Here is a 55,914-nt window from a genome sequence, read left to right as displayed (position 1 = left end):
ATCTGTCCTTCTTTACCTTTGCCATGCTGATGCTAGTGACGGCGGACAATCTGGTTCAGATGTTCTTTGGCTGGGAAGGTGTGGGCGTCGCGTCCTATCTGCTGATCGGGTTCTATTACCGCAAGCCAAGCGCCAATGCGGCGGCGATGAAGGCGTTTATCGTCAACCGGGTTGGGGACTTTGGCTTTGCGCTTGGCATCTTTGCGCTATTCCTGCTGACCGACAGCATCAATTTCTCGGACATCTTCGCCTCTGCCCCGGCATTGGCCGAAGAGAAGCTGCACTTCCTGTGGGGTGAATGGACCGCGATCGAAGTGATCTGCGTTCTGCTGTTCATCGGTGCCATGGGCAAATCGGCACAGTTGTTCCTGCACACCTGGTTGCCGGATGCGATGGAAGGTCCGACGCCTGTATCAGCCCTGATCCACGCCGCGACCATGGTGACTGCGGGTGTATTCCTGATCTGCCGCATGTCTCCGCTGATGGAGTTCGCGCCGGGGGCGACCGGGTTCATCACCTTCCTTGGTGCGTCGACGGCGTTCTTTGCCGCGACCGTGGGTTTGGTGCAGACCGATATCAAACGCGTTATCGCCTATTCGACCTGCTCGCAGCTGGGTTACATGTTCGTTGCCGCGGGCGTTGGCATGTATTCGGCGGCAATGTTCCACCTGCTGACCCATGCGTTCTTCAAGGCGCTGTTGTTCCTTGGGGCCGGTTCCGTGATCCACGCGATGCATCACGAGCAAGAGATGACGGAATATGGCGGGCTGCGGAAGAAAATCCCCTATACGTTCTGGGCGATGATGATCGGTACGCTGGCTATTACCGGGGTTGGCATTCCGCTGACCACATTCGGTTTTGCCGGGTTCTTGTCCAAGGATGCCATCATCGAAAGCGCCTTTGCCGGAGGCACCGGCTATGCGTTCTGGATGCTGGTGATTGCGGCGGTATTTACGTCATTCTACAGCTGGCGTCTGATTTTCCTGACCTTCTATGGCGAGCCGCGCGGGGACAAACACACGCACGACCATGCGCATGAAAGCCCGTTGGTCATGCTGGTTCCGTTGGGCGTTCTGTCGCTGGGTGCGGTTTTCGCCGGGATGATCTGGTATGGCAACTTTTTTGGCCACACCGACAAGGTCGGCCAGTTCTATGGCATTCCGGTTGCAGAGGCTTCGGTGGATGGCCACGCGGCAGAGGGTGCGCATGGGGACGATACCCATGCCGAAGATGATCACGGCGACGATACGCATGCGGATGCTGGTCACGCGGAGGACAGCCATGGTGAGAAGGGCGCGCAGGGCGGCGATCACCATTATGCCTTTGTTGGAACGCCCGGAGAAGGCGCGCTCTACATCGCACCGGACAATCATGTGCTGGACGATGCGCATGCTGTTCCGAAATGGGTCAAGTTCTCACCCTTCGTTGCGATGCTGCTTGGTTTCATCGTGGCCTATTGGTTCTATATCGTGAATACGACGTTGCCCGCGCGCTTGGCAGCAAACCAGCGTCCGCTTTATCTGTTCCTGCTGAACAAATGGTACTTTGATGAGATCTATGACGCGATCTTCGTCAAACCTGCCTTGGCACTTGGGCGGTTCCTGTGGAAACGCGGCGACGGCAACACGATTGACGGTTTCCTGAACGGGGTAGCGATGGGCATCGTGCCATTCTTCACCCGCCTCGCAGGCAAGGCGCAGACTGGTTACATATTTACCTATGCCTTCTGGATGGTCCTGGGAATTGCTGCCCTGGTCACCTGGATGTCGATCGGCGGAGGCGCACACTAATGGACAATATCCTCTCGATCGTCACCTTCATCCCCGCAGCGGCGGCCGCCATACTGGCGCTGTTTCTGCAGGGCGACGATGCAGCCGCGCAACGCAATGCCAAATGGGTGGCCATGGTTGCGACGACGGTGACCTTCCTGGTCTCGATTGGCATCTATACTGGCTTTGATCCTGAAAACACTGGCTTCCAGATGGTGGAAGAGGGCCAGTGGCTGATGGGTCTGAAATACAAGATGGGTGTGGATGGCATCAGCGTCCTGTTCGTGTTGCTGACCACTTTCATTATGCCGCTGACAATTCTGGCCAGCTGGAATGTGACAGACCGCGTCAAGGAATACATGATTGCTTTCCTGCTGCTGGAAACGCTGATGCTTGGCGTGTTCATGGCGCTGGACCTGGTGCTGTTCTACCTGTTCTTCGAAGCGGGTCTGATCCCGATGTTCCTGATCATCGGCATCTGGGGTGGTAAAGAGCGCATCTATGCCAGCTTCAAGTTCTTCCTCTACACGTTCCTTGGCTCTGTGCTGATGCTGGTGGCTATGGTTGCGATGTATGCGGATGCAGGCACGACGGATATCGAAGCGCTGATGGCGCATCATTTTTCGTCCGACAGCTTTACCGTTCTGGGCATCCATATCGTAGGCGGTATGCAGACGCTGATGTTCCTGGCGTTCTTTGCCTCATTTGCGGTGAAGATGCCGATGTGGCCGGTCCACACCTGGCTGCCGGATGCACACGTGCAGGCGCCGACCGCAGGGTCGGTCGTGCTGGCGGCGATCCTGTTGAAGATGGGTGGCTATGGCTTCCTGCGGTTCAGCCTGCCGATGTTCCCGGTGGGGTCGGCGGTGATGACCGATCTGGTGCTGTGGATGTCGGCCATCGCTGTGGTCTATACCTCGCTGGTTGCACTGGTGCAGGAGGACATGAAAAAGCTGATCGCTTATTCCTCGGTCGCGCATATGGGCTTTGTCACCATGGGCATCTTTGCGGCAAACCAGCAGGGGGTCGACGGAGCCATCTTCCAGATGCTCAGCCACGGGTTCATCTCGGCGGCGCTCTTCCTGTGTGTCGGCGTGATCTATGACCGGATGCACACCCGCGATATCGAGGCCTATGGCGGTCTGGTAATCCGGATGCCGGCCTACGCGCTGGTCTTCATGCTGTTCACAATGGCCAATGTTGGCCTGCCGGGCACCAGTGGGTTCATCGGAGAGTTCCTGACCCTGATGGGCGCATTCCAGGTCAATACCTGGGTGACTGCTGTGGCCGCGACTGGTGTTATCTTCTCGGCGGGATATGCTTTGTGGCTGTATCGTCGGGTCGTATTTGGGGATCTTATCAAAGAAAGCCTCAAGGCGATGACTGATATGAGCTCGCGCGAGCGGTTGATATTTGCCCCCCTGATCGTCATGACGATCCTGCTGGGTGTGTATCCATCGCTGGTAACAGATGTGATTGGCAACTCGACTGCCGCGCTGATTTCGAACTATGATACGGCTCTGGCCGCGGCTGAGACCGCGACCCAGACAGCCGCCTCGCATTAAGGAGGCTTTGGAGACATGATCCAGGCTGATCTGACAATTATCCTGCCAGAGATCGTTCTGGCACTATATGCGATGGCGGCATTGCTTGCGGCTGTTTACACCACCAAGGACGGGCTTGCGCCGACATTGGTCTGGGTGACAGCAGGGCTGATGGCGCTGCTGGCGTTCTGGATCGCCACCAATGGCGACGGGACGAACATCGCGTTTAACGGCATGTTCGTTGATGACGGATTCGCGCGCTTTGCCAAAGTGGCGATCCTGCTATCTGCCGCAGCCGTTTTGATGATGAGCCAGGACTATATGACCCGCCGCGGGTTGTTGCGTTTCGAATACCCTTTGCTGGTGGCGCTTGCCGCTGTCGGCATGATGATGATGGTCAGCGCGGGTGACCTGATGTCTCTGTATATGGGGCTCGAGCTGCAGTCGCTGGCACTTTACGTTGTGGCTGCGCTGCGTCGTGACAGCGCCAAATCCACCGAGGCTGGCCTGAAATATTTCGTTCTGGGCGCGCTTAGCTCGGGCTTGCTGCTGTATGGGGCTTCGCTTGTCTACGGCTTTACGGGTACCACGCTGTTCTCGGGCATCATTCAGACCGTTCACCACGGCGATGTGACCCTCGGGTTGCTGTTCGGGTTGATCTTCCTGATCTCGGGGCTCGCGTTCAAGGTTTCGGCTGTTCCGTTCCACATGTGGACGCCGGATGTCTATGAAGGATCGCCCACACCAGTCACTGCCTTCTTCGCCACGGCGCCCAAAGTGGCCGCCATGGCCCTGTTTGCCCGCGTGTTGCACGACGCATTTGGAGGTGTCGTAAAGGACTGGCAGCAGGTGATCGTACTCTTGTCTGTTCTGTCTATGCTGTTGGGGGCCGTGGCTGCCATCGGACAACGCGACATTAAACGGCTGATGGCGTTTTCGTCGATTGCCCATATGGGGTATGCGCTGATCGGACTGGCGGCTGGGACCGAGCTGGGTATCAAGGCGATGCTGATGTATCTGGCGATTTACGTGACCATGAATGTCGGAACTTTCGCCTTTATCCTGATGATGGAACGGGACGGTAAACCTGTTACCGACATTGACGCCTTGCGCCAGTATTCCAAACGCGATCCGGGTAAGGCTCTGGCCGTGCTGATCCTGATGTTCAGCCTTGCCGGTGTTCCACCGATGCTTGGGTTCTTTGCGAAATTCGGCGTCTGGCAAGCGGGTATTGAGGCTGGCCTGACCGGTCTGGTTATCATGTCTGCCATCGCCTCGGTGATCGGTGCATTCTATTACCTGCGGATCGTATACTATATGTATTTCGGTGCCGAGAATGACGACCCGATCGACGCAAATTCGTCTCCGGTTCTGTGGGTTGCTCTGATGGGGTCAGCTGCATTGATGTTGGTTGGCGTATTCTATCAGTTTGGGATTGAGGGCGCAGCGGCAGCTGCAGCGGCGACGCTTGTTAACTGATTTCGACCATTGCCCGCGGCCTAATGTTCTTGTGACATGAGCGATTGGCCGGATGGATATGGCCTGCATGTATTGCAAGAGGTCGATAGCACTCTGAACGAAGCCGCCCGGATCGCGCCGATGGCTCAGGGTCCGGTCTGGATCCTGGCGCACCGCCAGACACAGGCGCGCGGTCGGCGCGGACGGGTCTGGACCAACCCCGAGGGAAATCTTGCCGCAACGCTGCTGATGCGGCCCGCAGGACGCCCGGAACAGGCCGCTCTGCGCAGTTTTGTCGCCGCCTTGGCCCTGTTTGATGCATGTGTGGCGGTCACCGGACGCATATCGGGTTTGTCGCTAAAATGGCCCAATGATGTGTTGCTGAACGGTGGCAAGCTTGCGGGGATACTGCTGGAAAGTACCGGGCAGGGGCGGGACGTCTCGCATTTGGCAATTGGCATCGGCGTCAATCTCGCGCAGGCACCGACTGCAGATAAAGTCGAACCAGGTGCGCTAAGGCCGGTTTCGCTGTTGTCCGAGACAGGGGCAGATGTCACCACCGAAGATTTTTTGACCGAGCTTGCATCGGCCTATGCGCGTTTTGAGGCCCAGTTTGTAACCTACGGGTTCGAACCCATCCGCGCTGCTTGGTTGTCCCGCGCAGCTAAGCTGGGTGAGGTCATTACCGCGCGTACTGTCACCACTGAGACCGTCGGGACCTTCGAAACGGTGGACGCACGGGGTAACCTTGTCCTAAACACCGCGAAAGGCCGCGTCAGCATACCTGCGGCAGACGTATTTTTCTGAAAGGGGCACCAATGCTTCTAGCCATCGACTGCGGCAACACCAATACCGTTTTCTCGATCTGGGACGGTGAGGAATTCGTCTGCACGCTGCGCACGTCTACGCACCATGCCCGAACGGCGGATGCCTATTTCACTTGGTACTCTACGCTGGTCAAACATTATGAGATCGAAGCTGATATCACCGATGTGATAATCGCCTCGACCGTGCCGCGTGTGGTTTTCAATCTGCGCGTCTTTGCGGACCGGTTTTTTGGCTGTCGCCCATTGGTCGTGGGCAAGCCAGAGTGTCTGCTGCCTGTCAGCCCGCGCATAGACGAGGGTACGGTCCCTGGCCCGGATCGCCTGGCCAATGCTGCCGGGGCATTTGAACGGCATGGCGGGGATGTGGTTGTTGTCGATTTTGGAACGGCCACCAACTTTGACGTGGTGTCTTCGGATGGAGCATATGTCGGCGGCATCATCGCCCCAGGTGTAAACCTGAGCCTTGAAGCGTTGCACCAGGGGGCCGCCGCGTTGCCGCATATCGACATCACACGTCCCGAAAAAGTGATCGGAACAAATACGGTTGGCTGCATTCAATCTGGCGTGTATTGGGGCTATTCCGGTCTGATCGAAGGGCTGATTGCCCGGATCAAGACGGAATACGGCATGCCGATGAAAGTCGTGGGAACCGGGGGGCTTGCGCCTCTGTTCGATCAGGCAGATGTTGGGTTTGACGCTATAGAAGACGATTTGACGATGCACGGACTGACCGTGATCCATCGCTATAACAAGGAAAATGGCTCAACATGAGCAGTGAACGACTGATCTATCTGCCCCTGGGCGGGGCGGGCGAAATTGGGATGAATGCCTATGTCTATGGCTATGGCAAGCCGGGAAAGGAGAAGCTGATCCTTGTCGATCTTGGTGTAACCTTCCCAGATATGGACACAACACCCGGTGTCGACCTGATCCATGCCGATATCAACTGGCTAAAAGAACGTGCCGACCGGCTTGAGGCGGTATTCGTCACCCATGCCCACGAAGATCATGTCGGCGCTGTCGCGCATTGCTATGACGACTTGGGCGCCCCGATCTATGCACGCGCCTTCACCGCAAATCTCGCACGTCGCAAGATGGAAGAGAAAGCCCATCCGACAGACGCGGTTCAGACCCTTTCGGCCTGGCCTGAGCAGGTGACGGTTGGTCCTTTCACGGTCGGGTTTTTGCCGGTCTCCCACTCGATCCCCGAAAGTGCAGCACTTGTTATCGACTCGCCTGCGGGGCGGATCGTGCATACAGGGGATTTCAAGCTCGATGCCAACCCTGTGGTCGGCGAACCGTTTGATCAGGACCTGTGGGCCGAGGTTGCCAAGGACGGCGTGAAAGCATTGGTCTGCGACAGCACGAACGTGTTTTCAACGCATGCTGGCCGCTCGGAATCCGAAGTCGGACCCGAGATCACCAAGCTGGTTGAAAACGCCAAATCCATGGTGGTTGCGACGACTTTTGCCTCGAATGTCGCGCGGGTGAAAACGCTGGCTGAGGCTGGCCAGCGCGCCGGGCGCTCGGTCGTTCTGTTGGGCCGCGCGATGCGGCGCATGATCGAGGCCGCGACGGAAACCGGTATTCTCACGGATTTTCCCAAGGTTATCAGCGCCGAAGAGGCCATAGATATCCCGCGCCAGAACCTGATGCTGATCGTAACCGGCAGCCAGGGCGAACGCCGTGCGGCCAGTGCTCAGCTTGCGCGTGGTAAATACCGCGGGATCGAGTTGAAGGAAGGCGATCTGTTCCTGTTCTCGTCGAAGACGATCCCGGGCAATGAGAAGGGCGTGATCTTCATCATGAACCAGCTCAGCGAAAAAGGCGTTGATGTGGTGGATGACAGCTCGGGTCTGTATCACGTCTCTGGCCATGCCAACCGGCCTGATCTGGAAAAAGTGCACGCCATAGTCAACCCACAGATGGTTATTCCCATGCATGGTGAACACCGACATCTGCGCGAACATGCTAAACTGGCCGAAGCGGGTAGTCGTACCGGGGTTGTGGCAGTCAATGGCACGATGCTGGATCTCAGCGGCAATGCCCCCAAGGTCGTCGACTACGTCGAGACAGGCCGAACTTATCTGGATGGAACCGTAAAGGTCGGAGCCTTGGATGGAGTTGTCCGCGACCGCATTCGCATGGCCTTGAACGGGCATGTAACCGTGACGGTTATTTTAGACGAAGAAGACGAACCGTTGGGTGAACCCTGGTGCGATACGATGGGCTTGGCCGAGATCGGAACATCGCGCGCAGCACTGGTCGAAGTTCTGGAAGAGGACCTGAACCAATTCCTCATGCGGGCGGATACCAAAACCCGGCGCGACGATGACAAGCTGGAAGAGGCATTGCGCCGGATCGTGCGTCAGACAGCAAAGACCGAGATCGGCAAAAAGCCCGAGGTGACCACGGTGATCAGCCGAATGAAGTAGGTTCGGCTAGAAGTCCTGTTCGGACATTGGATAGCCTTTGATCTGTAAGAACAGGCTTTGTTCTTCTTGATTGAGGAAGAACGGGACGCTTTGGGGTGGTTCGGGTCGTGTGACCCGGGCTGCAACTTCGGCCAGAACAACTTCGGTTATGAAGGGAAGATCAAGCTCGCGCGCCTTGTTCAACGGAACCCATTGCAGGTGAGACAACTCATCCGAAGCGCGGCCAAAGTCATCCAGATCGCCTTGCAGGGCGTCTGCATCTACCAAAAAGAATCGTGCATCAAACCGGCGCGTACGGCCGGGCGGGGTGACGGCGCGAAAAACAAACTGCAATGCCTGTGCAGAGGGCAGAAATCCTGCCTCTGCATAGCTTTGCCAGTCAATCGGCACCTCACCTGTCCAAGCGCCGGGAACTCCAAGCACCAGGCCGGTTTCCTCCCAGAGCTCGCGGATTGCGGCGGCCGCCAAAGCATTCTGCAGCCCGGGCGGAGACTGTTCAGCAAGCCGATCGCGGCAGAGCTGGGACATGTCAGCCGATAGCGGGACCAGAGCGTCCTCTGCGTCTACCGCGCCACCTGGAAACACGAATTTGTTCGGCATAAAAACGGCTTTTGCGCCCCTTTGACCCATCAAAATGGAAGGGTTCGTCATCCGGTCCCGCAACACGATAACTGTTGCAGCGTCCCGTATAGCCGTTTTGTCTGTACTCATCTCAGGGCCGACCCAATCATTCCAGTCATCGGTCCGTTTCGAACCCATGCATCCGTCGTGCCCACTGATAGGCGACAACGGCCCCTTTCATTCGCGGTAGCAGGAACAGTGTCAAGGCTGTACATCCGAATGCAAAAATCAGGAACATGTTCAGCGGGTCAGGGCGCCACTGGACATAAGAGATGTGCAAAGCGGGCGCCAGCAGGTGACCGACCAACAGGATTGTCAGATAGGCTGGACCGTCATCCGCACGGTGATGAAACAGTTCCTGACCACAGCTGCTGCAGCTGTCATTCACCTTCAGGTAGCTGTGCAACAGCTTGCCTTCACCGCATTTTGGGCAGCGGCAGCGGAAGCCTTTGATTAGCGCAGGCCGGGTTGGACGGTCGTTCTCGGATATTGTGTCGATCGTTTGATCTGTCATTTTGAAACTCGCGCATTCAGATTGCCCTGATATTGCGCTTGTTTTGCTCCACAGAAAAGGGGGGTGCGTCGCTTTGTGCCGCGATGAGATGTCCGGAAATTATGTGGTCGATGGCAGTGAGCAACAGAAAAAATTCAAATTGGGCGACGGAAACCGAAAACTGCACCGTTTTAACCTATGTGAGCAGCGACAAACCGGTCGCGAGAAACAAAGGAAAACGATATGAAAAGCGCGAAACTTATCCCGGCCATTCTGGTATCGGCCATTGCATTGACAAGCACAACCGCCTTGGCTGTCGGTCCGAAAGGCCGAGAGGACGTGACCTTTCAAGAGCTGGACCTGAACAATGATGGTCAGGTCACGCAGGAAGAAATGCAAACCTATAGGCAACAGCGTTTCACCAATGCCGACACCAATGGCGACGGCATGTTGAGCGTCGACGAGATGCAAGCGGCTAGCCAGAAGAAGGCGAATGAGCGTGTGAATCAAATGTTCGAAAAGCACGATGCCAATCAGGATGGCCTCTTATCCGATGATGAGTTGCCCAAGCCGCGCCGTGCTGGCAAGATGTTTGACCGCATCGACGCGGACAAAAATGGCACGATCACGGAACAGGAATTTGCCGATGCGAAAAACCGGATGGGCCGGCATCACAAAAAACGTGACAAGGCTGGCACCGACGACAGCTAATGAAGGATGCGGGACCTGAGTACCTCATCAACGAGGGCTCGCAGCCAAAGTCAGGCTGCGGGCGACCCCGGAGACGATGCATTGTTGCGGCGGTTCGCCGAGGGTGACGCTGATGCGGCACGCATTTTGACCGATCGGCTTGGGCCGCGCAGTTTTTCGGTGGCGCTCAGGCTGTTGAACGACCGGGCCGAAGCCGAAGATGTCACACAGGAAGCCATGATGCGCCTATGGAAGATGGCGCCGGATTGGGTTGCTGGACAGGCAAAGGTGTCGACTTGGCTTTACCGAGTCACTCTGAACCTGTGTGTCGATATTCGGCGGAAGAAATCGGCGGACAGTCTTTCTGATGTTGCCGAACCTGAAAGCGATGCGATCAGTGCAACCGAACACCTTCAGGATGCCGCCAGGTTGGACGCACTGCAGTTCGCGTTGGCGCAACTTCCGGATCGGCAACGTCAGGCTGTTGTCTTGCGCCATATCGAAGAGTTGCCCAATCCCGAAATCGCGGGAATCATGGATATTTCCGTCGAAGCTGTAGAGAGTCTGACAGCTCGGGGAAAGCGGGCACTGGCACAGCAGTTAGCCGCAAGAAGAGACGAGTTGGGATATGCCGATGGATGAAAATAGCGACCTGAATCACCTGTTTTTACGTGCTCGTCAAGAAAATGAGCCGTTACCCGATGCACTCGCCTTTCGTATTCTGGCCGATGCGGAAACCGTTCGTTTGCAAAGGCTTCAGAAATCACCCCAAGGGTTCTGGGCACAGGCATTGGATAGTTTCTTTGGCTGGCAGGGGATGGGAGGTCTGGCGGCCGCGGGCATTGCTGGCATCTGGATTGGATTGACTGCCCCAGCCTTTTTGCCCGATCCGGCGACGTTGCTTTATTCGCAATCCTCTGGCTTTGAGGTTGCGGATATGGATCTGAATACAATCTTCCTGGAGGAAGGCGAATGAGCGAACAGTCAAAACCTAAACGCCGGTGGATGCCTGTCCTGCTGATCGTGTCCCTTGCTATCAATCTGCTAGTCATCGGTGCGGTTGTTGGCACGGCGCTGCGCGTCAGAAACAATGACCACGTCAAAACCCCTCCGGGATTTGGATCGGCGCTTTATCGCGCGCTTCCCAAGCATGAACGCCAGGCGATGCGGGCCGAGCTTTCGGGCCTGCACCGCCAAGGTGTCGATCATCGGACGGCGGATTTTCAAGCCCTTGGCGACGCACTTCGCGCCGAACCCTTCGCGGCTGACGCTGTAGAGACTTTGTTGGGCCAGCAGGCGCAGGTGATGTCAGAGATGCAGTCTGCTTTGCAGGAACAGTGGCTGATCCGTGTGTCAGCCATGAGCCCGAAAGAACGCGTCGAATACGCTGATCGTCTGGAAGATGTGGTGCACCGAAAATCGAAAGCGGGCAGAAAGCGCGACTGACCCGATCAGGCTGCGTGATTCTGGACCATGACCTGATTGCGTCCCGCCTTTTTCGCAGCATACAGGGCCGTATCCGCAGATTTTATCATGTTGTCCAATGGTGCGGGTGGGATGCCCTGGCGAAACGTGTTGTCATCAGCTGTAATGAGGCCGATGCTGATTGTCACTGCGATTGGTTCGGCGGCCTCGGATAGGTCGAATGGACACTGGCAGATGTCGTTGCAGACGGTTCGTGCGATCCCCAATGCCCGCCGCCCTGTAGTTTCAGGCAGACCGATCAAGAATTCTTCGCCCCCGATCCGGGCCACAAAGCCGTCAGAATCAATGGAATTGCGCATGCGCTTGGCTGTTTCGATCAAGACCTGATCGCCTCCGGCATGGCCAAACTTGTCGTTGATTGATTTGAAATGGTCCAGATCGGCCACCATCACGGTAAAACCGCGCCCGGTCTGCGCAGACTGCCGGGCGATTTGCTTCAATGCTCGCATTGCATAGCGGCGGTTATGCAGGCCGGTCAGTGGATCCACCCAGGATTCCGCGATGCCACGCCGCAAAGAATCCCGCATCTGGTCAATTCGGCTTTTGCGGGCAAGCTGGTTATCAAGCCGCAACAGAGTTTCACGGGGGCAGAACCCCGCCATACAGATGGCATCCGCGCCGCGATCCAGCGCTTCGGCAGCCAGAGACGCGTCATCCTTTCTCAAGATGCCGATCAGCACTGTGTGCCGTGTTGCCCCGCGCGATTTCAAATCCGCCAGAACACTCAGGCCTGAAGATTCGCCATCAATTTCGACAATAACCGCGTCCGGGATGGGGCCGGAAAGCAGGCGGTGAAGGTTCGATATCGTGTGAATTGACAGACTGTGATGCGTATGTTCGGACAGCGCCTTCTGCCAAAGCGCCCCGGTTTTAGCGGATTGCGTCAGCAGGGCGGCGCGCGCAGCTTTGGGTGGCGTGGCAAAGGTGCTTGTCGCTTCGGCAAATCCCAAACATGGCGATCCGCTATTGTCTTGCAATTCCTGCGTATCGGCGCGTGCCCGTAACAAGCTGCGAACCCGAGCTAACAACAACGTGTCCTTGAACGGGTGCGCCAATACATCGTCCAACCCATCTGACAATGCCCTCAACCTTGCGGATTTGTCGTTTTGCGGCGCGATAGCGACAATGGGAATATCCGCCAGATCCGGGTCGGCCATTACCACTTTCTTGACATCAGCCGCCGTTCCATCCGGCAATGACTGCGCGGTTAAAATTAAATCGGGGCGCACACGTTTCAGCAGCCCATCAAGACCCCGCAGATTTTCCCCCTGTGCGACGTGATACCAGGCCGCGGTAAGCTGTACTTTCAGCATAATTCGATTGGTTGAGGTCCCGTCCAGGACAAGGATCGTTCCTTGCACCGACATATCAGTCACCGTTGATTGCATGCGTTGCTAAAGTGTTTATGACTCTGGTTAACAAACCCTTTCCAATATCAGATCAGGGGCTTCTTTATGCCAATTTCCGCTCAATCCGCCGAAACGCTGGCGCTGAATGCCCTTGCCTGGCTTGTTGGCAATGATGACCTGCTGCCTGTATTTCTGGGTTCGACGGGGGCTTCGGCGCAGGACATCAAAGACAGGGCGGCAGAGCCGGAGTTTCTGGGCTCAGTTCTGGATTTTCTAATGCTTGACGATTCGTGGGTAGTCGAGTTTTGTGACGTCAATTCTGTGCCGTATGATCAGCCGGGCCAGGCCCGCGCCTTGTTGTCTGGTGGCGCGGAAGTTCATTGGACCTGAAAGCCTACCGGGCAGGAGTTTCACAATGCCAATCCAAGCCATCCTGTTCGACAAAGACGGTACCTTGTTTGATTTCGCGGAAACCTGGGGCACGTTCGGGCGCAATTTTTTACTGCGAGTGACGAACGGAGATCATGCCCGGGCGGCCGAGCTTGGGCAGGTGATCGGCTTTGACCTCGAACAGGTTGCCTATTCTGAGGACAGTGTTGTCATTGCGGGCACCGTCGAAGAAATCGCCGAGGTTCTAGAGCCGCACCTCCCGGAAATGCCGCGCGAAGAGTTGGTGGATCTGTTGAATGCCGAGTCAGCCTCATCTCCGCAAGCCCAGGCCGTTCCGCTTATCCCGTTCCTTGATGGGCTGCGCGAGGCTGGGCTGAAACTGGGTGTTGCGACCAATGACGGAGAGATGCCCGCATCCGAACATCTTTCGTCTGCAGGGATCCGCGAACATTTCGATTTTGTAGCCGGTTATGACAGTGGGCACGGATTCAAGCCAGGTCCGGGTCAACTCTTCGCCTTTGCGCAGCATGTGGGGGTAAACCCAGAAAACATAGCAATGGTGGGCGACAGCCTGCATGATCTGCAGGCCGGACGGGCAGCAGGTATGAAGACGATCGGGGTTCTGACGGGTATGGCGCGTGCAGAAACGCTCGAAGCGATGGCGGATGTCGTCTTGCCAAACATCGGACATATACCTGCTTGGTTGTACGAAAAGGCGTGATCGGGCTGTGAATTCGGCGGTTCAGACGTCGAAACCGACATAGCCTGTCGCAGACAGAGCGGCCAACAGTACGCGTTCGGGGCTTGCTTCTAGAAAGCCAAGTTCCGAGGAGTGTCCAATGGCCGACAAGAAAGCACGCAGAGGTCGCAGCGGAGGACGGGCCGGTGCCGCCGAGAGACGGGGCGCAGCGGTTATTGATCAGATGCCGTGGAGCCCTCCGATCAACACCGACAAACCAACCGAACCGTTGGACGAGATTGGCGTCGCGGCGATCCACGAGGGCGCAATGCGGATTCTCGAAGAGATCGGGATCGAGTTCTACAACGAAGAGGCAATCGGAATCCTGCGTGAGGCCGGATGTACGATCAACGGCGACAACGTTCGAATGGGCCGGGACTTTGTCATGGAAATGGTGCGTAAAGCCCCATCCACCTTTACCATCACACCGCGTAATCCCGACCGCGCAATCGAGATCGGGGGCAAAAACCTGCTGTTCGGAAATGTGTCGTCCCCGCCGAACTACTGGGATATGGAGATTGGCACCAAGGTACCGGGAAATCGCGAGATGTGCCGGAACCTGTTGAAGTTGACGCAGTATTTCAACTGTATCCATTTTGCCGGTGGATACCCGGTCGAGCCAGTGGATATACATGCCAGCGTCCGGCATCTGGATGTTCTCTACGACAAGCTGACTCTGACCGATAAGGCGATGCATGCCTATTCGCTGGGCAAGGAACGCGTCGAAGACGTCATGGAAATGGTGCGGATCGCAGGGGGTCTGAGCCATGAAGAATTCGAAGCCAAGCCGAGGATGTATACCAACATCAACTCGACCTCGCCGTTGAAGCACGATCAGCCCATGATCGACGGTTGCCTGAGGTTGGCGCGGCGCGGGCAGGCGATTGTTGTGACGCCGTTCACCTTGGCCGGGGCGATGGCCCCCGTCACAATGGCCGGTGCAGTAGCGCAATCTCTGGCTGAGGCGCTGTGCGCGATTGCATTGTTCCAATATGTGCGACCAGGGATTCCTTGTGTCATCGGTACGTTCACCTCGAATGTGGATATGAAATCTGGTGCTCCGGCTTTTGGAACGCCGGAATACATGCGGGCGACACAGATGACCGGCCAGATGGCCCGATTTTATGACCTGCCCCTGCGGTCTTCGGGTGTCTGCGCGGCAAACGTTCCGGATGGCCAATCTGTATGGGAAACCTCGAACTCATTATGGGCGGCGGTGCAATCGGGCACCAACATGGTCTATCACGCTGCAGGTTGGCTTGAGGGTGGCCTGATCGCAAGCCCTGAAAAGTTCATTATGGATTGCGAGATATTGCAGCAAATTCAGCGGTATATGCAGCCGGAATTGACGGCAACCGGCCCTGACGAGATTGCTCTGGATGCGATCCGGTCAGTCGGCAATGACGGGCATTTCTTTGGCATTCAGCACACTCAGGATCGCTATACCACAGCGTTTTATCAGCCGTTTCTGAGTGACTGGAAGAACTATGAGGGTTGGGAAGTCGCAGGAGGCGTCTGGACCGCTGAGCGCGCGCATCACATGTTCAAGGAAATCATCACCAGCTTTGAAGCTCCGGCAATGGATGGGGGCATCCGGGAAGAGCTTGCCGACTTTGTCGCACGACGCAAAACCGAAGGCGGAGCGCCGACAGATTTCTAGCGTAATCTCAGTCACTTCCACTTCGATACTTGCGTGAATTCTATGTGGTGACGCCCGCGTGTTGGGTGTTTGTTAACAAATTTCAGAGCACACTGCGTGAGAAACCAATTTGAGGTCTCTCATGCATGGTCTGATCAACCGGGCGATTCAATCCTTTGTTGCGGTGACCTACGGGCAGCCGTGCTGGATGCGCGTGATGGATTCAGCCGAACTGGGCTTTGCCGAGTTCGAGGCCATGCTTGTTTACGACGATGATATTACCGAGCAGGTATTGGATGAGGTATGCACGGTCCTGAAACGTTCACGCAGTGACGTTCTTGAAGACTTGGGAACGTACCTTGTGTCTCATCCCAACATGGAAGACCTGCGCCGTCTGTTGCGATTTGGCGGTGTCAGCTATCTGGAATTTCTCCATTCGCTTGATGATCTGTCTGACCGGGTCAGATTGGCCGTATCGGATCTAAATCTTCCGGCACTTGAATTGCACGAGCTTTCACCGACGGAATACAGATTGTCCTGCCATCCAGGTCTGCCTGGGTTTTCAAGCGTCATGGTTGGCGTATTGCGCGCGATGGCTGATGATTACGGGGCTCTGGCCATGTTGTCGCATGAGGGCCAGCAGGGTGAGATCGAGTTTATCTCAATCGTTCTGGTAGAAAGCGCTTTTTCAGAAGGTCGGCATTTTGATTTAGGGGCGCGAAAAGCATGATGAACGCGAATAATCTGGCAGAGCTTTTACAAACCCTGTGCCCGATGTTTTTGCTGGTGAACGAGGATGGGAAAGTGACCCGCGTCGGATCAACCTTGCAAAAGCTGCGCCCTGAAAAGCCGATGGAAGGTCAAAGCTTTCTGGATATCTTTGAGCTGCTTCGCCCCAGAGCGGTGACTACGGTTTCAGGCTTGATGTCCCAAGCGGGCACCAAATTGCACCTCAGGTTTCACGACGCCCCGCGCACCGCATTGAAGGGCCTTATCGCTCCGCTGCCCGAAGGTAAGGGGGCGGTCATCAATCTGTCTTTCGGAATATCGATTTTGGATGCGGTCCGGGACTATGCCCTGACCAGTGCGGATTTCTCGGGCACTGATCTGGCGATCGAATTATTGTATCTGGTCGAGGCGAAATCGGCAGCGATGGAGGCGTCCAGATCTCTGAACCTGCGCCTTCAAGGGGCGATGCTTGCCGCCGAGGAAAAGGCATTTACAGATACACTGACAGGGCTGAAAAATCGCCGGGCGATGGATGTTCTATTGGATCACATGATCTCGTCCAAATCTCCATTCGCGCTGATGCATCTGGATCTTGATTTTTTCAAATCGGTCAATGACCAATTCGGGCATGCCGCAGGCGACTATGTGTTGCAACAGGCGGCGCGGATCATGGGTGAGGAAACCCGCGGAGACGATACAGTGGCGCGTGTTGGCGGGGACGAATTTGTAATTATATACAAAGGATTGACGGACGAGGGTGTTCTCTCTGCAATCGCCAGCAGGCTGATCGAACGGCTGCGGGAACCGATGATGTTCGACAACGTGTCGTGCCAGGTTTCAGCCAGTATAGGCACGGCGCTTTCGACCCAGTTTCCATCGCTTAAACCGGCTGAGATTTTGCATGCGGCAGACCTTGCCCTGTATGCGGCCAAGCGAAATGGCCGGTCTCGCCACTGTCTATATTCGCAGCTTGTGGATCACTCACACAGATAGGTTTCCCCCTAAAGGAACCGGCAAAGTGTATGTGGTCAGACGACTCTATTTCGATGAAGAAAAAGCTTTGAGAACGGACGCTATGTGTTGCTGCACCAGTGGCAGTTCACCCACAACCGGTAAAACCTGTCCCTTGAACTTGGCCTTGCTTAATTCTTGCGGCACATCCTCAAGAACATGGCCACCCGTGCAGGCAAAAAATGGCAAACACAGGGTTTGGGCGCCGGTTCCTGCAGCGGCCACAGAAATCGAAGGGGCCTCTTCGACAAACCCAAGGCGCAGGGATCCAAGTGGTATCAGTTGCAACAAAGCGTCGCCGAATGCCGTTGCAACGGCGGAAGGGTTTCTGCTGCGGCCCGATCCATGCGCAGCGATCACAAGGTCCGTTTCTTGTGACCGCCAGTCTTTGTCCTGCAGTGTTCCCTCAAGAGTTTGCGCGACCAACTGGGGCAATTTCGGGTCCGCGCCTAAGGGATCCAGAATAGGGTTTCGGCGGTCACCAATACGTTTCGGCAGCACATCTGTGACAAACCACCCTTTGGCCATGAATAGGGGATAGATGACGGCGTTGCCGGGAATCTTGTCCAGTGCGCTGTCAAGTGCCCCAGGGGCTGCCAGCGTAGCAGAATGAACCGAAACACCGGCACACAGGGCATTTACATCGGCCGCATAAGCCGCCAAGACCGCTTCGGCTGGTTCTGGGTCAGAAGGTTGGCCATGGGTAACGATAAGGGCGTGTGTCATAAATCTGTCCTGTCCACTTTAGCGATAGGTGCGCCGCGTCGTGTAAAAGTCAATCCGCCTGCCGCACCGTCAGCCCAATAGGGTCAGCCAAAACCAGACGCTCAGGATAGATACTGCCGTCCCCAACAGAACAGAGGATGCAGCAACCCGTTTGGCGCGGCCATAGATGTTTGCAAAGATATAGGCGTTGAAACCAGGGGCCATGGCGGCTGTCATCACTCCGGACCGGAATAGATCCTGTGGCAGTCCAAGGGTGGATCCGAAAAGCCAGAAAAGGCTCGGGTGCAGCAGCAGAGAAACGCCGCAGACAAAGGCGATCGCCCTTAGGTCACCTTCGGGTCTGTATTTAACCAGAACGCCCCCAAGCGCGAATAGCGCGCCGGGAAGGGCCGCGCGGGTCACCAGGCCAAGGGCATCATCCACAACGGCTGGCACGCCGAGCCCGGACAGATTTACGATGAAACCCAGTGAGATCCCGACAATCAGAGCGTTGCGAAACATCGCGGTCAGGACCGAGCGAACCATTCGCGATCCTCCGTGGCCCCGGTTCCGGATCACCTCCATTACCGTGATGCCTAGGCCGTAACAAAACGGCGAGTGAAAGGCGATGACGGCATAATTGCCCGTAAGGCTTTCAGGGCCATAAGCCCGTTCAGTAATCGGCAATCCCAGCAGGACGGAATTGGAGAACAGGCAGCAAAAACCGATTGCGACGCAATCTTCCCATTCGCGGTTGAAGATCAGTCGCGCGCCGAACAGGCCGGCACAAAAGCAAAGCGCAGCAGCAGAGTAAAAGCTGATCAACAGCTTGGGATCAAAACTGACACTGAGGTCGAGATGTGAAATCGCAAGAAACAGAAGGCAGGGGATTGCAAAACCCTGAGTGAACTTCATCAGGCCATCAATGTGGTTTTCCTTGAAGTATCCAAGAAGAGTGGAGACGTAACCGGCTCCAATAACAAGAAAAACTGGAAGGATGACTTCAATGAGATTTTGCAGCATGTCAGCGTTCCGCAACAGTTATTCGCGCGGGAAAGGATATCTGTATGATCTCGGCCAGGGCTCTACAGAGCCTGATGTATCACCATGCCGTCATAAGCAGGGGTGATGTTGTCTGCGGTTTCTGCGTCGACCGTGGCATAGTCAAGATCGATATGCATGTTGGTCAGAACCGCGGTTTTTGGTTGCAACAGGTCGATCCAGCCAAGGGTCTTTTCCAGATGCGCATGGGTCGGGTGCGGGGACCGGCGCAGCGCGTCGATCACCAGACAGTCCAGTCCCTCTAATGTGGTCCAGGCATCGTCATATATCTCTGCCACGTCCGGCAGGTAGGCCAGATTGCCCATTTTGAAACCAAGCGCGTCGATTGAACCGTGGTTCACCTTAAAGGGGTGAAATGGGATAGGGCCTCCCGGGCCAGTGATCTCGAACGGGCCGTCGATTGTCTTGAGGTTGAGGATCGGCGGGTAGGGTGAGTTTTCAGGTTGGATGAAGGCATAGCCAAATCGGCCCAAAAGATCATTCTGGGTGTCGCCATCAGCCCAGACCGGCACCCGTTCGCGCATGTTGAAGACGATCATGCGCAAGTCGTCAATGCCATGGACGTGGTCGGCATGGGAATGGGTATAGACCACCCCGTCCAACCGCCCGGTGCCGGTGTCCAGCAGCTGGCTGCGCATGTCAGGGGTTGTGTCGATCAGAACCGAGGTGGTGCCTTCGGGCCCGTCACGTTCGACCAACATCGAGCAGCGGCGGCGGATGTTCCTGGGGTTTTCGGGGTCGCAGTCGCCCCAGTGACCGCCAAGACGTGGCACTCCACCTGACGAGCCGCAGCCCAAAATGGTGCAGCGCAGCGTGGTCATGCCGCCGCCTTGTGAGAGGCGACCTTGGTGAAGAGTCTTTCGAAATTGGCCTGGGTCTGCGCCGCGAAATCGGCATAGCCCATGCCAAAGACCTCCGCGCCTTTGCGGGCGGTGTGGGCGGTATAGGCCGGTTCATTCCGTTTGCCGCGAAACGGGGGCGGCGCCAGATAGGGCGCGTCGGTTTCAACCAGGATGCGGTCTACTGGCGCATTTGCGAAAATATCGCGCAATTCCTGGCTTTTGGGAAAAGCGGCGATGCCCGACATGGACAGGTAAAACCCATGATCCAGGGCGGACTGTGCCAGCTCGGCCGAAGACGAAAAACAATGCATCACACATGAATAGGGGGCATTGCCGTATTCTTCGGCCAGAATGCGGGCCATGTCTTCGTCCGCCGCGCGCGCATGAATGATCAAAGGCAGTCCGGTACGCTGAGCGGCCTCGATATGAACGCGCAGGGATTGCTGCTGAACCTGCGCACTGTCGGCGGTATAGTGATAATCCAGCCCGGTTTCACCGATACCAACAAACTTGGGGTGCTGTGACAGTGCCACCAGCTCGTCCACAGTTGCCATCGGTTCATCGGCTGCACTCATCGGGTGCGTGCCTGCCGCGTAGAATACCGGCGCGTGAGCCTCAGCTATGGCGCGCACAGTGGGTTCGTTCCTCAACCTGGTGCAGATCGTCACCATCCGGGTCACACCGGATTCGGCCGCATTTGCGACGATCAGGTCCAACTGTCCTTCAAAATCGGGGAAGTCCAGATGGCAATGGCTGTCGGTGATTTGGGGGGTGTCGCTCATCTGTTCTGACCGGCGGTTTCCTGTATCTTGAACACCGTATCTAGGACCAGAGCGGCAGGGTCAAGGTTCACCGCCTGCCCGTGGCGGGCGCGGGCGGTGATCTGGGCTGCGGTTTCCGCCCAAAGGCGTGCCTGCTCCGGCGATCTGGACAAACGGGACAGGATATCACCTTCGTTTGGCGCGGCCTCTGGCGATGGCGGAGCACCAGTCGCACCGGTCACAGCAAGACGTGACAAGGCAATGTCGATCAGCGTCAACAGCAACTCGAACCGTTCGGCTGCTCCGCGCTGTGCGGCAGCCTCGGCCAGAGCCAGAGCGCGTTGTCTGTCCAGCCGGGGCAGGGTGCTCAGGATCGCGATGAGCTCGGCATATATTTCGAGTCCGCTCAGATTTATCAGGCGGACGGCGTCCCCAACGGACCCGCTGGCCAGAGCGGCCAGATGGTCGGGGTTTCCAGTCAGCTCAACCCCGGTCTGGGTCAGTGCGGCGTTCATATCTTCCGCGTTCAGCGGCGAAAGGCGCAAGGTACGGCACCGGGATCGGATCGTGGGCAAAAGGCGGGACGGTTGATGCGATATCAACAGCAGCGTTGTCCGCGCAGGCGGTTCTTCGAGCATTTTCAGCAATGCGTTGGCGGCGCTGATGTTCATTTCATCCGCAGAATCTACGATGACGACACGGCGGCCCCCATCGGCCGAGGACAGGCCGAAGAACTTCCCAAGTTTGCGAATGTCGTCCACAACGATTTCATTTCGCAACCTGCCCTGATCGTTCACGGATCGTTTGATGGCGGCCAGGCCAGGCTCGGCACCAGCCAGAATTCGATGAACAACCGGGTGATCTGGTGGAATCTCAAGCGTTTTAGGGGGAGGTGGCGCGCCAAACAGTCCGTCCTCTTCGACCGGCGGGGTTGCCAGCAGAAACCGCGCGATCCGCCAGGCCAGCGTTGCCTTACCCACACCTCGGGGGCCGGTCAGCAGCCAGCCGTGGTGCAGACGATCAGAAGTATAGGCGTCAAGAAAGGCCTGCTCGGCCTCGGCCTGCCCAAACAGTTGCGGTGTTTCGCGCGGATGGAGGGCACCGGGTGCCTGATCCGGGATCGGGGTGTCGTCGCTCATCAATCGTCCGTCACAAGGCTTGCATGACGATATCTGTCACATCCCGGGCAACGCTGTCCATGTCCCTGTCGCCGTCGATCACGCGAAACCGGTCGGAGAACTCATCTGCCAATGCCAGAAAACCGGCCCGCATCTTCTGTTGCAGGTGAATGCCGAAATCCTCGAACCGTTCTTCGGTGCCCTGCCGACCCTTGGCCCGAGAGAGGCCGGTTTCAGGATCCATGTCGATCAACACGGTCAGATCCGGTTCACGTTTGATCATCAGCTTATGCAACTGATCGACCAATCCCCGCAGGTCGCCGCGAGATAGGCCCTGATACATGCGGGTGCTATCGGCGAAACGGTCGCAGATGACGATCTTGCCCGCAGTCAAAGCGGGTTCAATGGTGCGTTCCAGATGGTCGCGCCGCGCAGCAGTGAACAGCAGGATTTCCGTCTCGGCGGACCAGCGGTCGGGATCGCCCTCAAGAACCAGCCTGCGGATTTCTTCGGCCCCGGCTGAGCCGCCAGGTTCACGTGTCAGTACGACATCATGCCCGAGGCCGCGCAAATGCTCGGCCAGCATGCGCGCTTGAGAGGATTTGCCCGATCCGTCAATGCCTTCGAAGGTCAGAAATAACCCGCCCGCCGTCACATCGCGCCCAACGGGTTACCGATGACATCTTTTGCAACAATGCCGCCGACCGTCATGATCCGCACGAAGAAACCGCCCTTTTCGACGCTTTCCGCTGCGACCAGAGGTCGGCGGATCTCGGGCAGGCCATCGGGTTTGATGACAAGCTCAGCGATTTCCTGTCCTTTGGCGATGGGGGCCTCAAGCGGACCGTCATAGACGATTTCTGCCTCAACATTCTTATCCCCGAGAACAGGCAGCAGCAGTGTCAAATCCTCTTGCGGGACAAGATCAACCGTTTTCGAAGTGCCCATCCAGATATCGGCTTGTCCTATCGGTTTTTCTGCTTCGGCAAGCTGCCTCTCGACAAAATTGCGAAACGACCAGTTAACGACGGCCTCAGCCTCCTCTGCGCGGCGGGCGACGCTGTCGAGCCCCGACAAAACGAATATGACCCTGCGATCGCCCTGTTGGGCCGATCCTACAAGGCCATAGCCCGCTTCTTGCGTGTGGCCAGTCTTTAGCCCATCCGCACCAATCCCAAGTTTCAGTAAGGGATTCCGGTTACGCGAATTTGACGGCACCCGGTTGTCGAATTCGAACTCTTCCTCGGCGAACAGAGGGTAATATTCGGGAAAGTCGCTAATCAGATGGTCGGCCAGAATGGCGAGGTCATGCACAGACATCATGTGGCCTGCGGCTGGCCATCCGTTCGAATTCGCAAAGTTCGAATTATTCATACCCAGCTGTTGCGCGCGTTGGGTCATGAACCGGGCAAACCCAGCTTCGGTTCCGTCCGGGCTGAGGGCTTCGGCGATAACAACACATGCGTCATTTCCTGACAGGACTATGATCCCGCGCAGCAGGTCTTCGACCCGGACACGGTCCTGCGTGTTCAGGAACATACTTGAGCCCTTATAGCTGGTCGCATGTTCGGAAACCGGAAGTTCCTCATTCAGTTCCAGGCGACCGTCCCGCAGCGCTTCGAATGCTACAAACAGGGTCATGAGTTTGGACATGGACGCGGGCGGCAACGGCTGGTCTGCGTCTTTGGACAAAAGAACGGTTCCTGTCGTTTGGTCCATGACATAGGCAGCACGGGCTTGCGTATCGAAAGCTTGTGCGGGCAGGGCAAACATAGCCAAACCGAGGGTCAGTACAGATGATCGAAATGAGGACAGCACGAGGGGGACCTCCTTTTGCTTAATTCTTCACGGTATAGGCGTCAGAAAAGCCCAGATCTTTGACGTCGCTTTGCATTGCGTTTCGTTCCGCCCGCGTCAAAGCAGGACCAACGATCACCCTCCAAACAGTTTTGCCATTGGCTTCGAGTTTTTGAACTTTCGCAGGCAACCCGTTTCGCCGAATTTTCTCGGCAGCACCTTCGGCATTTTCTTCAACTGTGAAGGTGCCCACCTGAATAAACGGTTTTGAAAGCGATGAAACGGAGGTTGCCTCAGTGCTGGCTGCGGTTGCTGCCGGGGTAGGGGCGGCCTCTTCGATGGCCGCTGCAGCGCCCTCAATCGGGTCCAGAGGTGTTTCGGTGATTTCGTCGGCAGGCTTCTTTTGCCACCATTTCCGCTTCGGTGCAGCCTCGGTTGGCGGCGTGACAGTGGGATCGGTCAGATTTGCGGTTGGTGCTGGCTCAGGCGCCGCCTCGATAATCTCTGTTGCCGTCTCATCGGTCTTTTCTGCGGTTTCAGCCACGGCTGCAGCTGTCGCAGCACCAGCTGCAGCAACTGGAGCCTTCTTTTGCCACCATTTACGCTTGGCTGGTTTATCAACGTCTTCGGACACATCTGCTGTGGTCTGGCTATCGGTTTTTTTGTCCTGAGGTTCAACCGCCTCAGCCGTTGGGGTCTCTTCGGGTTCAGCGACCTCTTCGGGCTCAGGAGCTTTTTCTTCTACTTTCTCGGCAGGCTTGCGCCGCAGGGCAACAACTTCAACCCGAGTCGGTGCGCCTGCGAGGATACCCAGTTTCGCGGCGGCAGTCGAAGACAGTTGCAGCGCAGGGCCCGGCAAGTTGCGTTCGCGGCGGAAAAGTGCGCCGGTTACGGATTTGTTGTTCTTTGTATTCGTTATCCGAACACGTTCAGGCTGTGTAACGTCCGGGTGCGCGACCCAGATTCCGCCCAACGAGGGGCGCCCATCCCACAAACCGGCTTCGGTGACCTTGAAGACATCAGGAGCTTCAACATCATCACGCGCGTTCCCTGTCGTTTTGGGAAACAGCTCTAATTTGCCGTCGTCCTGCACGCTTTCGTCCGCCTGCTCGGTGGATGTTCCACCCGATGTCAGGGCCTCGTCGCACCCTGACAGAGCCGCAACTGTTATTACCAGAACCGCCAGTGCCCGCGGTTTTGCGCGTGTCGTGGTCGCTCGATCCATATTTGCAATCCCTTGCCTGTAAGGGGCCTCTTTCATCGTACCCCGCCGCCGATCGCTGGTTCTGAACTGCCAGCCTGTCACGGTCTTTCACGCAAAGCATAGCCTGCACGTTCGGCCATGGAAAGTCTGCTGCACAGGCTTCGGCAAGATTTCCCTATTTGGTCTTGCCACCGTTTAAAGATAGCCTTAGACCCGGCCCCACGCGGGGAGGTGGCAGAGTGGTCGAATGCGGCGGTCTTGAAAACCGTTGGGCGTGAGAGCGTCCCCAGGGTTCGAATCCCTGTCTCCCCGCCACTCATACCTGTCTCACTTCAGTTGTGTTTTCTGATCCGGAATTGCGCTGCAATTCCCGCGAGTTGGCGCATGCGCTTTCAATCAGAGACGGAGCAAACCGTACACTCAGAACGCAATTCAGGCCTCAGTCTCAGTGGCGCATTTTGGCGGGGTCGCTTTGGGAGGGATTTCCCTGATACCCGGCAACTTACAGGGAATTTTCGTGAGATGGGTCTGGAATCCAGAGTTTCTCCTCTCAGAAATGTATGTTTTTCAGAGGTCTATGCTGCAAATTCCCAAAAAGGTGGAGTAGGGAATTGTTCCCACAGATCAAGGAGGGCGAACCCTGTATCTGGGAGGCTGGTTCTTGAGGTGTCAAAAGTCGAACGACATTCCTGTTCGGCCCAATCAAGTGCGTGGGTAACGCTGACCAGACGCTTGAGTGTGAGTTCGGGCAGCTGGGTACCGTCGAGAATCGCGGCCTGAATCTTCGGTGAGAGAAAGGCAGTCAGGTCGCAACTCCCGATGAAGCGAGAGAAATCCTGGACTTGAAAGGAGGGGACCGCGTAGCGTTTTGAGGAAAAAAGTGACTGACATCAACTCCCATCGCGCAACATATTTTTGGATTTCTGAAAATCCTAAGGAGATCGAACCATGCGAGTGAGTGTTTTGACATTCAGCGCGCTTCTTACAGGATTTACTACCGTTCAAACTCATGCTCAGAACGCGGCTCAGGACATCACCAATCTTCCGCTCAGTAACCAGTCTGGAGACTGCGCGGACTATGCTGGAGTATATTCTGCTTCAGTGGAAGACGTCACGCGACAACAATAATTTAGGCCCATTGATTTCCGTTTGGCTGCGTGATTCATCGCGTTCAAAATGAGCGGTGCACATGTCTGACCGGGCGCACCAAGGGCGGCATGAACACAAAGTTGCATGCGGTTTGTGACAGATGAGCCCTTTTGCGCTATTGGTTAAAGCACAATGGCGAATGAAACCCCTGGGATCTGTCTGTCACTGCCGGTTAGTTCAGCAACTACATTAGCGCGAGGGCATTGGTCAGCAGCCCGCCAAATGTCGAATGGTTGCTGGGTGAGCGCGGATATGATGCCGATTGGTTTAGAGACGCGTTGAAAGATAAAGGGATACGCGCGTGCATCCCAGGCCGCAAACAGCGCAAGACAACTGTCCGATACGACAAGTGCCGCTACAAACGTCGCAATCGGATTGAGATCATGTTTGGCAGATTGAAGGACTGGCGACGCGGTTCGACAGGTGTCTCAAAGTCTTCCTCTCAGAAATCGCTCTCGCCGCTTTGGTCATCTATTCGCTATGTGTCCTGAGCCTAATGCTTCCTATCTCGACCTCCCTTTTGCGTTTAGACGAAGCAACCGCGGCGAGAACGATGGCCAATGATTTTAGGTTGGTTCTTGCAGATGTTGAGGGCTCTCGGTCGTCTTCAATTGAACAAAGAAGCTCCCCCATGGCGCCACGAAACCCGTCGTTGAACCATTGTCCTTCGAGTGCAGGCCGCGCAATGCCATGCGCTGTCTCAAGTGTCACAGATTGCGTCGACAGATCCGGTCCAACTGATGTCAGGCTACCGGTCTTACCTGCAACGTATGTTGTATCGCGAGGCCCATAGGGAACGCCCCCGTCAAAAACCAGGCTTGCTTGGCCTTGGTCCAAACGAACCAGAGCCTGCGACATCAGAGGCACTTTGTTGGCCTGGCCGCGTGCAGATGTAGCAGTTGCAAAGACGCTTTCTGCTCTATCTCCGACAAGAGACGCAAGAAAGTCGAACCAGTGAATTCCAAAGTCGTAAAGTATCAGCTGGTCGATTTCGTCAAACGGGGTACCTGCAGTCCAGCTGTGATCCCAGTGAATTGAGATATGGGCCGACAGAACATCACCGATCAATCCGGCTGAAACCGCCTCACGCATCCAGGACAGGTGCGGGGCCCAGCGACCGTTCTGGTTTACCGCTAGTTTAACGCCTTGATCATCTGCCAGCTTCACAAGGTCATTACCCAGATCGAGGTCGGTGACAAAAGGCTTCTGGCTGAGCACGTGTTTGCCTGCTTGCAGGGCAGCTCTGATGATTGGCACGCGATGTTCAGGGTGCAGCGTGACATCGACAACGTCGATCTCGCTATCGGCAAGAAGCGCCTCCCAGTCATTTTCGATGCGGGCAGACGGGCAGTAAACAGCAGCTTTCTCTTCAGCCTTCGCGCGCGTACGGTTCCAGATTGCGGCGACGTCCCAGCCTGCTGTTCGGTAGGCATCAAGATGGCTTGCAGAAATCCCACCAGTACCAATAACCCCGATCCGGGGTCTATAGCGTCGAGGCATTGGTGGAAGATATTGCAGATCCGGCGCATCGATTTCGTGCCGATGCGCAGATTTTAGTGCGTACTGGTCTGTATTGGCACTGTCTGAGGTCATGCGAGTAACCGAAGTGTTCGTTTTTCATATGCCGAGCGGAGCGCCGTATCGACGATCCGTTGCGCTGTCAGGCAAAGTGCTGGATCCAGTGGCCCTTTGACCGGGATTTCTCTGGATATGCAGTCAAGGACGTACTCAATCGCATTTCGTTCACCTAACGGTAGCGGAGTCACTGGTATCTCGTGCCGGTCAGGTCGTGTGCGGGTTTGAACCGTTATGTGATCGGCATAATCGGGTGATGAAATGGTGCCGTCTGTGCCCACAAAGACGAATCCGCAAGTTGGTTGAGGTTGCGTTGTCCACGGGTCGGTGAAGGTGCCCCAGCGCGTTTCCATTTTTGAGAGCCCGGTTTCATAACGGCAAACGGCAATGGCATGTTGATCGACCTCAATCCCCGGTGTCTCATCGACTGTGCATGTCACCTCGATCGGCTCCTTTCCCCCTAAATACCAGGTTCCAAGCGTCGCGCCGTAGCCAAGGTAATCCAACAGTGACCCACCGCCCGATGCCCGCTTATACCACCATGAATTCGGTTTCTGACGCTCAACCTCGTCCAGGGTGACTTCGACCTTGTCGGCCAGATGGTATAGAGGCCCGCGATTTCCATCGTAGAAATGCACTTCGCGCAGGTCGCCGATCATCCCCTCATCAATCAACCGTTTGGCCGTGACGTGGCTTTCGACCCATCGTAATGGCCAGTTGATGATCAACTGCTTGTCGGTCCTATCCATTGCAGCCATCATGCGGCGCGCATCATCAGAAGATGCGGCAAAGGGCTTTTCGACAAAAACATGCAGGTCGTAAGAGGCCAGACGTTCGGTATATTCCGCATGCTGAGCCGTTGCCACACAAAGAATTGCCATGTCGTAGGGTCCCGCAGCCATGCATGTGTCGAAGTTGATAAAGATCCGATCTTCGGGAACGCTGAATGCCGTTGCCGCTGCCTTCATCTTGTCCCAATCAGGATCGAATATACCGGCGATTTCAGCGTCTGGATGATCGTGCACCATCCGAAGCAAGTCACCCATATGCATGTGATCGAAACTGATGCCAACGATCCGGAATTTGGCCATTGGAAACTCCCTTTAGCGCGTGCCGGTGATCCTGACGTAGAGTGCGGTAACTGCAAGAATGATCAGCCCAAACAGGGCCGTGCGCGCACCTTCCGGCATTTGCATCAATGTTAGCATAGTATCCAGCACACGCAGAATAAGTGCGCCCACAATCGCACCTGCGAAACTGCCACGACCTCCGAAGATTGATGTGCCGCCAATCACCGCCGCAGCGACAGAGGGTAACAATAAGGGGTTGGCAAGGCTCAGCGAAGTTTGACGGATCATGCCGAGATAGAGCAAGCCAGCCAGCGCAGCGATCAAACTTGAAAGCACGTAGAGCCCCAGATAGACCTGCCATGCTCGGACCCCGGACAGCTTAGCGGCCTGCTCATTGGAGCCTAGGGCGAACAGCAGCCGACCAAATCCTGTATAGCGCATAAGCCACAGGATAAAGAGCGCAAACGGGATGAATACAAAAAGGCCATTCGGCATTCCAGCGGTGCGGCCGGTTCCGAGCCAGGCAAGGAAGGCGGGGATTTCGGTGCCAGCATTGATAACGAGGCGTTGATAGACCTGCAGACATCCGGTGGCGATTAACCCCGATCCCAGTGTCATGATCAATGGATGGACCCGGACCAATCCCACACCGATGCCATTTACAACGCCCACAACTAGGCCAGCTGACAGCGCGATCAATACTGCAGGTGTCACGCCCCAAATCGCACTAAGTGTTGCGCAAACGAAGGCTGACACGGTGGCAACTACCCCGACCGAGAGATCAATTCCTGCGGTTAGCATTGTCAGCACCTGACAAGCCGCAAGCATCGCCAATGGAATTGCGAACTTGATCAGGTTGCCAACCCAAAAGGTTGAAATCAGCCCATCCCGACCTGCTCGGACCGGGGTAACGATACCTGGCCGCAATACTTCCAGCACAGCGATCATCAGGACAAGGAAGACCAATAGCGGGATGATCGGGTTGTCGCGCAGATAACGGCTAAAGCGGACCATCGGTGGATCTATGGTGTCCATGCTCATCGGCGGGATCCCTTTAGTGAAGCCGCCGTGCCCAACATAACGACGAGAACCATAATTGTGCCTTCGATAATTGTGGTCACGTTTGGATCGACGGCCATCAATGTCAGGATCGTCCGAATGATCCGCAAAATGAACACCGCGATGATCGGTCCAAGCAGACCGCCTTTGCCACCGCCCAGCACGACACCGCCCAGAACGACGGCCGCGACCGAGGCCATAAGATATGGCCCCGGAACCGGCTCTCCAATCCCGGTCAGCGCAGCGAGGCTTAGACCGCCCATGGCACAAAACAGCCCGCATAGCGCATAGGCTGCTATCTTTGTTCTTCCCACTGAAACACCAGAGCGGAAAGCGGCAAGCTCGTCTGATCCGGTGGCGTAAATCGAGAGCCCGAGTTTGGAGCGCCGGATCGGCAACCAGACAACAGCGATGCCCAAGGCAATGACAAGCAGTGCCTTGGGCAGCCCGTTGAACAGAAAGTGACCGCGTATTGCCTGTTCCAGCCAATCTGCAGTCGCGCCGCCCGGTGTCTCAAGGATCAACAGCGCGACGCCTTCCCACACAAACAGCATGGCGAGTGTCACAACGATATCGGGCACGCGCGTTACAACGATCAAAAGACCATTGATCAACCCCATCAAAAACCCGACCCCCAACACGATAAACAAGGCCGGTACACCGGCCATGCGCTCCATCAGAACGGCTGCAGTCACAGCACAGACCGCCATCATAGACGCAACAGACAGGTCGATGCCGCCGACGATTACGACGATGGCCATACCGGCGGTTGCGAAAGCAAAGGGCAGGGCGGCGCGGGCAATACTCTCCAGTCCTGACGCACCGAAAGTTGGCTGTATCAATTTTGTGATAGTCAAAAGGACCATGAGAAGAACCGCTAACCCCATGACCCATGCGTGTTTTCGGATGGCCACGCTCACGCCGCGCCCTCCGTCTCGGTCAGGCCATAAGCCGCACGCATCAGCGATTGCTCATCCGCGTCGGCCGCATCTATCACGTCAACCACGCGCCCGTTGAAGATTACGACAGCACGGTCACAGGCGAGTGGAATTTCTTCCAGCTCAGATGTGTAGAACAGAACCGCCGCGCCTTGATCTGCCAACTCACGGACAAGCGGGTAAATCTGGCGCTTTGTACGCACATCGATGCCACGGGTCGGATCGAATAAAAGCAGAGTTTCAACACCTGTCGCCAGCCAGCGACCAATGGTGACTTTCTGTTGGTTGCCACCTGAAAGCCTTTGCACTTCGCCTTGCGCGCGTGTGTCGATCTGAAGTTTCTCAACCGCATAAGCGACCCGATCGCGCTCATGCCGCAATTTTATTGGTCCCCAGTTCTTGAGCCGGGCTGAAAATGGCAGAGCGATATTTTCTTTAACTGACCTTTGCGCCAGCAGAGCGTCTGACCGATCGCCCGGAACGAAAGTTATCCCGACAGCAATGGCGTCGGCGGGGTGGCCGAAGTTTACGGGCTTTCCATCAACTTCCATCGATCCTGAAGACGGGCGATCAAAGCCCGCCAGAACCTCAAACAGTTCATCCTGCCCCTGACCCTCAAGCGCGACCACCCCAAGGACCTCGCCGGGGAATAAGTCGAACGAAACATCCGAGAAACTGGGCTCAAAAGCCAGTGACTTAATGCCTAGGCGCGGTGTCTTAGCCTGTGGTTCATTTGCTCGTAGGATCTGACGTGTTCCAATGTCAATCTTCTGACCCAGCATCAATTCGACCACGCGTTCTTCTACGCCGGGTTCAATGTCGAGATCTCCGACAGACATGCCATCCCGCAACACAGTGGCCCGATCGCACAGTTCCGAAATCTCGGTGAAACGGTGAGAAACATAGATCACACCCATCCCGTCATTTGCTTTGCGCCTTACGGTCTTCAATACGCGTTCAACCAGATCCGTCGGCAGCGCCGCGGTCATTTCGTCCAGCAAGAGGACATCTGGTTCAACTGCCAGCGCGCGTGCCAGATCGAGGATGCGCAGCGTAGCAAGTGGCAGGTCGCCAATCATCGCCGATAGTTTCAGGCCTTCGATGCCAAGTTCTGTAACCCAGTTTTGAAACTGATCGACAGGTGTGTCTGTCAGCCGAAGATTGTCGGATACGTCGAGATCAGGAATGAGCGAGGGTTCTTGATAAACCGGCACCAAACCGGAACGGCGCGCCTCGGCGGGGCTTCCGACAAACGCTTGTTTGCCTCTGATCAATACCTGACCAGCGTCGGGTTTAAGGGCACCGGTAATGATCTTGACGAAAGTGGACTTGCCAGCGCCATTTGCGCCCATCAAGGCGACGATCTCGCCTTCGGCAACCGTGAGGTGCGCATTGGTCAACGCCCGTACGGCGCCAAAACTTTTGGCCACGTCAGACGCGTCGAGAAGTGGTGTGCTGCTCATGGAAGTCCTTGAATGCCGAGTGGGTTGGATTTGCCTTCCGCCCAGCTAAAGGCGGAAGGCCAGTCAATTCGGATCAGCCCTCGCCGGGTCCCTTACAGTCGATGATTTGTTCCATCGTGTAATCGGTCCAGCCGGGAACGGTCACTGATACGGGCCACTCTGGGTCAAGGTTAGGATTCTGAGCCGCTGTGATCGTTTCACGGCCTGCGTCCGTCGCATTCTCCCAAAGCACAGGATCTACAAGAACGGTTTTGTTCTCAGGTGCCTTGCCGTTCAGAATGTCGACAGCCAAAGCAATGCCTGCGCCGCCGACTGAGCCAGGATTTGTCACTGCCGCGCCGTTCAATCCCTCAACCTCGGTCAGATATTGAACAAATCCTGCGTTGTCTGCGCCAACGATCGGAACCAGGGGAGCGCCGGATTCAGTGAAAGCGTCGACGATTACATTGTCGATGCCGCTGGTCCAGACACCGTCAAACGGGATGCCGGTGGCCAGGTAATCAAAGATCTGTTGCTTGCCCTGATCTTGCTGCCAGCCGGTGAAAACCTCGTGCACCACATTGACATCGGGGTGTTCTGCCAACGCGCGTTTAAAGCCGTTGTCGCGGTCAGTATCCGCCGAAACCCCAGCAATGCCACGCATATAGACAACGTCACCTTTGCCACCAAGCTGTTCAAACAACCACTTGGCGCCAAGATAGGCGTATTCTTCTTGATTGTTCGAAAGAATGTAGGCGCCTTCAGCCGAAACGCCGGCATCCACGGCAACAACTACGATGTCCTGAGATATCGCCTTTTCCAGTGCCGAGTTTAAAGCATCGGGGTTGGATGGGTTCAGCACGATGGCGTCTACACCCGCTTCAATGAGGTTGTTGATGTCTTCCAGTTGCCCGGCTGAATCGGTGTTGCGATGCGCAACGATTAGGTTCGTCACATCGGCTTCGACCAGAGCTTGCGCACGCATGGCGCAGATCATCTGTTCGCGCCAACCATTACCTTGAACGGTGTTGGACACTCCGATTGTGTATTGCTTGTGCCCGTCAGCCAACGCCACAGTTGAAAGAGACGCTGAAACTGCAAGAGCAGCAACACCATAAAGTAGGTTCTTCATTTTAGTTTCCTCCCAGTTTTAGTCATTTCAAATTTGATAATTTCTTCACTTGATGAATGGTGACAGGACATCCCGGGCCAGCAGAAAACCCCGCTTGACCTTTTCGTCAGTCCCTTCGAACAATCTGTCTTCATGTTCGATAATGATCGGACCGTCGTATCCGGCGCGGTACAGGCCGGAAAAGAAACCGGACCAGTCCACATCGCCCAGCCCGCATAGCCGTGGGATTTGCCATCCCATGCCGGTAGACATCACACCGTTCTCATAAAGCCCGTCCTCATCAACCATCACGTCTTTGGCATGGACATGAGCCATGTGAGGACCGAACTCCTTGATGAACCGTGTCTGATCGATGAACTGCCAGATCAGATGTGAAGGATCGAAGTTCATGCCAACCGCATCGCCCCATTCTTCAAAAATCCGCCGCCAGATTCTTGGCGAGTAAGCAATGTTGTGACCCCCGGGCCATTCGTCATAGCTGAAGATCATCGGGCAGTTCTCAAAGCACAGACGCACACCAGAGTTTTGTGCATGCCTCACGATCGGATCGAAAATTTCGGTGGCACGCTCCCAGTTCGCGTCTAGATGCAGAGTGCGATCTCCGCCGACGAATGTGTTGACAACTTTGATGCCCATAACACCGGCGGCGGTGATTACTTTGTTAAGATGTCCAATAACTTCAACCCGATGCTCTTCATCGGCGTGGAGCGGGTTGGGATAGTACCCCAGACCCGAAATCTCGATCCCCTGATCGCCGAGTTGCCCGACAATTTCATTGCCCTGATCCGCGGAAAGGCCATCTACGTTGATGTGGCTGGTTCCCGCATAGCGCCGTTGTTCGCCACCTGACGATGGCCAGCAGGCGACCTCCATCGCCGAAAACCCATTGGAACCGGCCCAGGCCGCCACCTCAGTCAATTGAGAGTTTTCGAATGGTGCAGTCAGTAAGCCCAGTTTCATGTCATCGCCCTCAAATCTCGCTCAAATCGACCCAGCGGCTCTCACTCGCCGACTTGACGACGGCTTCGCAGAACTGCATCTCGTAGTGGCCGTCCTCAAATGTGGCCCATGTGCTGCCTTGTTGCCGCCCGCCCGCGATGACGTCGGCATAGACCGCCCGGAAAAAGTTGAAGAATGAATCTGCGAACCCTTCGACATGCCCGGGCGGCAAGGTGGCGGCTGCGATCCCCGGACCGTTCATCAAGGTGAAGTCACGCATCAGGGTCTGGTTGGGCGCGTCACGATGCCCAATGAACAGATGATCAGGAGTTTCACTGTCCCAAGCCGCACTGGCATTTGCTCCGGCGATGTCCCATTGCAATGAGTTCTTTCGCCCCATATTCACTTGGGATGTGCTCATCACGCCGCGTGCTCCGTTTTCGTAACGGATTAGGATCATAGCAGCATCATCGGTATCGATATGCACATTTTCGGTTTCGCCGGTTCCGCTGGCAAACGTCTCAACCGAGCCGAGAGGTTTCTGGCGTTCCGGGATAAAAGTAGCCAGTTCCGCCATGACCGATGCCGCTTTCAAGCCAGTGACAAAGCTCGTCAGGTCAACCCAGTGCGTTCCAATGTCACCGACCGAACGCAACACACCACCCATTTCGCTTTCCAACCGCCAATTCCAGTCGTTGGGCTTGGCAAGCCAGTCCTGATGGTAGTGCCCGGTAACAAAACGGATATCACCCAGATCCCCGGCCATTACCATGCCGTGGGCTTGTTGGTTCAGCGGATAAAAGCGAATGTTGTAACAAACCGCTGCAACCTTGCCAGAAGCCTTGGCTAGGTCGACCATCTCGGCGCTTTCTACGGACGTCATGGCAAGTGGTTTCTCGCAGATGACGTGTTTGCCCGCAGCTAGGATCGAATTCACTTGCGGATAGTGTGCGTGGTTAGGGGTCGTTACGTGCACTATATCGATGTTTTCATCCGCCAACAGATCCTCCAGAGAGTCATAAGCCCGGGCTACGCTCATTGCCCGCGCTCGTTCCCTTCCGCGCTCTGGCGATGACCCAAGAACACCTCTTACGTCCACGCCCAGACGCCGAAGCGCCTGAACGTGCACTGTTCCTATGAAGCCGGTCCCGATCACCGCAGCGCGGATTTTTGCGAAGTCACTCATCGTGCGCTCCTGTCAAACAACCGAATACCCTCCGTCCACGATCACGCAGGCACCGGTCACAAAGGCTGCCGCATCGGATGCGAGAAACAAGGCTGTTCCAGCGATATCTTCTGGGTGACCCCAGCGTGCCAAGGGTGTGCGTGCTTCTACAGCGGTTGAGAAACTGGCGTCTTTTCGGGCTTTCGCCGATTGCTCGGTCACGATGAACCCGGGCGCGATCGCGTTCACCCGAATACCGTCTTTGGCCCACGCAATCGCCAGTGATTTTGTTAGTTGTTCCACGCCGGCTTTTGACGCGCCATAGGCTGGGTTTAGAGGTGACCCAAAACGCGCATACATAGAGGCAACATTTATGACGCGCCCTTTCGCAACCGAAAGGGCAGGGTGCAGCGCTTCGGCGCAGCGAAAAGACCCGGTCAGATTTACGTCCAGCACGTGGGAAAAGAACTCAGGTGCCATTTCTTCACCGCGTCGAGTCACCGCCGCACAGTTTACCAAGACGTCAATATGGTCCCGTTCACCTGCAAATTTGTAGACTTCGTCGGTGTTGGTTACATCCAGTTGAATGTAGTCAAACCGGGCAGCGTCCTCTTCGGCGCATTGCGGTTCCACACCGGTAATCTCCACTGTGGCACCCGAGTCCTGGAATTCTCTTGCAATAGCGGCACCAATTCCGGCTCGGCTGGCACCGATCACCAGGACCTGTGCCCCGGCAAAGTCGAATGTGACCTTCGAAACCATCAAAGAACCCGGCTTTTGTTGCGTTTGACTTCGGATGCCATCAGTTTCCCTCGTTTGGCGAAATCGTTACTGCAATCGATTACATTTTGGGAAAAACCTACTTTCCAAATTGTGTAATCGATTACATAATCGGCATCACATGAGATTCGAGTCAAGCCAGAAATCGACTGCCAAGCAATGAGCAAGATACCCAAACCCACCACAATACAGGACGTCGCACGTGTTTCGCAGGTGTCGACAGCCACTGTCAGTCGTGTTCTGTCCAATCCCGATCTGGTGTCAAAATCAACACGTGTTGCTGTTTTGGAAGCTATTCGCGAGACGGGATATCGCGTTAATCAGGCAGCCCGAAACCTGCGGATGAAAAGGGCGGGGGCCGTACTGATCCTTGTTCCCAACCTCGGCAAACCTTTCTATTCGGGCATACTTGCCGGTATCAGCGAGGGGTTTGCGGGCTCGGACTATGCAGTTCTGATTGCCGATACCGAAAGTAATCCGCTACAGGAAGAAACTCTTGCCGGGTACTTTCGAGACGGCCGGATAGATGGCGCAATCTCTTTGGATGGCGGCATTCCTTCGACCGCACTTCAGCAATGCGTCACATACGGCGCCGGCGACCGCATAGTATTTTTGTGTGAATGGGTGGAAGGCGAGGCCTTTCCGGTGATTTCCAGCGACAACGCCGAAGGTGCGCGATTGGCGATTAGGCACCTGCATGATTTGGGCCACAAAAAAATCGCGCATGTTACCGGTCCCGACGGGAATGTTCTGACGACCGCTCGGCGTAAGGGTGTGGTCGAAGAACGGACACGCTTGGGGCTTCCAGCGCGGCCCGAGTGGATTATCAGGGGAGACTTCTCGCTGGAATCCGGACATGAGGCCGCCAGACGAATACTTGCGATGGATGAGCGCCCAACAGCGGTGTTCTGCGCTGCGGATATGGTTGCCTTTGGGTTGATTTCTGGGCTGGTCGCGGGTGGGTTGAAGGTGCCCGGTGACATTTCGGTTGTTGGTTTCGACGATATCGAAATGTCAGGATCTTATGTTCCGGCTCTGACAACAATCCGACAGGACCGACACCAACTGGGACGCCGTGCGGCAGAGGTTTTGCTGGGCCAGTTGGCGAACACTGGCAAAGCGCTTCCAATGAAATCAGCGCTTCCCGTAGAGCTTGTAACGCGGGCGAGCTCTGCGCCGCCCAATTAGCGAAGTCAAAATTCAGGCGCCTTTGCTATAGTCAACGAAGAAGCGGGTGGCGCTGTGAGCGATGGAGAAAGGGGAAATGAGTAAGTCGACCATACCCATTGGCTCTGAACTCACTGTTCGGGATTATTCCCTGACTGGTGCGAATACGCGTCAAGCGATAGAAAACGGTCTGTCGGCCGCAGAGTGGTACCACAGCGATGTTCCTCGTAAGAAGCTGAAATCGCTTATGAAGCGCAGGGATGCGCCGGCCATTCGTGACACAGTGATCTGGATCGCTTTGCACTTTGTATTTGCGGCTAGCGGGCTGTACTTCTGGGGTAGCTGGCTTTGCGTGCCTTTCTGGTTTGCATACGGTGTCGTGTATGGTTCGGCCTGCGACAGCCGTTGGCACGAATGCGGACACGGAACGGCGTTTCGAACCCGCTGGATGAACGACGTCGTGTACCACATCGCGTCCTTCCAGATTATGCGAAACCCGGTCAATTGGCGCTGGAGCCACGCTCGGCATCACACCGATACACTCATTGTTGGCCGCGATCCGGAAATAGCGTGGATGCACCCGATCAGCCTCGTCCTGAAAGCGCTTGCGTTTGTGGGGATTGTTGAAACGTGGACCTCGCTCAAAGTTCTGACGCGAAATGCGATGGGAAACTTGTTGCAAGAAGAGCGGGATTACATTCCGGAAAGCCAATGGCCCAAGGCGGTCTTTTGGGCGCGGATTCACATTGCAATCTACGTTGCCGTCTTGTTGATTTCATTTGTTTTGCTTGTCTCCGGGGCCGCATGGAAATCCCTGATCCCCATACTCTTGATCGGAGGTCCTCGGGTCTATGGGTGTTGGCATTTTGTAATGACGGGGTTGCTTCAGCATGGAGGGCTTGCGGAGAACGTTCTTGATCACCGTTTAAATTCACGTACACTTTATATGAACCCGATAAGCCGTTGGGTTTACTGGAACATGAATTACCATATTGAGCATCACATGTTCCCGATGGTTCCGTATTACTCTCTTCCAGCGCTTCATGATCTGATCAAGGATGATCTGCCGCCGCCGAATACTTCGATTTGGGACGGCTACAAAGAAATGATGGGTTCCGTCATGAAGCAGCGTGTTGACCCGAGTTACGCCATACGAAAGTCTCTCCCGCCGACGGCCCGCCCATATCGGGAACATTTTCACTTGGGAGTTCCGGAGAGAAACACGGGGTTAGAAATCGGTGATCGAGGAGGAACGTAATGCCTTGGGTTGACGCATGCGCCGTAGACGATGTTGAGGAAGAAGATCTCATTCGTTGGGACCGCGACGGTAGAACCTACGTGATTGTTCGCAGTTTGGACAATGAGTTCTATTGCACCGACGGCCTCTGTACACACGAACAAGTGCACTTATCGGACGGTCTGGTGATGGACAATGAGATAGAGTGCCCCAAGCATAATGGGCTATTCGACTATCGCACTGGCAAAGCTTTGAGGGCACCCGTATGCGAAGATCTTCGCACCTACGAAACCAGAGTAGGAAATGGTCGCGTCATGGTATTGGTGGAATGACTTTTTGGGCTAGGAGTGGTTTGTGATCGAGCTGTCCGCAACAGGCATCCGGCTTTCATTCGATTTGCAGTTGGGGTTGATCGAGAGTTTCAGTGTGTACGACGGTGACGCTGAGATTTCACCACTACATCGCGCACCTTGGGTCGGCACAGACGAAGTTATGCCCGAAGGTATAGCACCTCATTTGGAAAAACTCGGCGGTGATTTCTTCTGCGCCCCATTCGGGTCAACTGAGGGGACATCGCCGCTGCATGGGTGGCCAGCTAACTCTCGTTGGAAACTAGAAGAAAAGACCGACAGCTATTTGCGCGCTGAGCTCGACAGAACGGTCTATGGAGCTAGGCTGCAAAAAGAGATTACACTGCATCCTGAGCATCCATTCGTCTACCAGCGTCACACTTTCATTGGTGGCGACGGCGCGATGCCGGTTGCAAATCACGCAAATGTATCCTTGCCCAATGGTGGGATCATTCATACCTCTCGAAAGCAGTGTTGGAGAACGCCTAAGGTTGAACAGGAAGTTGATCCGGCCTTAGGCTATTCAGCGCTTAGATATCCGGCTGAAAGCCAAACGTTGGCGTCTTTTCCCGGGAAAGACCGCGAAGTGAATCTGTCAAACTACCCATGGTCTCCACAGAGTGAAGACTTTGTTGTTGGATTAGACTCGCCTGATGAGAAATTGGGTTGGACCGCGGTAACTCGCCCCGTGGAGGGCGACATGTTCCTGTCGCTTAAATCGGCTCAGGCTTTGCCGATGACGATGTTGTGGCATTCGAACGGTGGTCGATATTATGCTCCTTGGTCGAGCCGCCACTTCGCCTGCCTTGGGGTTGAGGAGGGGGCCGCTTCGCCCATCCTAGGAAATGTCGAAAACAGTTTCCCGAACGATCACGGCGTCATTCATCTAAACCCCGATCGCCAAGTTGAGGTTACACATGTAATCGGGGCGCTTCGTTGGTGTAGTGGAGCCAAGGTGATTGCAGTTGAAACTCTGGGAAACCAACTTTTGATCCGAGGTACAGAAAATCAGGAGATTCTTGTGCCATTCGATCCGCAAGCCCTGAACATTTGAACGGGTGGTGCAGGGGAAATTGGCTTGAGACAGGCAGGGCAGTTTCGTAGCTTCGCTTGATGACAAAAACGCTCACTTTTTCGCTGCTTCAAAACCAACCCTGAGGTCATTCGTCTAGCAGTGATGGTGTACGTTCGATTCTGGTTGAATAGGTTTGGCCCTATCTGTGCTGCAGAAATTAGCCGAAAACACATAAATCGGATGCGATGTTCCGCGAACTGTTAGCGGCATCTCAATAAGGTTATTATTGAAGATCAACGGCAAGCAATATTACCTGTGACGGGCAGCCGACCATGAAGGCGAGGTCTTGGAAAGCTATGTCACGAACCGCCGGGATCGTGTTGCGGCCCTCGAAGAAAGCGATGAAACGATACGGCCAGCCAGGTTTCGTCGTCACTGACAAATTGCACTCTTACGACGCGGCGATGAAAGCTATAGGGAATGCCTCAAGGCAAGAAACTGGCCGTTGGAAGAACATTCTTGCTGAGTATTCACATCTTCCGTCGGCGAAAAGAACGTGCGATGCTCTGTCTCCGGCAAATGCGGTGTTTGCAAAAGTTTGCCGCAGACGACACTTCCGTCCATAGTCACTTCAATCATGAACGGCAGCTTTACTCACGCGACAAGTTCAAACTCAGTTGAACCGCCGCTCTTTCGGCGTGGAGCCAATTTAGTTTCGCCTAATTTTCAGCTTTCTGAGGTAGACTGAGACTGGTTCGAATTTGTCTGACAGCACCGCCACCCAGCCTGTTTCACCAAGCAAACTGCGATTTCTTTCTTCTGCAAACGCGGATTGGCTTCGCTGCAAGAATGTGCGTCGCGCTGCAGATCCTTCGAGAATATTTCCCACGAATAAGGGTCAGTTGCCCTGATTGCGGGCTTCCAACCGTTCAAGGTTCACAACGGTCGACAACATCAACCTGTCATGGCTCCAGTCGTCTACAGGCTGCAATGACGCAGCGCCTAGCGCCAATGTCACAGCAAAAGCCGCGCTTAAGGCAAAGAACAGAGGGGGCATTGTGGGTTGGATTGCAGGGGCATCTGCCAGGGCAATCACACGTTGACGCAAGACGCGTTTGGCCTTGCCCCCTTTAACCAAAGCCACGTTCAATACACGCGGGCTGCCGCGCATTACTGAATTGGAGCAATAGTTCAGCAGGCACGACGTGTATTCGACCGCGTTGATTCCACGGCGCGAAACGACGGATTGATCACAGGCCAGCTCGCGCAGCCGATCGAATTGAAACTTGAGAATCAGATATGCCGGGTTCCAGAACAGGAACGGCCGCAAAAGCTCGAACCCCAGTTCCCATTCAACATCGGCAGCCCTGACATGTTGCAGCTCGTGTGCAAGGGCAAACCGCATATCGCTGGGGGTGTTGAGCAGATGGCTGGGCAATACCACATGCCTGCGCCACAAACCGCGAACGGCGAAGGGGACTGTGACCCGGTCGGACAGGCGGATATCGACCTTTTCCGAGCTTCGCCACAGATAGCTGGAGCGCACAATGCCTCGGATTGCTAACCCGTCACGGATAATGCGCAGGATGCAGACCGCAGAATAGAGCGCCATTACCACCAAGATTGCCGATATAATCGGGTTTTCTCCTGCAAGGGTCTGTTCGATCCACCTTTGCCGGGTATTGAGCAGGGCCTCGAACTGGGTGGCGGGCATGGCGATATCGCCACGCAGATAGGCTGCAACCGCAAGATCCCCAATGGCGACCCCGCCTTCAACGGAATACAGCGCCATGACCAAACCAGCCCCGATTGCCAAAAGGGGGCTGAGCAGGACGCAAAGACACAGAATTTTCAATGCGCGCAGCTGTGCAACAAACCCGTGTCGCATCTGCGTCATTGAAACCACGTATCTTGCCGCGATCCATACAATAGCCGCTAGGGCAAGAACCAGATTCAGTTCGAGAAATGCGTCGAGAACCGGTTTAACCGCTGTCATTTTGCAGTCTCCTCTCTACCAGTGCCCGAATATCCTCAAGATCTGCCTCGCTCAGACCGGCGTCATCTACCAACCGTGCAACCAGCGTGGCTGGTGTGTCATCGAACAGGGTTCGTGACAGGTTCTGCAGTGAACGCGCCTGATACCTATCCTTTTCCAGAAGCGGCGTATAACTTAGGGTCTTGCCGTTTTTGCGACTTTCTACAAAGCCTTTTTCGTCAAGAATGCGAAGGATTGTGGCCCCTGACGTATAGGCCAGGTTCCGATCTGGTGGCAGCCGGTCTAGTACATCACGCACCGAGCCCTGACCCAGAGCCCAGAGTTCGTTCATGAACTCCAGTTCGACCTCGGTCAGCAGGTTTGTCGTCTTTTTCTTTCGCATTGATCCCAGTGCCGTCATTTTACCTGTGCCTGACAGACAAGCATCCTTTGATGGTTTCGCAAAGCTTAAACTTTCCAGAACACGAAAACGCCCCAGCCGATGGACAGGAACAGCGGTGTCCAGACCGGTTGCCCGACTAGCCCTAACCAGGCCAGAAAAATATAGGCTGCCCCAAGCAATGTGATGAACAGCCGGTCGCCCAATGTGGTGGTCAAGCCCAGAACGCCGCGCCGTTCAATCCCGTCGCGGAATTTGAATCCTTCCAGCAGACCGATCAGCGCGATGGCTGAAAAGATGCCGACAAATACGGCCAGGGTCGCCGGTGTCCACGCCATCCAGAAATCCGGCCACAAGGGCGCAGTCCAGGAAAACTCTTTTTCTTCGGGCTGACCCACACTTCCCCACCCGGCCTGTGCTTGCGCCAAGGCCGAACCGGGGATCAGAAAGGGGATCAAAAGCAGTTTACGCATATCGAACCTCATACACGCCCCATCGCGAAACCACGCGCGATGTAGTTGCGGACAAACCAGATGACGATGGCGCCGGGGATGATGGTCAGCGTCCCGGCGGCGGCCAGCAGGCCCAATTCGTACCCGGCGCTGGACGCGGTTCGGGTCATTACGGCAGCGATGGGTTTGGCCTCGACCGCTGTCAGAGTCTTGGCCAACAGCATTTCGACCCATGAGAACATGAAGCAGAAGAATGCCGCGACGCCTACACCCGCTTTGATATTTGGCAGGAATATCGTGACGAAAAAGCGCGGGAAGGAATACCCGTCGACATAAGCGGTTTCGTCCAACTCTTTGGGGACGCCACGCATGAACCCTTCCAAAATCCACACCGCTAGCGGCACGTTGAACAGCGTATGCGCCAGCGCCACCGCCAGATAGGTGTCAAACAACTGGATTGACGAATAGAGCTGAAAGAACGGCAAGGCGAACACCGCAGCCGGTGCCATCCGGTTGGTCAGCAGCCAGAAGAACAACTGCTTGTCCCCTAGGAACCGATAGCGTGAGAACGCATAGGCCGCTGGCAGGGCTACACAGACGGAAAGTACCGTGTTCAGCGTCACATAGGTGATCGAGTTGATGTAGCCCCAATACCACGTCGGGTCTGTGAAGATCGTGATGTAATTTTCCAGCGTAAAGGTCTGCGGGAACAGAGAAAAGCCCGACAGGATCTCGTTCGTGGTCTTGAAGGACATCGCCACTAGCCAATAGATCGGCAACATCAGGAACGCGATATAGAGGATCGGGATGAGGGAGCGCTTTTTCATTCGGCGTCATCCTTTGTCATCAGAGTGTAGAAGACCCATGAGACCAGCAGTGTGATGGCGAAATAGATCAAGCTCATCGCAGCCGCAGGGCCAAGGTCGAACTGTCCCAGTGCGATCTTTACAAGATCGATCGACAGTAAGGTGGTCGAGTTTCCGGGACCCCCGCCAGTCAAAACGAAGGGTTCGGTGTAGATGTTGAAACTGTCCATGAACCGCAGCAGGATGGCGATTGTCAGAACCGTCTTCATCTTGGGTAACTGGATATACCGGAACACTGACCACGGGCTGGCACCGTCGATCTTGGCCGCCTGATAATAGGCGTCCGGGATCGAAACCAGACCCGCATAGCACAGTAGAACCACCAGCGAAGTCCAGTGCCAGACATCCATGATGATGACAGTGATCCAGGCCGACAATGGTTGCTGTGTCATGTCATAATTGATGCCCAGCACGTCATTCAGAAAATACCCCAGCAGGCCGATTTTGGGCAGGGTAAAGATGTTCCACATCGAGCCGACGACGTTCCAGGGGATGAGCATCGGCAGAGCCATCAGCACCAGACAGACCGGCACCCAAAAGCCTTTGCGCGGCATCGACAGGGCAACAATGATGCCCAGCGGCACCTCGATGATCAGGATCATGAAGGTAAACAGGAACTGTCGCCCCAAAGCGGCCTGAAAACGGTCGGAGCGCAGGATTTGTTCGAACCATCCCAGCCCTTCCCAGAAGAACTGGTTATTGCCGAAGGTCTCCTGCACCGAGTAGTTGACCACCGTCATCATTGGCACCAGCGCGTTGAACGCGACCAGTGCCAGAACCGGCAGGACAAAGAACCATGCTCTTTGGTTTATTGTTCTCATTGGGCCCGCTCCTGCGTTGCGATCCAGCCGTCGCGATAGACGCGGGACTGCTCGGGTTTGAATTGCAGAAAGACCATCGAGCCTTGTTCGGGCGCATTGTGTTCGGTGACGGCCTTGATCGGCGTGTTCCCAACCATGGCACTGACCACGTAATGGCGCCCGATATCGGCTACTTTGGTGACATGTGCCGGTATGCCGGATTGGCCGAAGCCTACATATTCCGGGCGTATTCCCAGATCGGTGCGACCACCTTCACCATGGGTCGGACCTTCCAAGGCCACCTCATGCCCTTCGAAAATAGCGCGATCGCCCTTGGTCTCGCAGGGTAAGACATTCATGCCGGGCGAGCCGATAAAGTGACCAACGAATGTATGCTGAGGCCGCTCGAACAGTTCAACCGGCGTACCGATCTGAACCACTTCTCCATCCTGCATGACCACGACTTCATCAGCAAAAGTCAACGCCTCGGTCTGGTCGTGGGTGACGTAGATCATTGTGGCTTTTACGCGCTGGTGCAGCTCTTTCAACTTGGACCGCAGTTTCCATTTCAGATGCGGGTCGATCACGGTCAGCGGCTCATCAAACATCACCGCATTCACGTCATCGCGCACTAGTCCGCGCCCCATCGAGATTTTTTGCTTGTTGTCCGGGCTCAGGCCAGAGGCTTTGGTGCCCAGCATATCCGCGACATCCAGCATTTCGGCAATCTCATCAACACGCCGCTTGATGGTTGCAGCGTCAACGCCCCGGTTTTTCAGAGGAAAGGCTAGGTTCTCGCCTACGGTCATCGTGTCGTAGATCACTGGAAACTGAAAAACCTGCGCGATGTTGCGCTGATCAGGGGGCAGGGCGGTCACGTCGCGGTCATCAAACAGGATCTGCCCCTCGGAGGGTGTCAGCAGGCCCGAGATGATGTTCAGCAGCGTAGACTTGCCGCAGCCCGATGGCCCCAGCAGCGCATAGGCCCCACCATCGCGCCAAGTGACGTCGATTTCCTTCAGCGCATAATCCTCGGGGCCTTGCGGCGATGGCAAATAGCTGTGTCGAAGGTTTGAAAGCTTGATCTGTGCCATGTCAGGCCACCCTTTTGCCGTCTTGGCCGAAATACCGGCAATGGGCCGGATTCATATAGAAACTATGGTCTTCGCCAACCTGATAGGGATGTACGCCCGCCGCCAATGAAACCCATGCGTCGTTCCCATGTTGGAAATGCGCACTGGAGTCAGATCCGGATAGCTCGGTCACGATCACACGCCCGGTCAATTCTACATCTGCGTCCGATGTGCGGAATGGCGTCACGCGATGCGGGCGTACCGCTACTGTGTATTCACCGTCTGCGATGCCGGTGACGGCCCATCCACCGCCCCCTGCAAGTTGCGCCTGCGCACCTGAGACGGTGATATGCGCGACGTTGATCGGCGGATCCGAGAACACACGTGCGGCAGCGATGTTTTCCGGATTGCGGTAGATATCAGCGGTTGGCCCAAATTGGGTGACCCGGCCGTCTGCCATCAGAGCGGTATGACCACCGAGCAGCAATGCTTCTTCCGGTTCTGATGTCGCATAGACCACAACGGCCCCGCGTCCGGCAAAAAGATCAGGAAGTTGCTCGCGTAGCTCTTCGCGCAGTTTGTAGTCCAGATTGGCAAGGGGTTCATCAAGGAACACGGCCCGGCTTTCCTTGGCAATCGCGCGGGCCAAAGCGGTGCGTTGTTGTTGCCCACCCGACAGCTCGTGCGGGCGGCGCTGCAGCATCGGACGCAGTTGCAGCAGATCAGCGGCCTCTTCGACGCGGCCTTCGATTTCGCTTTTCGCCATGCCTGCCACGCGCAGGGGCGAGGCAATGTTGTCGAAAACGCTCATATGGGGGTAATTGACGAAAAACTGGTGCACCAGACTGATCTTACGCTTCTGCGTATTCAGCCGAGTCACGTCCTGACCGTCCATCAGGACTTTGCCTGTGGCGATCGGATCCAGTCCAGCCATCATCTTGATCAGTGATGTTTTCCCGGAACCGGTGGCACCCAGTAACACATTGAAATGGCCTGTTTGCAGCGTCAGATTCGTGGGTTTGATATGGATGACGTTGCCGACCCGTTTGGTCGCGTCTTGAAGTTCGATCATCTGGTGTTCTCTGGGGGTATTTGGGGGTAGGCCGGGTCTGAGCCCGGCCTACGAGTTTACGCTTACTGGGACTGCCAGCGCTGAACCAGTTCGTCATAGTTGACGGTCTGGCCTTGCGGCTTTTCGTTCTCCAGCTTGGCTTTTGGCGAACCCGGCTTTTCCAGCCAGAAGGACGCATCCTGCGGCTCGTTCAAGCGCGGACCACAACCGCCGTAGACACCGGCGCTTTCATCCGCGGCCTGCATCCGGCCCATTGTGATGTCCATCTCTTCGGCCAGACGATCCATCGCTTCTTGCGGAGTGAAGGCACCCGAGTTCACGTCACCGATCTGCTGCCACCAGATCTGGGCCAGCTTTGGATAATCCGGCACGTTGATGCCGGTCGGCGACCATGCCACGCGGTCAGGTGAGCGATAGAACTCGACCAAACCACCCAGCTTGGGCGCGCGTTCGGTGAACGACTCGTGGTTGACCGAGCTGTCGCGAATGAAAGTCAGACCCACATGGGACTTCTTCACGTCAACCGTCTTGGATGTCACGAACTGGGCATACAGCCAAGCCGCCTGAGCACGATCCGCAGGGGTCGACTTCAGGAAAGTCCAGGATCCCACGTCCTGATACCCAACCTTCTGACCATCTTCCCAATAGGGGCCATGCGGGCTCGGCGCCATCCGCCAAAGCGGTGTGCCTTCGTCGTCGACGGTGTTGTTGCCTTCGGACTTCGGCTTCACCATGTCGGCAGTAAAGGCGGTGTACCAGAAGATTTGCTGGGCCACGTTGCCTTGGCTAAGCGCCGGCAGCGACTGGTAGAAGTCATAAGACGCGGCACCTGGAGGCGCATAGTTGCGCAGCCATTCGTCCCATTTGCGGATCGCATAGACCGCAGCCGGACCGTTTGCAGCACCACCTCGCGACACAGATGCGCCAACAGGGTTACAGGTGCCCGCTTCCATGCGGATGCCCCATTCGTCAACGGGGATACCGTTCGGCTCACCCTTGTCGCCAGCACCAGCCATCGACAGCCAAGCGTCGGTCATACGCCAGCCAAGGTCAGGCGCGCGCTTGCCGTAATCCATGTGGCCATAGATCGCGGTACCGTCGACTTCTTTCACATCGTTGGTAAAGAAATCGGCGATGTCTTCGTAAGCGGACCAGTTGACCGGAACGCCCAGATCATAGCCGTACTTCTCTTTGAACGCGGCTTTGTTTGCCTCATCGTCGAACCAGTCCTTGCGGAACCAGTAGAGGTTCGCAAACTGCTGATCAGGCAGCTGATACAGCTTGCCATCCGGACCGGTGGTGAACTGAATGCCCATGAAGTCATCCAGATCCAGCGTCGGAGAGGTCGTGCCCGCCCAGTCGCCACCCATCATGTCGGTCAGCGGATACGCCAACTGCAGACGCGAGTGGGTGCCGATCAGGTCACTGTCGTTCACGTAGCCGTCATACAGATTCCGACCTGTTTGCAGCTGGGTTTGAACGGCTTGAACTACTTCGCCTTCACCCAGAATCTGGTGATTGACCTTGATGCCGGTAATTTCTTCGAACGCCTTGGTCAGAACCTCAGATTCGTAAGAGTGCGTAGGGATGCCTTCGGACAGGACGTTGATTTCCATGCCATTGTAAGGCTGTGCAGCTTCGATGAACCATTGCATCTCGGCCATCTGTTCGTCTTTCGACAGGGTCGATGGCTGGAATTCGTCGTCGATCCAACGTTGTGCTGCGGCTTCGTCGGCCCAAACGGGACCGTGCCCCGCAATGACGGCAGCCGCCGCCACTGCGGAAAGTAGATGTCTCCGCATCTGTTTCCTCCCAAAGATAATGTGATCCGGCGCAGACCGGATGACGATCAGCATCAGCGATTTGCCTCCTGCGTGTCAAACTAAATTTTTAGTAATTGAGGTGATGGCCGGGATAAATTTCTGAAAATGAATTGATTTATATCATGTTTTAAAGCACCATTTGCCCATTAATTTCAGTTCGCAGACCCCTTGAATGCAGGGTCGCGCGCATGGTTTTTCGGCAGACGCTGTGATGTGGGTCGATTTGAAAAGCAGACCTTTGTGACCGTTTGCTGCACGATTTGAGTTCAATCAAGTTTTCAGGCTAAGAGGATCAGCAATGTCCCGAAGTCTTCTGAGATTTACCCGCGTTCTCGAGATCGTGGGGGATACGCTAAAGATAAAAGTTCCGAGTGACGGGTCCGCTGACGCGACGGTGCGTTTCAACGATCTGGCCGTGATCGAAACTGTCGATGGGCACAGAACGCTGGCGCAAGTCATCTTCATCGACCGCGATGTGATAACCTTGCAAGTGTTCTCGGGTACCAAGGGGATTTCGACCGAGGCGACAGCAACGTTCCTTGGTTATCCGATGCAAACCCCGTATTCGGCCAATATTCTGGGCCGGGTGTTTGACGGCGCAGGCGAGGTGATTGACGGCGGTCCGGACTTGTCTGCCGAACCGCGCATCGACATTGGGGGACCAACGGTGAACCCGGTTGAGCGGTCGGTTCCCAACAAGATGATTCGCACGGATGTGCCGATGATCGACGTGTTCAATACGCTGGTCGAAAGCCAGAAGATCCCAATATTTTCGGTATCCGGCGAGCCGTTCAACGCGTTTCTCAGCCGCATCGGCATTCAGGCGGATGCGGATATTGTTGTGTTTGGCGGGCTAGGGCTGATTTTTGACGACTTCCACACGTTCAGAACCTCGTTCGAGGATGCGGGCGTGTTCTCGCGGACCGTGATGTTCGTCAATCAGGCCATGGACCCGTTGGTCGAACGCCTGCTGGTGCCGGATATGGCGCTGGCCGTTGCCGAGAAATTCGCTGTGGAAGAGGGCAAGCGTGTTCTGGTCCTGCTGACGGATATGACCGCCTATGCCGATGCGATGAAAGAGGTTGGGATCAGTCAGGAGCGCGTCCCATCGCAGCGTGGATATATGGGCGATCTCTATTCGCAACTGGCACGACGGTATGAGAAAGCTTGCGACTATGCCAAGGGTGGATCGGTTACTGTGCTGACTGTCACAACCATGCCCGGGAATGACGTGACGCATCCGGTGCCGGACAACACCGGATATATCACTGAAGGCCAGTTTTACCTGCATTCCGGCGTGATCGACCCGTTCGGCAGTTTGTCGCGCCTCAAGCAGAATGTAATCGGCAAAACCACGCGCGAAGACCACGGCCAGATCATGAACACGATGATCCGGTTCTATTCCGAAAGCCGAGATGCCGCGCAGAAACAGGCCATGGCGTTTGACCTATCGGATTATGACAACCAGTTGCTGAAATTCGGCGCTTTGTTCCGCAAACGCTTTATGGACATCAACGTCTCGATCCCGCTGGAGGATGCGTTAGATCTGGCATGGAAGACACTAGCTGAATGCTTTGCCCCCGAGCAGTTGCTGATGAAGCAGGATCTGATCGACAAATACTTCCCAAAGGATGCACATGGCGCGGTTGCAGCTGAATAAATCGTCGCTTGCGCGCGAGCAGACGCAGCTGAAAAGCTATGAGCGGTTCTTGCCGTCTCTGGACCTGAAGCGTCAGCAACTGATGGCTGAACGGGCCAAGGCACGTAAAAATGTGCAGTACCTGCAGGAGGAGGTGACGCGCTTGGCACAGCAGGTCGGGGAAAAGCTGCCCATGCTGGCGCAACAAGGTGTCGACCTGGAAGGGTTGGTCGAACTAAAGGATTACCGGCTGAAGAAGGTCAACGTGGTTGGCGTTACCATGCCCGATCTGGACCGAATCGAGGTCGCGGTACGTCCGTATTCCCTTTTGGCCAAGCCACATTGGGTGGATGCAGTGGCGCGTTTGTTGCATGACATGATCGAAGCCCGATTGCGCGTGAAAGTGGCCGAAGAAAGGGTCAGGATTTTTGACAAATCAGTCGCCACGATCACGCAGCGCGTCAATCTGTTCGAGAAGGTGTTGATCCCGCGCGCCAGGGCCAACATCAAGAAAATCCGCATCTATCTGAGCGATGAACAGATGCAATCCGTTGTGCGCTCGAAAATCTCCAAACGCAAACATGCGAAGGAGGTTGCGGCATGAGTGTTGCAAGGCTGAAGAAACTGTCTTTGGTCGGCCATGCCGCGAACAAGGGGGACACTCTGGGCGCGCTGCAGACATTGGGATGCATGCATGTTTTGCCTTTGGCACCGCCGCCGGCAGAGCCAGAGCGGATCAACGAGCGTGGTGCCCGAGATGCGTATAAAGCATTGCGGTTTTTGAAAGAATCGTCGGAAACGCGTCGTCAGGTTCGGCGCGATTCTGGTTTTGATATGGACCAGTTCGTCGGTGAAGTCCTGGACTTGATGCAGCGCATACGGGATATGACCGACCACCGGGATTTTTTGGCCCACCGGATCGCTCAGGTGCGCCCGTGGGGAGATCTGGATTTTCCGCCGAGTGATGTATTGGCAGGCAACCGGCTTTGGTTCTATCAACTGCCGCTAAAGCACCGTGAGGCACTGGCGGAGCTTCAGTTGCCCTGGGCCATCCTGCAAGAGGATCACCGGTTTCTCTACGCCGTTCTGATCGCCCCGGAAGATCCCGAAGACGACATCCTTCCAGTGCCGCGCACCCATACGGGTTCGTTGCCCATTCACGAGCTTGAAGCTCAGCTGGAAGAGGCCGAAATCGCCATTGAGGCGCTGGAAGCCGAGCGTATCGGGCAGACCCGTTTTCTGACGTTGATGCGGCGTAATCTTGCCGCCGCCGAAAGCGCAGCCGAACTGGCCCATGCCACGCAAAAGGTCCGCGACGAAGGCAAAGTGTTTGCCTTGCAGGGTTGGGTGCCCAGCGATCAGGTCGAGGCTGTCCTGGACATGGCCAATTCGCAGAACGCCGCTGTTTTGATCGAAGACCCGGGCCCGAACGAGATGCCTCCGACGCTGCTTGAGCAGCCGGAAAATCGCAGTGCGGCAGTTGACCTTGCCCTGTTCTATCAGGTTCCTGGGTACCGAGAATGGGACCCCAGCATAATCGTGTCCTTCTCGTTCGCGATCTTCTTTGCGATGATCGTTGCGGATGCCGGCTATGGCCTGGTTATCCTGCTGGGGCTGTTGGCCTTCTGGAAACGTCTCGACAATACACCGGCGAAAAGATCGTGGCGGCTTTATGGTTTGATCATCTCGGGCGCGACGGTCCTGTACGGGGTTTTGGTTGGAAGCTATTTTGGCGCTTCCCCGGTCTCGGGCACGATCTGGGGGAAACTCAAGCTGTTGGACCTGAACAATTTCGACTCGATGATGATGATTTCAATCGTGGTCGGTGTTCTGCACCTGATATTGGCGAATGCGCTTGCAGCACGCGCGTCTTGGGGGCGGCGCAGTTCCGTTGCCAATCTTGGCTGGATCGCGGTGTTGATCGGCGGGTTTATACTGTGGCTGAGCTATATGAAAGGCGGACCAACTGCACCGGGGGCCGCGATCATGATCGCTGGGGCCTTGGCGATCCTTCTGTTCACCAGCGAGCGCGAGATTGCCAAACCCTCGGACTGGCTTTGGCGCCTTATAGAAGGGGTGCAGGGGCTGGCCGGGGCGATGGGCGCCTTTGGAGATGTGCTTAGCTATATGCGCCTGTTTGCACTGGGATTGGCCTCGGCCTCACTGGCGATTACGTTCAACGAATTGGCGGTCTCGGTGATGCAGTCTCTGAAAGGGCTGGGCCTTCTGTTCGGAGTGTTGATCCTGATCGCCGGGCATATCCTCAATTTCGCGCTCGCCATGATGAGCGGCGTCGTTCACGGATTACGTCTCAATTACATCGAATTCTTTAAATGGGGTCTGCCGGATGAAGGCATCGTCTTTCGCCCGTTCGCCCGCAAGGAGGTTCAGGAATGAATGAGCTTGTACTTACATTGGGCTGGTTGGGAATCTATGCCCCCATGGCGCTGGGCGCCGCGGCAAGCGCGATTGGCTGTTCCATTGCTGGACAGGCCAGTATCGGAGCGATGACGGAAACCGAAGGCGGGTATGGCCGGTTCATTGGCGTGTCGGCCTTTCCCTCGACCATGGTGATCTACGGTATTGTCATCATGTTTACACTGAACCGCGATGTGACGCCTGAAAATGCAGGCGGGCTGTTCGGGATCGGTATCCTGTCGGGCATCGCCCTGATGTATTGCGGCATCTGGCAGGGAAGGGCCTGTGCTGCAGCGATTAACGCAACCAAGGAAAAGCCCGAGATTTTTGGCCTGGCACTTGCGCCGGCTGCAATCATCGAGGGCTTTGGCGTATTTGCCTTTGTCTTTGCTTTGGTCATCAGCGCGGGGATTAGCTGATGGCACAGGACGGGATGATTTCGCATGGGGTGGATGCGCTAATCGACAAGCTGCGCAGCGATGGTGTGGCTGCCGGTCAGGCCGATGCAGACAAGCTGCGCGCTGATGCCAAAGCCGAGGCGGCCAAAATTCTTGCCGATGCCAAGCGCGACGTAGATGAGTATCGGAAAAAGGCCCGTGCCGAGGCGGATAATTATCGCACAGCCGGAGAAGAGGCGCTGAACACAGCGATGCGTGATGCGGTGCTTACAATGAAGGCCGGTCTGACAGATCGATTCCGCAAGGATGTTGAACGGCTGGTCACCCAAGAAATGACTGATCCTGAACTGCTGAAACAAATGATCCTTGAAGTCGTCGGTCGCGCCGCGTCAGACGCCAGACTGGAAGGGCCCGCGCAGGTCATACTGCCCCCCAGGGTCGCTACTCAGGATGACATCAAACAAAACGCCGATGATATTCAGTCGGGAAAGCTGACGCGTTACGTTCTGGGACTGACGGCTGAAATGCTGAAGGAACAGGTTGAGCTGCACAGCGCGGATGACACCCAGAATGGCATCCGCATCCGGGCTGATGAACAGGGGGTTGTTCTGGATCTGACCGATAAGGCCGTCGCCTCGTTGTTGATGGAACATTTGCAGCCGCGCTTTCGTGCTGTTTTGGAAGGTGTGATCCGGTAACATGTCGGACCCTGACGCCTATATCGCGCTGATCAGCAGCCTGCCGGGCTCGGAACGGTTGTTCATCGCCAAACAACCTCCACTGTCGCGGCTCAGGCTGGACCGGCGCTTGCGGGCGCTGACACCAGCGGATGCGCGGGTTCTGGAGGTAATGGAACACGCTCTGAACTGGAACAACTATGATATGAACGTCACGGATGCACAGACCATTGAGCGATGCAAAGAAGCGCTCCGGCACATTCCACAACCGACCTTGCGCAGGCTGTTCATGGAACGGATGGATTTGAGGACGGCGGTTGCCGCGCTGCGCCTGCGCAAACAGGGGGGTGCTGCACCTAGTGGCGTCTATGGCATTGGACGCTGGAGCCGACACATTCCAGCCAACTGGGGCGACCCTGCCTTTCGGCTGGAAACCCCAATGCCCTGGATCAAAGAAGCCAAACACTTGCTGGATGTCGATGACCCCCTGGGGCTTGAACGGTTGCTTTTGTCGGTCAGCCATAAGCAACTGAAACGCTACGCCGCGCGCCATCTGTTCGATTTCGAAGCCGTGGCGATTTATGTTCTGATCTGGAATATTTTTGATCGCTGGGCGCAAAGCAATGCGCGTGACGCGGCAACGCGCTTTGAGAAACTGGCGCAACACGCCATGGCAAGTGCGATCGACTTGGATTTCGAGGGAGTAAGCGCATGACAGCCCCAACCTCCGCCACGCAGACCTCTACTGCCCGCGTCGTCTCGGTACAGGAAGGGCTGGTACAAATTCAGGCGAACCCTGATGCCACAGGCCATCCCGGACAGCTGGTCAAGAATGAGGTCGTTTTCATTCTGCCCACGCGGCCCGGCCCCGGTGGACGTCAGGAACGTCTGAAAGCCGAAGTGTTACGGGTGCGGGGCGACACTGCCGATGTGCAGGTTTACGAAAGCACTGATGGCGTCGCCGTGGGCGACCCGGTCGAACAATCCGGGCAGCTGCTCTCGGTCGAACTTGGTCCTGGGCTGTTGGGGCAGGTGTTTGACGGCTTGCAGTCGCCTTTGGCCAAGGTGGCGGCAGAATTCGGAACCTTTCTGCCGCGTGGGGCGGACGTGGCGCCGCTGGACACTCAGGCAAAGTGGTCGTTTACCCCATCGGTCAAGGTGGGCGACACGGTCACTGCAGGCGACAGCATCGGGGCGGTGCCCGAGGGGCATTTTACCCATAAGATCATGCTGCCCTTTAACTGGGTTGGGGATTACAAAGTCATTTGGGTTCAGAAGGGTGCGGCCATGATCCATGATATCGTGGCGCGGCTTGAAGATGCACAGGGGGGTGAGCACACGCTGACCCTGTCGCAGAAATGGCCGGTACGGCGGGCTTTGCCGGAAAACGTTCTGAAACGCACCTTGTCCGAGCGGCTCTATCCGACCGAACCTGTCCTGACCTCTCAACGCCTGATCGACACGTTCTTTCCGATTGCCCGCGGTGGGACGGCCTGTATTCCTGGTCCGTTCGGCGCAGGCAAGACGGTGCTGCAGAACCTGATTGCACGCAACGCCAAGGTGGACATCGTGATCGTGGTGGCCTGTGGTGAACGCGCGGGTGAGGTTGTCGAGACGATTGCGGAATTCCCGAAGATGACCGACCCGACCACTGGCGGCAGTCTGATGGACCGGACGATCATCATCTGCAACACCTCCTCGATGCCCGTAGCTGCGCGCGAGGCGTCGATCTTCACCGGGATCACTCTGGGTGAGTATTACCGCCAGATGGGGTATGATGTGCTGCTGATCGCGGACAGTACCAGTCGCTGGGCTCAGGCCATGCGCGAGACCTCCGGCAAGCTCGAAGAAATTCCGGGGGAAGAGGGCTTTCCCGCCTATCTCGAAAGCTCGATCAAGGGGTTGTACGAACGCGCCGGAGCGATGAAGACCAATGATGGGGACACCGGCAGCCTGACCCTGATCGGGACCGTGTCACCGGCAGGTGGGAACTTTGATGAACCGGTCACGCAATCGACGCTGTCCACGGTGAAGTGTTTCCTCGGCCTGTCGTCCGAACGCGCCTATAAGCGGTTCTATCCTGCGGTCGATCCGATGCTCAGCTGGTCGCGTTATCTGGAACAGCTCTCAGACTGGTACGACACCAACGCCGAGGCCGGATGGACGGGCAAAGTGCGCGACTTGCTGGCATTGATCGAAAGGGGCGAACAGGTTGACCAGATGATGCAGGTGACCGGCGAGGAAGGGGTCACGATCGAGGATTTTGTGACTCAGCAAAAGGCGCTGTTTGTCGACATGGTCTATCTGCAGCAGGATGCCTTTGACCCGGTGGATGCGTCGGTGCCGCTAGAGCGTCAGAAGATGACGTTCAAACTGGTCTATGGCGTCACTCAATCCACCGCGCAGTTCGCCGACAAGGCCGAGGTACGCCAGGTCTTCACTCAGCTTACGGGATTGATGAAGAACTTCCACTATGCCGCCGAAAACACGCCGGAATTCAAATCTGTTTGGGGACAGGTGCAGGCCCTGTGTCAGGAAAAGTTCGGTGTGTGAAGAAATGGTAGCCCGTAGGGGAATCGAACCCCTCTTTCCAGGTTGAAAACCTGGCGTCCTAACCGATAGACGAACGGGCCAC

At 56.0% G+C, this 55,914-nt stretch carries 54 protein-coding genes, 2 tRNA genes and 2 pseudogenes (1 of these 58 only partly in view); 29 read left to right on the top strand and 29 right to left on the bottom strand.

The window, feature by feature from the left end:
• The 6 genes in view from nuoL to AC2FJ5_RS09185 are tightly spaced (at most 36 nt apart) and all read left to right on the top strand, a layout consistent with a single transcriptional unit that may run on beyond the window.
• Positions 1 to 1,790 carry the 3' portion of an NADH-quinone oxidoreductase subunit L gene (nuoL, locus tag AC2FJ5_RS09210; protein ID WP_496793171.1) on the top strand. It extends 361 nt beyond the left edge of the window, so only the last 1,790 of its 2,151 coding nucleotides appear in the window; the start codon falls outside the window, past its left edge; its stop codon occupies positions 1,788 to 1,790.
• A complete protein-coding gene (locus tag AC2FJ5_RS09205) occupies positions 1,790 to 3,334 on the top strand; it encodes an NADH-quinone oxidoreductase subunit M (protein WP_271950170.1) in 1,545 nt (514 codons plus the stop codon). The genes nuoL and AC2FJ5_RS09205 overlap by 1 nt, the downstream gene beginning before the upstream one ends.
• Before the next feature lie 15 nt (positions 3,335 to 3,349).
• Entirely contained in the window at positions 3,350 to 4,792 is a 1,443-nt protein-coding gene (gene nuoN / locus AC2FJ5_RS09200; protein WP_496689762.1) for an NADH-quinone oxidoreductase subunit NuoN, read from the top strand.
• Between the two features lie 36 nt (positions 4,793 to 4,828).
• A complete protein-coding gene (locus AC2FJ5_RS09195) occupies positions 4,829 to 5,578 on the top strand; it encodes a biotin--[acetyl-CoA-carboxylase] ligase (protein WP_496793169.1) in 750 nt (249 codons plus the stop codon).
• An 11-nt stretch (positions 5,579 to 5,589) separates the two neighbouring features.
• Positions 5,590 to 6,369, top strand: coding sequence for a type III pantothenate kinase (locus AC2FJ5_RS09190; protein ID WP_142634866.1), 780 nt, complete (start codon positions 5,590 to 5,592; stop codon positions 6,367 to 6,369).
• Entirely contained in the window at positions 6,366 to 8,033 is a 1,668-nt protein-coding gene (locus tag AC2FJ5_RS09185; protein ID WP_496793168.1) for a ribonuclease J, read from the top strand. Before AC2FJ5_RS09190 ends, AC2FJ5_RS09185 begins: the two co-directional genes overlap by 4 nt.
• 6 nt (positions 8,034 to 8,039) lie before the next feature.
• On the opposite strand, the gene AC2FJ5_RS09180 is transcribed toward AC2FJ5_RS09185, so the two are convergent.
• Positions 8,040 to 8,744 (bottom strand): NUDIX hydrolase, encoded by a 705-nt coding sequence (locus tag AC2FJ5_RS09180; protein WP_281972821.1) that lies wholly within the window; start codon positions 8,742 to 8,744, stop codon positions 8,040 to 8,042.
• A gap of 25 nt (positions 8,745 to 8,769) precedes the next feature.
• Positions 8,770 to 9,168, bottom strand: coding sequence for a DUF983 domain-containing protein (locus tag AC2FJ5_RS09175; RefSeq protein ID WP_142634860.1), 399 nt, complete (start codon positions 9,166 to 9,168; stop codon positions 8,770 to 8,772).
• Between the two features lie 222 nt (positions 9,169 to 9,390).
• Here AC2FJ5_RS09175 and AC2FJ5_RS09170 point away from each other — a divergent pair, with 222 nt between their 5' ends.
• Genes AC2FJ5_RS09170 through AC2FJ5_RS09155 form a run of 4 tightly spaced genes read left to right on the top strand, consistent with a single transcriptional unit; the run spans position 9,391 to position 11,283 of the window.
• Positions 9,391 to 9,858: an EF-hand domain-containing protein gene (locus AC2FJ5_RS09170; protein WP_496690839.1), complete on the top strand. Its 468-nt coding sequence runs from the start codon at positions 9,391 to 9,393 to the stop codon at positions 9,856 to 9,858.
• Positions 9,859 to 9,864: 6 nt separating this feature from the next.
• The gene (locus tag AC2FJ5_RS09165; protein WP_281972822.1) at positions 9,865 to 10,479 is read left to right on the top strand and encodes an RNA polymerase sigma factor; all 615 of its coding nucleotides are present in this window, start codon (positions 9,865 to 9,867) and stop codon (positions 10,477 to 10,479) included.
• A complete protein-coding gene (locus tag AC2FJ5_RS09160) occupies positions 10,472 to 10,813 on the top strand; it encodes a hypothetical protein (RefSeq protein ID WP_496690838.1) in 342 nt (113 codons plus the stop codon). Before AC2FJ5_RS09165 ends, AC2FJ5_RS09160 begins: the two co-directional genes overlap by 8 nt.
• Positions 10,810 to 11,283, top strand: a complete 474-nt coding sequence (locus tag AC2FJ5_RS09155) for a periplasmic heavy metal sensor (RefSeq protein WP_496690837.1) — start codon at positions 10,810 to 10,812, stop codon at positions 11,281 to 11,283. The genes AC2FJ5_RS09160 and AC2FJ5_RS09155 overlap by 4 nt, the downstream gene beginning before the upstream one ends.
• A 5-nt stretch (positions 11,284 to 11,288) precedes the next feature.
• Here AC2FJ5_RS09155 and AC2FJ5_RS09150 read toward each other — a convergent pair whose 3' ends face one another.
• Positions 11,289 to 12,710: a diguanylate cyclase gene (locus AC2FJ5_RS09150; RefSeq protein WP_496793167.1), complete on the bottom strand. Its 1,422-nt coding sequence runs from the start codon at positions 12,708 to 12,710 to the stop codon at positions 11,289 to 11,291.
• A gap of 66 nt (positions 12,711 to 12,776) precedes the next feature.
• On the opposite strand from AC2FJ5_RS09150, the gene AC2FJ5_RS09145 reads away from it, so the two are divergent.
• From AC2FJ5_RS09145 to AC2FJ5_RS09125, 5 genes are all read left to right on the top strand, one after another.
• Entirely contained in the window at positions 12,777 to 13,061 is a 285-nt protein-coding gene (locus AC2FJ5_RS09145; RefSeq protein WP_496793165.1) for a DUF3572 domain-containing protein, read from the top strand.
• A 25-nt stretch (positions 13,062 to 13,086) separates the two neighbouring features.
• Complete coding sequence (locus AC2FJ5_RS09140; RefSeq protein WP_496690835.1) at positions 13,087 to 13,782, top strand: HAD family hydrolase; 696 nt, start codon at positions 13,087 to 13,089, stop codon at positions 13,780 to 13,782.
• A 118-nt stretch (positions 13,783 to 13,900) separates the two neighbouring features.
• Entirely contained in the window at positions 13,901 to 15,460 is a 1,560-nt protein-coding gene (locus AC2FJ5_RS09135) for a trimethylamine methyltransferase family protein (RefSeq protein ID WP_496793163.1), read from the top strand.
• Between the two features lie 121 nt (positions 15,461 to 15,581).
• Positions 15,582 to 16,169, top strand: coding sequence for a heme NO-binding domain-containing protein (locus AC2FJ5_RS09130; RefSeq protein WP_496690833.1), 588 nt, complete (start codon positions 15,582 to 15,584; stop codon positions 16,167 to 16,169).
• The gene (locus AC2FJ5_RS09125; RefSeq protein ID WP_496702175.1) at positions 16,166 to 17,161 is read left to right on the top strand and encodes a diguanylate cyclase domain-containing protein; all 996 of its coding nucleotides are present in this window, start codon (positions 16,166 to 16,168) and stop codon (positions 17,159 to 17,161) included. Before AC2FJ5_RS09130 ends, AC2FJ5_RS09125 begins: the two co-directional genes overlap by 4 nt.
• A 45-nt stretch (positions 17,162 to 17,206) precedes the next feature.
• On the opposite strand, the gene AC2FJ5_RS09120 is transcribed toward AC2FJ5_RS09125, so the two are convergent.
• The 8 genes from AC2FJ5_RS09120 to AC2FJ5_RS09085 all read right to left on the bottom strand — a co-directional run bounded on the left by AC2FJ5_RS09120 (position 17,207) and on the right by AC2FJ5_RS09085 (position 24,689).
• Positions 17,207 to 17,905, bottom strand: coding sequence for a CbiX/SirB N-terminal domain-containing protein (locus AC2FJ5_RS09120; protein WP_496793162.1), 699 nt, complete (start codon positions 17,903 to 17,905; stop codon positions 17,207 to 17,209).
• A 69-nt stretch (positions 17,906 to 17,974) separates the two neighbouring features.
• Positions 17,975 to 18,907, bottom strand: a complete 933-nt coding sequence (locus tag AC2FJ5_RS09115) for an AEC family transporter (RefSeq protein WP_142634838.1) — start codon at positions 18,905 to 18,907, stop codon at positions 17,975 to 17,977.
• Positions 18,908 to 18,969: 62 nt separating this feature from the next.
• Positions 18,970 to 19,767, bottom strand: coding sequence for an MBL fold metallo-hydrolase (locus tag AC2FJ5_RS09110; RefSeq protein ID WP_271950144.1), 798 nt, complete (start codon positions 19,765 to 19,767; stop codon positions 18,970 to 18,972).
• Positions 19,764 to 20,570, bottom strand: a complete 807-nt coding sequence (locus tag AC2FJ5_RS09105; RefSeq protein ID WP_496793160.1) for a TatD family hydrolase — start codon at positions 20,568 to 20,570, stop codon at positions 19,764 to 19,766. The genes AC2FJ5_RS09110 and AC2FJ5_RS09105 overlap by 4 nt, the downstream gene beginning before the upstream one ends.
• Positions 20,567 to 21,688 (bottom strand): DNA polymerase III subunit delta', encoded by a 1,122-nt coding sequence (locus tag AC2FJ5_RS09100; RefSeq protein WP_496793158.1) that lies wholly within the window; start codon positions 21,686 to 21,688, stop codon positions 20,567 to 20,569. Before AC2FJ5_RS09100 ends, AC2FJ5_RS09105 begins: the two co-directional genes overlap by 4 nt.
• A 10-nt stretch (positions 21,689 to 21,698) precedes the next feature.
• Positions 21,699 to 22,322 carry a dTMP kinase gene (gene tmk / locus AC2FJ5_RS09095; protein WP_496677443.1) on the bottom strand — a complete coding sequence of 208 codons (624 nt, stop codon included), beginning with the start codon at positions 22,320 to 22,322 and terminating at the stop codon, positions 21,699 to 21,701.
• On the bottom strand, positions 22,319 to 23,440 hold the full coding sequence (locus AC2FJ5_RS09090; protein WP_281994856.1) for a D-alanyl-D-alanine carboxypeptidase family protein: 1,122 nt from the start codon (positions 23,438 to 23,440) through the stop codon (positions 22,319 to 22,321). Before AC2FJ5_RS09090 ends, tmk begins: the two co-directional genes overlap by 4 nt.
• A 64-nt stretch (positions 23,441 to 23,504) precedes the next feature.
• The gene (locus AC2FJ5_RS09085; protein WP_496793157.1) at positions 23,505 to 24,689 is read right to left on the bottom strand and encodes an SPOR domain-containing protein; all 1,185 of its coding nucleotides are present in this window, start codon (positions 24,687 to 24,689) and stop codon (positions 23,505 to 23,507) included.
• 204 nt (positions 24,690 to 24,893) lie between these two features.
• On the opposite strand from AC2FJ5_RS09085, the gene AC2FJ5_RS09080 reads away from it, so the two are divergent.
• Both AC2FJ5_RS09080 and AC2FJ5_RS09075 read left to right on the top strand, forming a co-directional pair.
• Positions 24,894 to 24,983, top strand: a tRNA-Ser gene (locus tag AC2FJ5_RS09080).
• 1,013 nt (positions 24,984 to 25,996) lie between these two features.
• Positions 25,997 to 26,298, top strand: a pseudogene (locus AC2FJ5_RS09075) (transposase); the annotation flags it as partial.
• Here AC2FJ5_RS09075 and AC2FJ5_RS09070 read toward each other — a convergent pair.
• From AC2FJ5_RS09070 to AC2FJ5_RS09030, 9 genes are all read right to left on the bottom strand, one after another.
• Positions 26,289 to 27,317, bottom strand: coding sequence for a Gfo/Idh/MocA family protein (locus tag AC2FJ5_RS09070; protein ID WP_496701775.1), 1,029 nt, complete (start codon positions 27,315 to 27,317; stop codon positions 26,289 to 26,291). The pseudogene AC2FJ5_RS09075 and the gene AC2FJ5_RS09070 overlap by 10 nt on opposite strands.
• Positions 27,318 to 27,406: 89 nt before the next feature.
• The gene (locus AC2FJ5_RS09065; RefSeq protein WP_496793155.1) at positions 27,407 to 28,483 is read right to left on the bottom strand and encodes a Gfo/Idh/MocA family protein; all 1,077 of its coding nucleotides are present in this window, start codon (positions 28,481 to 28,483) and stop codon (positions 27,407 to 27,409) included.
• A 12-nt stretch (positions 28,484 to 28,495) separates the two neighbouring features.
• Positions 28,496 to 29,503, bottom strand: coding sequence for an ABC transporter permease (locus tag AC2FJ5_RS09060; protein ID WP_496793154.1), 1,008 nt, complete (start codon positions 29,501 to 29,503; stop codon positions 28,496 to 28,498).
• Positions 29,500 to 30,441 (bottom strand): ABC transporter permease, encoded by a 942-nt coding sequence (locus tag AC2FJ5_RS09055; protein ID WP_496793153.1) that lies wholly within the window; start codon positions 30,439 to 30,441, stop codon positions 29,500 to 29,502. Before AC2FJ5_RS09055 ends, AC2FJ5_RS09060 begins: the two co-directional genes overlap by 4 nt.
• Positions 30,438 to 31,922: a sugar ABC transporter ATP-binding protein gene (locus AC2FJ5_RS09050; protein ID WP_496793151.1), complete on the bottom strand. Its 1,485-nt coding sequence runs from the start codon at positions 31,920 to 31,922 to the stop codon at positions 30,438 to 30,440. Before AC2FJ5_RS09050 ends, AC2FJ5_RS09055 begins: the two co-directional genes overlap by 4 nt.
• 73 nt (positions 31,923 to 31,995) lie before the next feature.
• Positions 31,996 to 33,033: an ABC transporter substrate-binding protein gene (locus tag AC2FJ5_RS09045; RefSeq protein ID WP_496690821.1), complete on the bottom strand. Its 1,038-nt coding sequence runs from the start codon at positions 33,031 to 33,033 to the stop codon at positions 31,996 to 31,998.
• 45 nt (positions 33,034 to 33,078) lie between these two features.
• A complete protein-coding gene (locus AC2FJ5_RS09040; RefSeq protein ID WP_496690820.1) occupies positions 33,079 to 33,993 on the bottom strand; it encodes a sugar phosphate isomerase/epimerase family protein in 915 nt (304 codons plus the stop codon).
• 10 nt (positions 33,994 to 34,003) lie between these two features.
• Positions 34,004 to 35,158: a Gfo/Idh/MocA family protein gene (locus tag AC2FJ5_RS09035; protein ID WP_496793148.1), complete on the bottom strand. Its 1,155-nt coding sequence runs from the start codon at positions 35,156 to 35,158 to the stop codon at positions 34,004 to 34,006.
• A 12-nt stretch (positions 35,159 to 35,170) separates the two neighbouring features.
• Complete coding sequence (locus AC2FJ5_RS09030; protein ID WP_496702193.1) at positions 35,171 to 35,899, bottom strand: SDR family NAD(P)-dependent oxidoreductase; 729 nt, start codon at positions 35,897 to 35,899, stop codon at positions 35,171 to 35,173.
• A 177-nt stretch (positions 35,900 to 36,076) separates the two neighbouring features.
• Here AC2FJ5_RS09030 and AC2FJ5_RS09025 point away from each other — a divergent pair, with 177 nt between their 5' ends.
• From AC2FJ5_RS09025 to AC2FJ5_RS09005, 5 genes and pseudogenes are all read left to right on the top strand, one after another.
• Entirely contained in the window at positions 36,077 to 37,105 is a 1,029-nt protein-coding gene (locus tag AC2FJ5_RS09025; protein WP_496793147.1) for a LacI family DNA-binding transcriptional regulator, read from the top strand.
• A 76-nt stretch (positions 37,106 to 37,181) separates the two neighbouring features.
• On the top strand, positions 37,182 to 38,342 hold the full coding sequence (locus AC2FJ5_RS09020; protein WP_496793145.1) for a fatty acid desaturase family protein: 1,161 nt from the start codon (positions 37,182 to 37,184) through the stop codon (positions 38,340 to 38,342).
• A complete protein-coding gene (locus AC2FJ5_RS09015) occupies positions 38,342 to 38,653 on the top strand; it encodes a MocE family 2Fe-2S type ferredoxin (RefSeq protein WP_496793143.1) in 312 nt (103 codons plus the stop codon). The genes AC2FJ5_RS09020 and AC2FJ5_RS09015 overlap by 1 nt, the downstream gene beginning before the upstream one ends.
• A gap of 22 nt (positions 38,654 to 38,675) precedes the next feature.
• Positions 38,676 to 39,725 (top strand): hypothetical protein, encoded by a 1,050-nt coding sequence (locus AC2FJ5_RS09010; protein ID WP_496793142.1) that lies wholly within the window; start codon positions 38,676 to 38,678, stop codon positions 39,723 to 39,725.
• A gap of 108 nt (positions 39,726 to 39,833) precedes the next feature.
• Positions 39,834 to 40,367 (top strand): annotated as a pseudogene (locus AC2FJ5_RS09005) (DDE-type integrase/transposase/recombinase).
• A 217-nt stretch (positions 40,368 to 40,584) separates the two neighbouring features.
• On the opposite strand, the gene AC2FJ5_RS09000 reads toward AC2FJ5_RS09005, so the two are convergent.
• The 8 genes from AC2FJ5_RS09000 to AC2FJ5_RS08965 all read right to left on the bottom strand — a co-directional run bounded on the left by AC2FJ5_RS09000 (position 40,585) and on the right by AC2FJ5_RS08965 (position 48,126).
• Positions 40,585 to 41,682 carry a M56 family metallopeptidase gene (locus tag AC2FJ5_RS09000; protein ID WP_496793141.1) on the bottom strand — a complete coding sequence of 366 codons (1,098 nt, stop codon included), beginning with the start codon at positions 41,680 to 41,682 and terminating at the stop codon, positions 40,585 to 40,587.
• Positions 41,669 to 42,064: a BlaI/MecI/CopY family transcriptional regulator gene (locus AC2FJ5_RS08995; protein ID WP_142634715.1), complete on the bottom strand. Its 396-nt coding sequence runs from the start codon at positions 42,062 to 42,064 to the stop codon at positions 41,669 to 41,671. Before AC2FJ5_RS08995 ends, AC2FJ5_RS09000 begins: the two co-directional genes overlap by 14 nt.
• Before the next feature lie 65 nt (positions 42,065 to 42,129).
• A complete protein-coding gene (locus AC2FJ5_RS08990; RefSeq protein WP_281972348.1) occupies positions 42,130 to 42,534 on the bottom strand; it encodes a DUF2160 domain-containing protein in 405 nt (134 codons plus the stop codon).
• Positions 42,535 to 42,542: 8 nt separating this feature from the next.
• Complete coding sequence (locus AC2FJ5_RS08985) at positions 42,543 to 43,340, bottom strand: carbohydrate ABC transporter permease (protein ID WP_496793139.1); 798 nt, start codon at positions 43,338 to 43,340, stop codon at positions 42,543 to 42,545.
• Positions 43,337 to 44,200, bottom strand: a complete 864-nt coding sequence (locus AC2FJ5_RS08980; protein ID WP_142634709.1) for a carbohydrate ABC transporter permease — start codon at positions 44,198 to 44,200, stop codon at positions 43,337 to 43,339. The genes AC2FJ5_RS08985 and AC2FJ5_RS08980 overlap by 4 nt, the downstream gene beginning before the upstream one ends.
• Positions 44,197 to 45,273 (bottom strand): ABC transporter ATP-binding protein, encoded by a 1,077-nt coding sequence (locus tag AC2FJ5_RS08975; protein ID WP_496750134.1) that lies wholly within the window; start codon positions 45,271 to 45,273, stop codon positions 44,197 to 44,199. The genes AC2FJ5_RS08980 and AC2FJ5_RS08975 overlap by 4 nt, the downstream gene beginning before the upstream one ends.
• 1 nt (position 45,274) lies before the next feature.
• On the bottom strand, positions 45,275 to 46,324 hold the full coding sequence (locus tag AC2FJ5_RS08970) for an ABC transporter ATP-binding protein (protein WP_496690812.1): 1,050 nt from the start codon (positions 46,322 to 46,324) through the stop codon (positions 45,275 to 45,277).
• 62 nt (positions 46,325 to 46,386) lie between these two features.
• A complete protein-coding gene (locus AC2FJ5_RS08965) occupies positions 46,387 to 48,126 on the bottom strand; it encodes an ABC transporter substrate-binding protein (RefSeq protein WP_271946219.1) in 1,740 nt (579 codons plus the stop codon).
• Between the two features lie 319 nt (positions 48,127 to 48,445).
• On the opposite strand from AC2FJ5_RS08965, the gene AC2FJ5_RS08960 reads away from it, so the two are divergent.
• Genes AC2FJ5_RS08960 through AC2FJ5_RS08930 form a run of 7 tightly spaced genes read left to right on the top strand, consistent with a single transcriptional unit; the run spans position 48,446 to position 55,832 of the window.
• Entirely contained in the window at positions 48,446 to 49,807 is a 1,362-nt protein-coding gene (locus AC2FJ5_RS08960) for a V-type ATP synthase subunit B (protein ID WP_496793138.1), read from the top strand.
• The gene (locus AC2FJ5_RS08955) at positions 49,785 to 50,390 is read left to right on the top strand and encodes a V-type ATP synthase subunit D (protein ID WP_271946224.1); all 606 of its coding nucleotides are present in this window, start codon (positions 49,785 to 49,787) and stop codon (positions 50,388 to 50,390) included. Before AC2FJ5_RS08960 ends, AC2FJ5_RS08955 begins: the two co-directional genes overlap by 23 nt.
• Positions 50,387 to 52,183, top strand: coding sequence for a V-type ATP synthase subunit I (locus tag AC2FJ5_RS08950; RefSeq protein WP_496793136.1), 1,797 nt, complete (start codon positions 50,387 to 50,389; stop codon positions 52,181 to 52,183). Before AC2FJ5_RS08955 ends, AC2FJ5_RS08950 begins: the two co-directional genes overlap by 4 nt.
• On the top strand, positions 52,180 to 52,623 hold the full coding sequence (locus AC2FJ5_RS08945) for an ATP synthase subunit C (RefSeq protein WP_281972343.1): 444 nt from the start codon (positions 52,180 to 52,182) through the stop codon (positions 52,621 to 52,623). Before AC2FJ5_RS08950 ends, AC2FJ5_RS08945 begins: the two co-directional genes overlap by 4 nt.
• Positions 52,623 to 53,300, top strand: a complete 678-nt coding sequence (locus AC2FJ5_RS08940) for a hypothetical protein (RefSeq protein WP_142634693.1) — start codon at positions 52,623 to 52,625, stop codon at positions 53,298 to 53,300. Before AC2FJ5_RS08945 ends, AC2FJ5_RS08940 begins: the two co-directional genes overlap by 1 nt.
• A gap of 1 nt (position 53,301) precedes the next feature.
• Positions 53,302 to 53,994 carry a hypothetical protein gene (locus AC2FJ5_RS08935; protein WP_282021386.1) on the top strand — a complete coding sequence of 231 codons (693 nt, stop codon included), beginning with the start codon at positions 53,302 to 53,304 and terminating at the stop codon, positions 53,992 to 53,994.
• A complete protein-coding gene (locus AC2FJ5_RS08930) occupies positions 53,991 to 55,832 on the top strand; it encodes a V-type ATP synthase subunit A (RefSeq protein WP_496785440.1) in 1,842 nt (613 codons plus the stop codon). Before AC2FJ5_RS08935 ends, AC2FJ5_RS08930 begins: the two co-directional genes overlap by 4 nt.
• A 5-nt stretch (positions 55,833 to 55,837) precedes the next feature.
• On the opposite strand, the gene AC2FJ5_RS08925 is transcribed toward AC2FJ5_RS08930, so the two are convergent.
• Positions 55,838 to 55,912, bottom strand: a tRNA-Glu gene (locus tag AC2FJ5_RS08925).
• Between the last annotated feature and the right edge of the window lie 2 nt (positions 55,913 to 55,914).

The sequence above is a fragment of the Ruegeria sp. CDSA221 genome, assembly GCF_059611825.1.
This window is presented reverse-complemented; position numbering and strand designations above follow the sequence as displayed.

Excerpts from the sequence above, each read along its gene's own strand:
- AC2FJ5_RS08985 (WP_496793139.1), bottom strand. The coding sequence starts at position 43,340 with ATGAAAAAGCGCTCCCTCATCCCGATCCTCTATATCGCGTTCCTGATG.
- AC2FJ5_RS09065 (WP_496793155.1), bottom strand. The coding sequence starts at position 28,483 with ATGGCCAAATTCCGGATCGTTGGCATCAGTTTCGATCACATGCATATG.
- AC2FJ5_RS08955 (WP_271946224.1), top strand. The coding sequence starts at position 49,785 with ATGGCGCGGTTGCAGCTGAATAAATCGTCGCTTGCGCGCGAGCAGACG.
- AC2FJ5_RS09165 (WP_281972822.1), top strand. The coding sequence starts at position 9,865 with ATGCGGGACCTGAGTACCTCATCAACGAGGGCTCGCAGCCAAAGTCAG.
- AC2FJ5_RS09015 (WP_496793143.1), top strand. The coding sequence starts at position 38,342 with ATGCCTTGGGTTGACGCATGCGCCGTAGACGATGTTGAGGAAGAAGAT.
- AC2FJ5_RS09035 (WP_496793148.1), bottom strand. The coding sequence starts at position 35,158 with ATGAGTGACTTCGCAAAAATCCGCGCTGCGGTGATCGGGACCGGCTTC.
- AC2FJ5_RS09140 (WP_496690835.1), top strand. The coding sequence starts at position 13,087 with ATGCCAATCCAAGCCATCCTGTTCGACAAAGACGGTACCTTGTTTGAT.
- AC2FJ5_RS08960 (WP_496793138.1), top strand. The coding sequence starts at position 48,446 with ATGTCCCGAAGTCTTCTGAGATTTACCCGCGTTCTCGAGATCGTGGGG.
- AC2FJ5_RS09190 (WP_142634866.1), top strand. The coding sequence starts at position 5,590 with ATGCTTCTAGCCATCGACTGCGGCAACACCAATACCGTTTTCTCGATC.
- AC2FJ5_RS08935 (WP_282021386.1), top strand. The coding sequence starts at position 53,302 with ATGTCGGACCCTGACGCCTATATCGCGCTGATCAGCAGCCTGCCGGGC.
- AC2FJ5_RS09135 (WP_496793163.1), top strand. The coding sequence starts at position 13,901 with ATGGCCGACAAGAAAGCACGCAGAGGTCGCAGCGGAGGACGGGCCGGT.
- AC2FJ5_RS09160 (WP_496690838.1), top strand. The coding sequence starts at position 10,472 with ATGGATGAAAATAGCGACCTGAATCACCTGTTTTTACGTGCTCGTCAA.
- AC2FJ5_RS08995 (WP_142634715.1), bottom strand. The coding sequence starts at position 42,064 with ATGCGAAAGAAAAAGACGACAAACCTGCTGACCGAGGTCGAACTGGAG.
- AC2FJ5_RS08950 (WP_496793136.1), top strand. The coding sequence starts at position 50,387 with ATGAGTGTTGCAAGGCTGAAGAAACTGTCTTTGGTCGGCCATGCCGCG.
- nuoN (WP_496689762.1), top strand. The coding sequence starts at position 3,350 with ATGATCCAGGCTGATCTGACAATTATCCTGCCAGAGATCGTTCTGGCA.
- AC2FJ5_RS09185 (WP_496793168.1), top strand. The coding sequence starts at position 6,366 with ATGAGCAGTGAACGACTGATCTATCTGCCCCTGGGCGGGGCGGGCGAA.
- AC2FJ5_RS09070 (WP_496701775.1), bottom strand. The coding sequence starts at position 27,317 with ATGCCTCGACGCTATAGACCCCGGATCGGGGTTATTGGTACTGGTGGG.
- AC2FJ5_RS09050 (WP_496793151.1), bottom strand. The coding sequence starts at position 31,922 with ATGAGCAGCACACCACTTCTCGACGCGTCTGACGTGGCCAAAAGTTTT.
- AC2FJ5_RS09060 (WP_496793154.1), bottom strand. The coding sequence starts at position 29,503 with ATGAGCATGGACACCATAGATCCACCGATGGTCCGCTTTAGCCGTTAT.
- AC2FJ5_RS08980 (WP_142634709.1), bottom strand. The coding sequence starts at position 44,200 with ATGAGAACAATAAACCAAAGAGCATGGTTCTTTGTCCTGCCGGTTCTG.
- AC2FJ5_RS08975 (WP_496750134.1), bottom strand. The coding sequence starts at position 45,273 with ATGGCACAGATCAAGCTTTCAAACCTTCGACACAGCTATTTGCCATCG.
- AC2FJ5_RS09110 (WP_271950144.1), bottom strand. The coding sequence starts at position 19,767 with ATGACCACGCTGCGCTGCACCATTTTGGGCTGCGGCTCGTCAGGTGGA.
- AC2FJ5_RS09020 (WP_496793145.1), top strand. The coding sequence starts at position 37,182 with ATGAGTAAGTCGACCATACCCATTGGCTCTGAACTCACTGTTCGGGAT.
- AC2FJ5_RS09090 (WP_281994856.1), bottom strand. The coding sequence starts at position 23,440 with ATGTTTGCCCTGCCCGCACAAGCTTTCGATACGCAAGCCCGTGCTGCC.
- AC2FJ5_RS09025 (WP_496793147.1), top strand. The coding sequence starts at position 36,077 with ATGAGCAAGATACCCAAACCCACCACAATACAGGACGTCGCACGTGTT.
- AC2FJ5_RS09000 (WP_496793141.1), bottom strand. The coding sequence starts at position 41,682 with ATGACAGCGGTTAAACCGGTTCTCGACGCATTTCTCGAACTGAATCTG.
- AC2FJ5_RS08930 (WP_496785440.1), top strand. The coding sequence starts at position 53,991 with ATGACAGCCCCAACCTCCGCCACGCAGACCTCTACTGCCCGCGTCGTC.
- AC2FJ5_RS09130 (WP_496690833.1), top strand. The coding sequence starts at position 15,582 with ATGCATGGTCTGATCAACCGGGCGATTCAATCCTTTGTTGCGGTGACC.
- AC2FJ5_RS09085 (WP_496793157.1), bottom strand. The coding sequence starts at position 24,689 with ATGGATCGAGCGACCACGACACGCGCAAAACCGCGGGCACTGGCGGTT.
- AC2FJ5_RS09195 (WP_496793169.1), top strand. The coding sequence starts at position 4,829 with ATGAGCGATTGGCCGGATGGATATGGCCTGCATGTATTGCAAGAGGTC.
- AC2FJ5_RS09170 (WP_496690839.1), top strand. The coding sequence starts at position 9,391 with ATGAAAAGCGCGAAACTTATCCCGGCCATTCTGGTATCGGCCATTGCA.
- AC2FJ5_RS09040 (WP_496690820.1), bottom strand. The coding sequence starts at position 33,993 with ATGAAACTGGGCTTACTGACTGCACCATTCGAAAACTCTCAATTGACT.
- AC2FJ5_RS09205 (WP_271950170.1), top strand. The coding sequence starts at position 1,790 with ATGGACAATATCCTCTCGATCGTCACCTTCATCCCCGCAGCGGCGGCC.
- AC2FJ5_RS08990 (WP_281972348.1), bottom strand. The coding sequence starts at position 42,534 with ATGCGTAAACTGCTTTTGATCCCCTTTCTGATCCCCGGTTCGGCCTTG.
- AC2FJ5_RS09175 (WP_142634860.1), bottom strand. The coding sequence starts at position 9,168 with ATGACAGATCAAACGATCGACACAATATCCGAGAACGACCGTCCAACC.
- AC2FJ5_RS09125 (WP_496702175.1), top strand. The coding sequence starts at position 16,166 with ATGATGAACGCGAATAATCTGGCAGAGCTTTTACAAACCCTGTGCCCG.
- AC2FJ5_RS09115 (WP_142634838.1), bottom strand. The coding sequence starts at position 18,907 with ATGCTGCAAAATCTCATTGAAGTCATCCTTCCAGTTTTTCTTGTTATT.
- AC2FJ5_RS09120 (WP_496793162.1), bottom strand. The coding sequence starts at position 17,905 with ATGACACACGCCCTTATCGTTACCCATGGCCAACCTTCTGACCCAGAA.
- AC2FJ5_RS09145 (WP_496793165.1), top strand. The coding sequence starts at position 12,777 with ATGCCAATTTCCGCTCAATCCGCCGAAACGCTGGCGCTGAATGCCCTT.
- AC2FJ5_RS09030 (WP_496702193.1), bottom strand. The coding sequence starts at position 35,899 with ATGGTTTCGAAGGTCACATTCGACTTTGCCGGGGCACAGGTCCTGGTG.
- AC2FJ5_RS08970 (WP_496690812.1), bottom strand. The coding sequence starts at position 46,324 with ATGATCGAACTTCAAGACGCGACCAAACGGGTCGGCAACGTCATCCAT.
- AC2FJ5_RS09100 (WP_496793158.1), bottom strand. The coding sequence starts at position 21,688 with ATGAGCGACGACACCCCGATCCCGGATCAGGCACCCGGTGCCCTCCAT.
- AC2FJ5_RS09180 (WP_281972821.1), bottom strand. The coding sequence starts at position 8,744 with ATGAGTACAGACAAAACGGCTATACGGGACGCTGCAACAGTTATCGTG.
- AC2FJ5_RS08965 (WP_271946219.1), bottom strand. The coding sequence starts at position 48,126 with ATGCGGAGACATCTACTTTCCGCAGTGGCGGCGGCTGCCGTCATTGCG.
- AC2FJ5_RS09150 (WP_496793167.1), bottom strand. The coding sequence starts at position 12,710 with ATGCAATCAACGGTGACTGATATGTCGGTGCAAGGAACGATCCTTGTC.
- AC2FJ5_RS09105 (WP_496793160.1), bottom strand. The coding sequence starts at position 20,570 with ATGAGCGACACCCCCCAAATCACCGACAGCCATTGCCATCTGGACTTC.
- AC2FJ5_RS09155 (WP_496690837.1), top strand. The coding sequence starts at position 10,810 with ATGAGCGAACAGTCAAAACCTAAACGCCGGTGGATGCCTGTCCTGCTG.
- AC2FJ5_RS08940 (WP_142634693.1), top strand. The coding sequence starts at position 52,623 with ATGGCACAGGACGGGATGATTTCGCATGGGGTGGATGCGCTAATCGAC.
- AC2FJ5_RS09045 (WP_496690821.1), bottom strand. The coding sequence starts at position 33,033 with ATGAAGAACCTACTTTATGGTGTTGCTGCTCTTGCAGTTTCAGCGTCT.
- AC2FJ5_RS08945 (WP_281972343.1), top strand. The coding sequence starts at position 52,180 with ATGAATGAGCTTGTACTTACATTGGGCTGGTTGGGAATCTATGCCCCC.